A 57,671-nucleotide genomic window follows, 5' to 3' on the forward strand; every position below is an offset into this window, starting at 1 on the left:
AAAACCAGTTCAAAACGGTTGTTTGAGACACCTTCTTCGGCTGAAAAGCTATAATTGTTCAGCTTCAGATCGTGTACGATATTCAATAGCTTGTCTTTTAGGAAAATAATCTGTGAGCCGTTGAACAATCCGTCGAAATGATCAATAGAAATAGTATAGGTTCCGGAAGCAGGCAGGTTAATCCCTAACGGAACGCTGTCATTATCGTCAAACGGAACCGGACGTCCCTGGATGGCATAGGCGTCGTTTCCGATTGTACTGTATAAAGCGGCACCACTGGCACCAAAATCTTTCGCATCGATACCATAATCGGCTTCAAATGTCGCTCCGGTCATATAACCGACTAAAATCTGACTAAAGGCATCGTTTGCACCGCTCATGTTTAACCAGATACGGTGTTTTTCAATAGCATCCTGCTCGACCATTGCCAAGGTGTGGTTGCTTTTAAAGAATTGATTTGCATTATTGATCAACCTCATATTGTTACGGAAAGCAACACTTCCGTTGGTTACGGCATTCACAAGGAATCCTTGTCCGACCTGAATAATGCCGTTTGGAACGGCACCACCGGCCTGAGCTGCAGTTCCACCCAGTTTGGTGTATTTCGCATAATTGTTAAGCGGATATAAGCCGGTTGAAGGGCTGGAAGGCGTGGCATGTGTCCAGAAATATAAACTTCCGTCGATAGTAGTGTTTACCGTTCCGGTACCGCTGATATTAGCGTTGATAAAATCAATCGCATTTATTGTAGACGGATACGGATTTCCAACCAGATTATAACCGGTAGTCGCACCGCGCTGTACGGCAATATTGATGTTTCCATTGTTTAAAACGCCGGTAAAATGACCCGGATAAACGGTTGGAGTGGTAGCACTCCAGGTATTCGGTGTGCGGATTAGGTAACCTTTGGCAGCTGTAAAGGAATTGGTGTTCGGGTTAATCGTTTCGTAAGCTCCGATCGGTCCGTTTAATGGATTATAAATATAAAAACGGTTGGTCAGGGTTTGCGGTGAAAAGGCTAGCAAATTCTGAGCTGCCACTGGCGAAGCCCAATTGGTATAATCCAGACGAATCATAGGCGAACTGTTTCGGTAGACATTACTGGTACCGGTGTTGGTTGTATTTTCCACCTGTACCAGATTGGCATTGTTCTGAATAATCAGATTGGCCGTTGGTGCCACGGTAACTTCACGATTGATGATAAAGTTATGACCGGATTGAATCGTAACGACAGCCGTACCGTTAATGGTAAGCGAACAAGCCTCCAGATTGGCCGATGAGGTGAAATTCCCGTTTATAATCGCGTGTACGTCGTTATTTGGAGCATTGTTACTCCAGCTACTGCCATTCCAGGTAGTAGAAGTAGCACACGGAACACCCTGTATCGTAAAGTTCGTATTTGGGGTTACGTAGTTGTTACAGGTGTTGATCACGCTTACAGTTGCGGTACCGTCATTGGCGATATCGGCAGCGGTAATCGTAGCCGATAATTGTGTATTGCTGATAAAAGTAGTGGCTTTGTTGACACCATTCCATCGGATAATCGATTCACCGCTCACAAAATTGCTTCCGGTTACGGTTAGCGTAAAGTTGGCACCACCTTCCAAAGCGGTATCAGGCGTTATTGTGGTGATAGCCGGATCCGGTTTTACGGTTACCTGAACTTGTTTTCGGGCGCTTTTTAACGGAGCAAATTTCCAGTTAAAGAATTGGAAAAACGTTCCGGTTCCGCTATTACTTTTAATACTAACGATGTTGTTGGTCATCGGATAGGTAATTCCCGAAGTAGCTGCAGTAAGATTAAAACCATTGATCTCACGAGAAACCAGTCGTAGGTTGTTCTGCGCCGGCAAATAAAAATCAAGGTCAATATCTTGTATTCCGGATGCTGCCATACGAATCACTTTCGATTCCAGCATCGCACCCGAACTATCCTGTAATTCGACTAATATCTCACCGTTTGTAGCACTGGTTCTGACACTCACGGATTGTAATTTGGTTGGTGTAGTACAATCGAATACGAGGTATCGGTTTGCCACTCCGGCTTTAGTAGTTGCAGTCCCTGTTGGTGAAGTTGGTCCTACATTGGCAAGCGCCACTTCACGTTCCACAAAATACGAACGGGTAGCGGTTAAAGTCGGGGTAGTATAGGAAGTTCCGGTTGCCAGCGCGGTTGTACTGCTTGCGGTATCATACCAACGGATCGTACCGGAATCGGCTGTAGACAAACTGGCTGTTTTACCTTTGCAGATAGTAGCATTGGCAACGGTGGGTTCGGCGGTAGTGGCTACCATCTGTACATTTAGAATCGTTGTCGCATTATTCGCAACGGTTGCCGCTATCGTTTGCGAAACATAACCCGGAGCTTCAAAAGTAATATTGTAATTCCCTGCGATCAGTAATTTGTAATAGTCACCGTGAAGGGAACCGGTTTTTACCCAGGCACCTTTTAAATCGTAACCCGGAATATAAACTTTAGCATTGATCGGATTGCCGGATGCATCGGTTACTTTACCCTGTACTCCGTAATTGGCCTGTTTGATATGATCTAAAAAAGCCTGTTTGTTATAATTCCAGAAATTAGGAAGTTCGGAAGCGGCCGGGAATTTCGTAGTCGAGATTTCGATGGTCACTTCTTTATTGTGCATATAATAGTTGTTGTAATCCTGGCGGCCACCGCTTACGGTATACCAAAGCGAACCATTGGTGGTTCCGGGATACTGACCGGCAAACACGTCGTCCATATAACCATTGTTATTGCTGGCGGTCTGACAGGATTGCGCATAATTTTTGGAGATAAACTTAAAATAATTATCGTGCGGATGCAGGTGATTTGGCGAGGCGTAGGCGTCCCAAGGATAGTTTACCACCTCAACACCACCGTGGAAATTGGCGGCCATCACGAAATTTCTGGTTTTTTCAAAAGCAAGGAATGCCAGCGTTTCGGGCTGATAGGCATAGGTGTCCGGGTGTAATCCGTTTAACGGATCCGGATAATTTCGGTTTAAATCCCTTCCGTTAGCATTGGCACGGGTCGCCGCGTTCCCGGTTGAATTCATGACATCGTTCCCGGCGGTTTTAAAAGAGCCATCCGGATTGGAAAGCGGACTAATATAAATTTCGGTGGTATTGATCAAATTGGTTACTTCCGAATCGGTTCCGTAACGGGTAACCAGATAATCGATCAGGCGCATCATCAATGGGAAACCGGTGATTTCGTCACCGTGCATGGATGAGGAATAGAAAAATTCCGGTTCGGCCTCATCGGTCTGGCAATTGTCGGATATTTTTAAAATCCACAGATTACGCCCGTTTGGGGTACTACCGATATTTTCCAGCTTACATAAATTGGGATAGGTGTCGGCATAATACTGCATTTTGGCGACATATTGGGAATAGGTCGGATAGGCATCCCAGGTGGAATCCCATTGTGCATTAGGAGCCATGGCACTTTTGGCGGCTTCGGCACTTGGAATTTCATTATCCGCAGTGCTAACCTGAAATGGAATATTGTATTTGAGGAATTTTTCAAAGTCAAGTTTGTCGGCATACGCTTCGGCTTTCAGATCGTCCTGATTGACTCTTTTATGACTTAACGACAAAAAAGAAGCCAGCTTTTTAAACTGCTGTTGGTTGGCAGCCTGAAAAGTGAAAATGACTTCTCCTTTGGTTTTTAAATAATGTTGTGCTTTGGCAAGATTTGTTTCTGTTTGGGCAAATACATTCGATAAGGAGGAGAGTAAAAATAAAATAATTAATGTAGTTTTTTTCATATAATTATGCTTTTGGGTTTTCAAAATTAATGAAAAAAAATTAACATAACTTTATATGTAAGTATTGTTTATTAAATAAAAAAATACAGATAGTTGTGTTATTTTAAATAAATGATGTTTTATTGTTATTAAAAGGTTATTTTAAGATTCAACAGTGTGTATGGTAAAAACATCAAATTGTAACATTGTGTTATTACAAAATGTGATATATTTTTATAAAAATACGAATTTGTTTGATAAAGTGTACTAGGTGGAAGTGTTAAATAGTAACTATTGCGGTAAAATGAGAATAAGAAATAGTATAACAATCGGGTTTATTTAACCCGTTCGATTTTGATACTTTTTAAGTTTTTTACATAACGTCTTCCGGTAGCGAAATCGGTTGGTGTAAGAATGGCGATGCCGTCTTTTTGAGATGAAGTGGAAATGCCGTTAATTTCCATTAAAATTAAGGTATGTTCACCGGTAGGACTATTGAAAAGTTCATTCCAGGAAAAAACTACTTTATAGCCATCGGTGGCGGTGCAAACAATGTAGAATTCGCTCAGTACTTTAGGCGAAGGTGCGTCAAGTGCAATTTTGTGGAGTACTTCTTTAAGTAGTATGCCTTTGCAATTTCGAAGCGTGCTTTTGTATTGAAGTGCGTGATTGCGTATTTGCAAGCTGTCTAGCGAATGAATCGTATAGGTTTTGAGCTGTTCGTAAGTTACAATAACCGGTTTTGCAGTTGGTGTTTCCAAAGTGATTATATTGGAATTCTGAGCAATGCAGCCATATCCGAAAAGTAAAAGTATTGATACCAGTTTTTTCATAATTACGCACTTGTAAATAATAATTTATAGGAAGCCATAACTAATACAGAGGCGAGGATATATTTTAATACGTTCTGATGAAATTTTCCGGCACCAAAATAAGCGCCCAGCATTCCTCCGGTAAAAGCAATAACGATATAAAAAGCCATGCCGGAAGTGATGGATATACCCTGAGTTAGCATTCCGGCCAGTCCGGCGAGTGAGTTTACAAATATAAAAGCAGCGCTAATGGCTGCGGTTTGTTTTTGATTGGTCCAATGGAGTAACAGTAAAATAGGAGACAGGATAATTCCACCGCCAATGCCAATCATTCCCGAAAACAAGCCAATACTACCTCCTGTTGCCATGGCTAAAGTCAGATTACAGGGTTTTAAATTTGTGTCGGGTATGTTTTTAAAAAAGAAAAAACGCAGTATCGGAAATAGTAATAAAAAACCGAGAATGCGTTTGTAAAGCGTTGCGTCTATATTGATCATCCCACCGATAAAAGCCATAGGGATAGAGGTGCTGGCAATCGGGAGAAACATTTTTTTTAGAAAATAACCACGGTTGTAATATTGGATAAAAGAGGTTGACGAAACAAAGAGGTTTAAAATAAGCGCGGTTGGTTTCATTTCTTCCGGAGCAATACCATATAGTGCCATTAGCGCGAGATAGCCACTGGCGCCGCCATGTCCGACCGATGCATATAAAAAAGCAACAAGGAATAGAATAAGATAAAAAACTTCCTGTGGCATGACTGGATATTAAATACAAGTCTGCTAAATTTAGAACTTACGTAAATAAGGAAAGTAGGAGCGGTTTAAATTGAACTTAATCTGACCGTAAATGTCTTTTTATGTCCAAATCAAATCCACTCTCTTTATACTTGTTATAGATTGTTAGCCTGTGTTTTCTAATCAATACGAATAGAAAAAGGGGTGTAAGGCAAACCATACCAAATCAATATCTCTGGTTTGTCAAGTTGTTTTTCGATAACTTCTTTTTTTATTCCATTACCACAAACGTTAACTTCGTGAAGCTTTGGTAGTTTGTTCAGGATGCTGAAATCGGAGATTTCGTTGTCATAAAGGTTTAAACGTTCCAGATTTTTTAGGTTTTCCAAGCCTTCGATATTTTCAATCTGATTCTCCGACAAATTGAGTATTTTTAAATGGGTAAGCTTATCCAACTTGGGTAGAATGGAAATGCCACGACAACAAAGATCCAATTCTTCAAGGCTTGGCAGGTTTTTAAAAGCGACGATGCTATCAATATCATAACATTCACATACCAAAACTTTTAAATTTTCTAATCCGCTAATGTCTATTTTTTGGTCTTCCTCCGTGTTGCTTAATTGCAGTTTTTCGAGGTTGGGGAAGTTTTTCAGTGAGGTTACTTCAGAGTCTTCGTCTATTCTTATATCAAGTACTTTAACCTGTTCTAATCGGGGTAATTTATTGATAACGGCACCTCCCTCTATGGATAACTTTTCCAGTAAAGGCAAAGCGTTTAAATTTTCGACATCACCATCCGATTCTATTGAGAGTGTTTTTAAGGATTTCAGATGACCGATTCCTCTAAAAGGTATTTGATCATAGGATTGCAGGCTTAATTTTTCCATATTTTTTAGCTGCTGTACGTCCAGAATTGCGGTTTCTAAAACTTCAGGTGTTTGTTCGTCAATATAGAGATTAAGTTCTTTAAGGGATTTAATGGATAAGATATCCTGAGCAAGTTCAAGAGAATTTACCCAGATGTCAAGTTTTTCCAATGTTGTAAAGTGCTTTAAAACATTGATGTTTTCAATTAGTTCAAAAATATCCGAATCGTTAATAGTAAGCTTTTTTAAATGCGCTTTTAAAGGTAACAGTTTTTTGAAGTCGATAGGTCCGCTGTCAGGAGTATTGGTTGTGAATTTTAGGTTTTCTAATGCTGTAAAATACTGAAAAGCTTCCTGATTTTTAATTGCTGTTGTTTTAAAGACAATCTGTTGGATTTGGGGTGCAATTAATGAATAATCATCCAGGTCTATAGTGCATTTATCAAATGATAATTTATTTAGTCTGGAAAAGTGTTGTAAGTTATGGACATTGATCAGGTTGTAGCCTTCTATCGTCAAACTTCGTGTGTAGGAAGCGATTGATATCAGGAATTCGGTGTTAAAATCGGGTAATGGTGAAATTTGGTCCCATTTATAGATTCGTGGCTGAATGATGCATTCGGTTAATTCAAATTGTCTTACATTATCCGGGATGTTGTGATCATTAACCTGTATATTAGGGTATAAATAAAGTCTTTTTAAATCGGTGAACTGACAAATACTTTTTAAGCTCTCCATTTCGCAATTATTCAACCGTAAAACGGTTAAACCATCTGAAATGGGGACGAATAAATCGAAATCCTTCAATTTCATGTTTTTAAAATCCAAATGCGTGAATTTTCCTTTAGATTTTCGCGGGTATTGAATATCGTTTGCCGACGCAATAAAATCGGTGTCATCGATGTTTAGGCTGTATAATCGAGGGAAAAGGTTTAATTCGTAAATATTGCTAACGGTACATTTAGTAAACGTGACATACTCAAGATGGTTGGAAATAGGCAGGAAAAAACCAGGATGTGGAATACTCATGTTTTCCAAACGCAAATGTTGAAAATTACGATGCGCCGTCTCAGCCTTTGGTATGTCGGGATCAAAAGTTTCTTCGTTAGTTAAAGTGACGCTGTCCATATATAGGTTATCTGCAAAATCAGTATAAAGGAATGGGGAGATGTTTTCTAGTGTACAATGATTGATATATACGTTCTCTACGGAATAAAATACGGGTGTAAGTGCCTTTAAGCTATCAAATGATATTTCGGTAAGTCTGAGAGTTGTTAGATGATGATCGGGTTTATAATGGATTTTAGAATCAATGGAAATGGAACACTTTTCGAGCGTAAGATATTTTAGCTTTATCTGGTGTAATTCCCAGGCGTTGGCAATCGAGCATTCTGATAATGTCAGGTCGTAAAGTGTTTCAAAAAAAGGTTCGAGAGCAGCAAAATTTTCAAAGTGTAGTTGTGAAAGATGTAATTCGGTCAACTTCTCATATTGAACGGCGTCCTTAGTGTAGCTGGAAGTGGCATAAGTGTTTCCGTTCATTTTGGCTCCTTTTTCCCATTGCTCCAATTTGATATTAAGAGCGTTTTCCAGTCTGCTGACAATTTTAATACTACTATCCATCTTTTTAAATCAAGGCTAAACGATAATTTCGCTAAAAATAATTAAATATGGAATAATAGTGAGTTTTAATTCTCGCAAAAGAGAAAAAAGGATATTTAGAATTTATAGTACCAAAATAATTTGAAAAGGATGCTGAAAAATGGGTTGCAGAAAAGAAAAAAGGAAAATTTAAAATGCGGTCTTGTAAGTTTTGAGAGGCGAATCGTTGGGTGAATTTTTTAATCGCATTCCTTTTTGTTGCTATACCTGACAGGTTTTTAAAACCTGTCAGGTATAAACAGCATTATTCTAAATAAAAAGAGCTCACAGTATCACTGCAAGCTCTTTTGCTTTTTGTAGTCCGTAGGGGAATCGAACCCCTGTTACCAGGATGAAAACCTGGCGTCCTAACCCCTAGACGAACGGACCGTAATCTCAATAAAAACAGTATTAACCGCGTAATACTTTTCGTAGCGAAGACGGGAGTTGAACCCGTGACCTCAGGGTTATGAATCCTGCGCTCTAACCGACTGAGCTACCTCGCCATTTTTGTTTGTGTTACATCCTTGAATGCGGGTGCAAATATAAGACTAAATTTGAACCTTCCAAACATATTTTGAAAAAAAATATTTTTTTTGAAATTCTTTTTTTTTGTATGTATTATTCTATATATTTCCGGAAAATTTTAATATATGGAAGGTAAAATAAAATATGAATTGGAGTTCCCGATAATGTCTTCTCCTCAATTATTGTATCAATATATTTCAACACCTTCCGGTTTATCAGAGTGGTTTGCAGACAATGTAAATTCCAGAGGCGAATTTTTTACATTTATTTGGGATGATTCTGAGGAAAAAGCACGACTGGCTTCTAAAAAGTCAGGCGAAAAAGTAAAGTTTCGTTGGGTGGACGATAATGATAAAGACAGTGAATACTATTTTGAATTGCGAATACTGGAAGATGAAATTACCAAAGATGTTTCTTTAATGGTTGTGGATTTTGCCGAACAAGGCGATTTACACGAAGCCAAACTGTTATGGGAAAATCAGATTTCCGATCTGAAACATGTGATCGGTTCCGCGTAGTTTTTAAGATATATAAAGTATATTTGCCCTGAAATAAAAATCAGGGCTTTTTTTATGGTTAATTATAACGGTGCGATAGTTGAAAACTCCGAAGTACTCATCGAAGGGAACAGAGGATTTCTATATGGAGATGCTATTTTTGAAACGCTAAAAGTATTGGATGGTAAGATCTTGTTTTTGGAAGATCATTATTTCCGATTGATGGCTTCTACGCGAATTGTACGGATGGATCTTCCGATGAATTTTACGATGGAATATTTCGAAGAGCAGGTAAAAACACTATTGCAATCAAAAGAAGCCGCTGCGGCCTACCGTGTACGATTTACAGTTTTTAGACAAAACGGAGGGTTTTATTTGCCAAAAACAAACGAAACAGCCTTTCTGGTTACCGCCGAACCGTTGGAAAATCCCATGTATGCTGTTGCAAACAATACCTATGAAGTGGAATTGTTTAAAGATTTTTATGTCACCAAACAATTGTTGTCTACGCTAAAAAGTACCAATAAAATGGTGCAGATTACCGGAAGTATCTTCGCCGATGAGAACGGTTATGACAATTGTTTGCTGTTAAATGACGAAAAAAATGTAGTGGAGGCTTTGCAGTCCAATCTTTTTATGTTGTTAAACGGAAAACTAATGACGCCGCCAGTAACAGACGGATGTTTAAATGGGGTCATGCGGAAGCAAATCCTGGCGTTAGCCCGTAAAATGGAAGGTATTGAAGTGGTAGAAGAATCCGTTTCGCCTTTCGATCTGCAAAAAGCGGACGAAATTTTCCTGACAAACGTTATTAAAGGAATTCAGCCGGTTACAAAATACAGGAAAAAAGAATATAAAACCGATTTGGCAACAGAGCTGCTTAAAAAATTAAACGCCCAGATCCGATTGGGTTAGTTTAATACCGGATTTTCCGGAGCATTCGACCAAATCAGGTAATCGCCACCCTGTTCCATGATTTTTTCTTTCCAGAAATGAGCGGTCGGCTTGCCGATGATTTTGTTTTTATAGCTGTTTTCGCTAACAATCCACGCGTTGTCTTCCAGTTCATCTTCGAGTTGATGACTGTTCCATCCGGTATATCCCAAAAAGAAACGGATGTTGTTTTTCTTGATTTTTCCTTCGTTAATCAGTTCTTTGGTTAATTCGAAGTCACCGCCCCAATAAATTCCGTTGGAAATTTCGATACTGTTTGTGATCAGTTCCGGGACATTGTGGATAAAATACAGGTTATCCTGTTCTACCGGTCCGCCGTTGTAAATTTTAAAGGTAGCATTAATTTCGGGGATCAGGTCGTGGATGGTATAACCTAACGGTTTGTTGAGTATAAATCCTACAGAGCCTTCGCTGTTGTGATCGGCCAATAGAATAACGGATCTGTTAAATGACAAATCTCCAATTATCGAAGGTTCTGCAATGAGCAGGTTTCCTTTTTGAGGCTTAACTGAAATCATTTTAGCGATAGTTTAAAATTAAATTTAACAAAAAAAAGGCAATTCTACCAAAAAAAAACGTTGAAGGAATAAAAAAAACCTCTCAATGAGAGGTTTTCTATTTTTTTTAAAATGTATTTTATTTATTTACAGAACCTTCCAGTTCAGCACCCGCTTTAAATTTTACAACATTTTTAGCGGCAATTTTGATAGTTTTTCCTGTTTGAGGATTTCTTCCTTCTCTTGCAGCTCTCTTAGAAACTGACCAAGAACCAAAACCTACTAAAGATACTCTTCCACCTTTAGCTAAAGTTCCTTCAACATTGTTTAAAAAAGATTCCAAAGCTAATTTGGCGGCTGCTTTAGTGATACCTGCATCAGCAGCAATTGCATCGATTAATTCTGATTTGTTCATAATTCTAGTTATTAATTGTTTGGTTAAAATTAATTAAATGTCTTACAAAATTATACGGATTTACCAATTACGCAAGTGTTTTCGATCTTTTTGCATGAAAATGTTGATAACTAGAGCTGTTTGTTAATAAACTTAGTTGCTTTTTTCATTTTTTGTGCAACTATTAGTGTTTGTGCGGCTTAGAAAGCGATAGCACTTTCCGAAAAAACAATTCCGTTTAACAATTCGGAGGCTTTCATTCTTTTCTTGCCAGGGAATTGTAATTGTAACAAGTTGATATAACCGTTTGAAACGGCAACTTTAATTTCTTTTTTGGTCGTTTGAATGGTTCCGGATGCCTGCGAATGATTTGCCGCTTCGAAGGCTGTTTCGTAAATTTTGACATTCCATTCCTGTCCGTTGTCCTTAATATAACACCAGGCCGCCGGATACGGACTAAGACCGCGTACCAGATTGTGAACGGTTGCTCCGTTTTGATTCCAGTCGATTTTGCAATTGTCTTTGTTAAGCTTATAAGCCGTTTTGATTTCCGGGCTGTCGGATTGTATCGTCGTAGTGGCTTCTCCTTTTTCGATAAGCTGTAAAGTTTTTAAAACGGTTTCTTGTCCGAGTACCATCAGGCGGTCGTGTAATTCACCAGCGGTTTCGTTGGCTCCGATTTCGGTTTCGCCGCGTAAAATCATCGCTCCGGTATCGATTTTATCATCAATAAAGAAAGTGGTTACGCCTGTTTTGGTTTCTCCGTTGATCACTGCCCAATTGATAGGTGCCGCACCACGATATTCCGGTAATAAAGAGGCGTGAAGGTTAAAAGTACCCAATGAAGGCATTTTCCATACGGCTTCCGGTAACATTCTAAAAGCAACTACAACCTGTAAGTTGGCGTTAAGGCTTTGTAATTCTTCCAGAAACTGTGGGTCTTTTAAATTGGTAGGTTGTAAAACCGGCAATCCTTTTTCGAGAGCGTATTCTTTTACAGCCGAATATTTGATTTTTTGTCCTCTTCCGGCCGGTTTGTCCGGTGCGGTAATTACGGCTGCAATGTCATAATGGTTCTGATATATGGTGTCGAGAATTCCAACGGCAAATTCGGGAGTTCCCATAAATACGATACGTAATGCCTTCATTATTTTAGAATGTATTGGTTTTGTTTGTTAATAGTGATGCGATTGTGTTCCAGTAAAAGTTGGAGTACAAAGATAGTCGCATCCGGACTTATATCGAGCGTGCTTTCGATTTCTCTCGAAGTTAATGCGCCGTTTTGTAATAACGTTGTGATTTTTTCGGCCAGTGCCGCCGGATTAGCATATTCCTGTTTTTTACTCATACATACCGAACAAATACCGCATTCCGGAATGTCGGTTTCTCCAAAATAATGGAGCAGGAACTGACTTTTGCACTGTTTTTTGTCGGATATATACGCGATAACCGAATCAAGCTGTGTTATTTTTAGCTGGTTTTGCTTTTCAAGGAATTTCGCAAGTCGGTTGATGACCAAATCGTCTTCGCGCACTTCGTTAAAGGTAAGCTGACTATCATTGGCCTGACTTTTATAGTTAATGATGGCTTTTTCCTGTAAAATGTTTAAAACATAATGCACCTTATCTTCGGAAGTGTTGGCTTTTCGGGCAATTAAATGGGTATTGATACCCACTTCCATATCGTATACACCGGGATAGTTTCTTAAAATAGACACAATGATGTCTTCATGTGACTTGTTTAAACTGATATATCGGATAATTTCTTTGCTGGGTAATAAAAACTGAATGCTAATCTTTTCGGAGAAATTGGCCGAAAGACTCAAAACGCCCTGACGGTCTAGAAACTGTAAAGCGTTGAATGTTCTTAAAACCGAAAGCTGGTATTGCGCGCAAAACCGATTCAGGTTAAAAGCAAAGGTCTCGTTATAACCTTCGCCGTAGGCAATCTGAAAATAATTGTTTAGTTTCCGGTAAACGGTTTTCAGGTAGTCCTTATCGGGAAGTACTTCTATAAACTGACTTTTAGAAGCGGCAATATCCGACGGAGCAACCAATAATACGGCAAAAGCTTTGGCTCCGTTTCGTCCGGCACGACCGGCTTCCTGATAATAGTTTTCAAGATTGTCCGGTAATTGGGTATGAATGACTGTCTTAACGTCGGGTTTGTCAATTCCCATTCCAAAAGCATTGGTCGCAATCATGACCTGAGTGGCATTGTTAAGCCAGCGTTGCATTTGTTGTTCTTTGTCTTTGGAAGGTAAACCACCGTGATAGTAGGCGGTTGTAAATCCAAGGCTATTGAGTTGGGAAGCCATATCATGACAGGCTTTCCGGTTTCGGACATATATAATAGAGGAATCCTGATTTTTGGTTAGGATTTGTTGTACCCGGTATAATTTGTCTTCCGTTTCAAAAACCATATAAGCGATATTCGGACGGGTAAACGAGCTTTTAAAAATAGCAGGCTGATCCAATCGGAGTTCCTTACAGATGTCTTCCTGAACTTTAGGTGTAGCCGAAGCGGTAAGTGCCAGAAACGGAACTTTAGGAAAAAATGCTTTTAAATCGGAAACCTTTAGATAAGCCGGTCGGAAATCATGTCCCCATTGCGAAATACAATGCGCTTCATCAACGGCAATAAGGCTAATGGGTAAGCTTTTGATACGTTCCATAACCCATTCCGATTGTAGTCGTTCGGGTGAGATATACAGGAATTTATAATTTCCGAATTGGCAATTATCCAATAAATCAATAAGTTCATCGGTTGGAATCCCACCGGTTAAGGCTATTGCTTTGATATCTCTTTTTTGCAGATTTTGCACCTGATCTTTCATCAGTGCCACCAAAGGAGAAATCACCAGGCATATTCCGGGTAATAGCATTGCGGGAACCTGAAAGCAAATCGACTTTCCGCCACCGGTTGGCAATAGGGCAAAGGTATCCTTCCCGTCGAGAACAGACTGAATGATGGCGTCCTGCGGGATCCGAAAACGATCGTATTTCCAGTATTTCTGGAGTATCTGTAAAGCTTCGGACATCAAATTAAATACTATGGAAAACCTTTAAACGGATTGTTAAAGGTCCATTGGTTATTATGAAAGTTTGTCTAAGATAAAAAGAATTCTGTTATCTACAGTATCGCGCGGCACTTCAATCAGGTTATAACCGTATTTTTCGTAGGTTTCTACCAAATGCTCGTGGATTAAAACCGCCTGTTCGTAATTTTCGTAACGGGCGTCGTCACTAATATAAATGTCTTCCCAGGGCGGAAGAATAAAGATTCGGGTGTAAAGGTGCTCGCGACAGGCGGCATCGAAAAAAGCCGGATACGAATCGCCGATATAATGCATGTATGCCAGTACGTCGGGAATACCGCGGTCCAGAAAAACAACATTGGTTTGTTCTTTAGTAGCACTAACAAATTGTTTTTTTCGGCCTTCCAGTAATAATTCGCTAAATAAAAGTGGTTTTTCCAGGAAAAGTTGTTCGATTCCTTGCTCACGGGCTTCCAGGGTAACTTCACGTGAAATTTCAGGATAACAGGTGTATCCTTTATCCGTAAGCCCATTAATCAGTGTGGTTTTCCCTGATCCAGGTCCGCCAATTATAACGATGATTTCCTTATCCACTTTTTGAAAATAAGGCGCAAATTTACATTTTTTTGTGGAAACAACAGAAATAGTTTCTAAATTTATGATTTCGGTCGGCTTCAAATTATAGGAGCAGACCTTGATTATTCATAACTCTACCGTATATTTGCTTTTATTTTTATGAAAATGGATAAAAAAACCGAGGAATTTTACCACAGACTTAAAGAAGAGTTAACCAACTCGACACTATGGCCTTCCGAATATTTGTTTAAGTTTATAGTGCCAACCGATACGGAAAAAGTAAGCACTATAGAAAAATCGTTCGACGGTATGGGTGCTGTAATCCAGACCAATCATTCGAAAACCGGAAAATATACCAGTGTTTCGATAAACGTAACGATGCCGAGTGCACAAAGTGTAATCGATAAATATTTAGAACTGACAGCAATCGAAGGCATCATTTCGCTATAAAGACAAGGAATTATGAGATACAATCCAGAAGAGGCAATACATTTTCTTGAATACAATGCCGAAAGGCCCCATTTGATTATTCCGGAATACGGACGTCATTTGCAAAAGCTGATCGATCAGGCTACGGCGATTGAAGATCGCGACGAACGCAACAAAGCAGCCAAATACATTATCTCGGTAATGGGAAGTTTAAATCCTCATTTACGGGATGTGCCCGATTTTCAGCACAAGCTGTGGGATCAATTGTTTATCATGTCCGATTTTAAATTGGAAGCCGATTCACCGTATCCGATTCCGAATAAAGAAGTATTGAATCAAAAACCGGAAAAACTGGCCTATCCGCAAAATTTTCCGAAATACCGTTTTTATGGGAACAATATCAAATACATGATCGACGTTGCCAATAAATGGGAAGATGGCGAATTGAAAAGCGCCCTGATCATGGTTATTGCGAACCATATGAAAAAATCGTACCTGAGCTGGAATAAAGACACCGTAAAAGACGAAGTGATTTTCGAACATTTGTACGAACTGTCCGGAGGTCAGATCAATCTGCTTAAAACAGATGAGGAATTGTCCAATACAACCGATCTGATGCGGGTGAACAAAAAACAATCCAATAAAACACAGTTTGGAAGTAAGTCGAATAATAATAACAACAACAATAACAAAAAGAATTATTCGAACCAGAAAAACAATAATAACAACAAAAACAATAACCGAAAAGCTTAATTTTCTTTCGAAACATGGGAACATTTAAAATAGAAGGGGGAATCAAATTAAAAGGAGAAATTACCCCTCAGGGAGCCAAGAACGAGGCCTTGCAAATATTGTGTGCAGTATTGCTAACGCCGGAAAAAGTGACTATTTCGAATATTCCCGATATTATTGATGTTAATAAATTGATCACCCTTTTAGGGAATCTGGGCGTAAAAATCCAGAAAATCGGATCGAATGCCTATACATTTCAGGCCGATGAAGTGAACCTGAATTACCTGGAATCCATCGATTTTAAAGACGAAGGAAGAGCTTTACGTGGTTCTATCATGATCGTTGGGCCGTTATTGGCACGCTTCGGAAAAGGATATATTCCAAAACCGGGTGGAGACAAAATCGGACGTCGTCGTTTGGATACCCACTTTGAAGGGTTTATCAATTTAGGAGCAAAATTCCGCTATAATAAAGAAGATTATTTCTACGGAGTGGAAGCCGAAAAACTAAAAGGTACCTATATGCTTTTAGACGAAGCTTCTGTAACCGGAACCGCCAATATCGTAATGGCAGCTGTTTTGGCCGAAGGAAAAACTACCATTTATAACGCTGCGTGTGAGCCGTATTTACAGCAATTGTGTAAAATGCTAAATGCGATGGGCGCTAAAATCACCGGAGTAGGTTCCAACCTGTTGGAAATCGAAGGAGTGGAGCGTTTGGGCGGATGCGAACACCGAATTCTTCCGGACATGATCGAAATCGGTTCGTGGATTGGTTTGGCAGCGATGACACAAAGTGAAATCACCATTAAAGACGTAAGCTGGGATAACCTGGGCGTTATTCCAAATACGTTCCGCAAACTGGGAATCACCTTAGAACGAAAAGGAGACGATATCTATATTCCGGCTCATGTGGACGGCTATGAAATCAAAACCGATATCGACGGATCAATCCTTACGATTGCCGATGCGCCTTGGCCGGGATTCACTCCCGATTTGCTAAGTATCGTTTTGGTTGTGGCAACACAGGCTAAAGGAGAGGTGCTGATTCACCAGAAGATGTTTGAAAGCCGTTTGTTCTTCGTCGATAAATTGATCGACATGGGCGCCAAAATTATCCTTTGCGATCCGCATAGAGCAACGATTATCGGACATAACTTTAAATCGCAATTAAAAGCAACTACGATGTCCTCACCGGATATCCGTGCCGGTATTTCATTACTAATAGCGGCATTATCAGCCAAAGGAAGTAGTATCATTCAGAATATCGAGCAAATCGATCGCGGATACGAAAAAATTGACGAAAGATTACGCGCTATCGGAGCCAACATCGTTCGCGTATAATATAATTAAAGCAGTATAGCAAAAGAGCTGAATCCAAATGGGATTTGGCTCTTTTTCTTTTGGAATATGGAAACGATTACTATAGTATTACTTTGTCTGGCTGCATTTGTAGCTGGTTTTGTGGATGCCATTGTAGGTGGCGGCGGATTGATACAAACTCCGGCAGCGTTGATCTTGTTGCCAAATTATGCGGTGTCGTCGGTGATTGGTTCGCTCAAAATACCGGCCTTTTGCGGAACGTCATCTGCAGCGTATCAATATATTAAAAAGGTAACCGTTAAATGGCGGTTATTACTCCTGATGGCTGTTTTGGCCTTTGTATCGGCTTTTGCCGGATCGCAGGTGCTTACAATGGTTAGTAACGATTTTATGAAACCGTTGCTGTTGGTGATTCTGATTGCGTTGGCGATTTATACCTTTCTTAAAAAAGACTTTGGTCAGCGTAAGGAAGAAGCGGAAATTAGTCCGCGGACAATCGTAATCCGTGCCGCGATTATTAGCTGTATTGTTGGGTTTTACGATGGATTTATCGGTCCCGGAACCGGAAGTTTTTTTGTAGTAGGTTTTATTTCCCTGTTGGGAATGGATTTTTTACAAGCCTCAACGAATGCCAAGCTGGTCAATCTGGCAACCAATTTCGGATCGATATGCCTGTTTTTGCTTAAAGGAAAAATTATCTGGATGATCGCTTTGCCAATGGCGGCCAGTAATGCTTTGGGCGGATGGGTTGGTGCCAAACTGGCTCTTAATAAAGGAAACGGTTTTATCCGGATCTTCTTTTTGGTAGTCGTTATCGGAACGCTGATCCGTTTTGCGTATGATATCTTTATAAAAAAATAAAACCTGTCGGATAAAATCGGACAGGTTTTACATAGCATTGTTATTCGATTATATTCAGAATCTTCAGACCAAAAACAACACCATCGGTTTGGAAACCATTCTGATAGGAGCGTACATAATCCACACGGAACATACGGAATTTGCCCCATCCGATATTGTCGAAACCGGCAGTAAACTCCTGATACGGTTTGGTATTCGGTACATTAATCTGATGAAATCCAACTACCAGATTCCATTGTAATTTGTTTAACAGCGGAATTTTATTCATAATATACCCTTTAAAATCGTGTTCGATATGCGTTTCTAAATACGCATCGTTCGTACTGTTGGAATAGTAGGGTAACAGGTTGAATACATTCAGATAGCGGTCGCTGGTTCCGATATGCGTCTGATTTCCGTTAAAATGTTTATAGTCGACAAACGAAATATTATCGGCATTAAAAAACTTACCGGCTTTAAAACGGATTCCCAAATCCCCTTTATTTCCCAATCGGGTGTTGTAATCGATAGCACCGGAAACAAGATCGTAATTGTAATTGTCGGAACTTCCGGCAAACGCTTTTTCATAGGCCAGCGATAGTGTCGGATATTTTTCGTTCGGAATGTTCACTTTTCGATCCGGTCTGGAGATATATTTCTGACCAAATCGGATTCGGGTAGCGATACTTGCTTTTACAAGATTGTGTTTTTCCAGTGCTGCGATCGTATTGTCTTCCGGAAGTAACGGATTGTTTGAGGTATACGGTTTGTCGCGTTTAAAAATAACATAATCCGTATTGTTGAATAACGGTTTTCGGGCGGAATATTCCAATTTACCATTCAAGGTAATTCCATTGACAACCTCTTGTCCGTAATTGATACTGATAAACTCCTTATTATAGAATTTCGCGAAGTTGTTTTTAAAGAACAACGTAGTTACCGAATTCAGGATGTTGCTAATCGGCTGTGCGGCGTTAAACTGCTGGATACTACTTCCTCCGGAAATATTCAGAGACGCATTATTAATCGAATTAAAACGGTGGTAAATGTTACCCACAACGCGCAAACGGTTTTCGGCAAAACCATAATTCAGTTTACTGCTAATCGTGGTGGCACTTCCTTTTTCGTCATCCCAGGTGCGGAATGAAAAACCGGAATTCAGATTCCAGCCTTGTACGGTATTAAAATTAACGGAAGTCGGATCGATTACACCGTCGTAGCTAAAAATTTGCTTTTTAAACGAATTGCGATGCGTATAACCAAAAAGAATATCACTCAGGCTGAATTTATTCTTTTTTGCATCGATGGAATCCAGATAAACCTGAGAGGTTCTCAATGTTTGAATACTGTCTTTTTTATGATAGTCGGTTACTTCCTCATCGGTTAGCGGAACCGGACGGAACGCATCCCAATACGTATTGTCTTTTTTATTGGCTTCTTTCTGAATCGTAACGATTTCGTTTCGGAAGGTTTTCTTTTCAAAGCTATCGCGGAAAACATAATTGTTGAATACGTGCGTAAACTTACCGGTAAATTTAATCCCGAAAATACCCGCTGTAAAATCCATCGTCTGAATGTTTTTGGCCCAGATTCCGGTTCCGGTATTATAGGTGAAATTCTGAGTCAGTTTCATCGTTTCCATCACCGGTTCCTGCATACGATAACCTTTTATGTCTAGATCTACGGCATAAATGGCCCAGGTGTCTTCTACGATATAAATATAGCCTTCAAAAACGGGCTCTTTGTCACGTTTCGGTGTGATTTTAATTTTATTGATCAAATGATTATAGTTGTCGAAAAACGTGCTTTCCAACGTATACTTATAATAGTTGAACGCATTATTCGCGATAGGCGATACCATATTGATTCCGAAATTGACGTAATTCTCGTAAAAATCGTAATGCGTACCGCGAGCGGTGTTATAGCTAAAACCTTTGTCGTTTCCGCTTACTTTGGAGGCGATGATTTCCTCGCGAAGGTTATTCGGTTTTTCGAATGCGATTTTCGAAACGGTTTCCGATAAATAGATGATTCCGGTACCGGTTGAATCGATGGAACCATTCATATCACCGATTTCCTGTCCTAATATTTTTTTCGGCATATCCTTGACACGGAAAATTCCACGGGAGTAGAAATCGGCTTCAAACTTATCCGATTTGGCCATATTCTTTTTCCGACTGGCAATAGCACTACGAATAATAGCATTAGCCGGATTTTCTTTATTGTTGATGACCACCTCATTCAGAATAAAATTTTCATCGGCAAGCGTAACGTCCTCTACTATATAAGGTAGGCGGTTCACGTTAACGGTTATTTTTTTGGTTTTAAAACCCAGACATTGGTAAATAAGGGTGTAGGTTCCCTGATCTTTTACGCTGATTTCGTAGAAACCGTTGTCGTTGGTTGAGGTACCATTATAGGTATTCTCAATCAGTACGCTGGCATAAGGTAACGGCTGACCGGTACTGGTAACCACTTTTCCACGGATCTGAGCCATGGAAAGGAACGTACATAAAAGAGTGAGTAGTGTAATTGTTTTTTTCATCGGAATTGGGTATTAAGGCGTTTCATTATACTAATGACGCTTTAAAATCCAAAAAGGTTGCATGGGTTATAAAAAAGATTGCAACGCCAGATCATAACTCTGTAAACCGAAACCAATAATTACCCCTTTGGCATTCGGCGAAATATAGGATTGGTGGCGGAAAGGCTCTCTGGAAAAAGTATTGGAAATATGAACCTCGATCACCGGAGTAGTCACGGCTTTAATCGCATCGCCAATACCAATGGAAGTATGCGTATAGGCACCGGCATTCAGGATGATACCGTCAAAATCGAACCCTTTTTCCTGGATTTTGGAGATCAGTTCGCCTTCGATATTACTCTGATAATATTCCAGATGAATATTGGGAAAGCGATTTTGCAGGATCTTAAAATAATCCTCAAAAGTTTGGGAACCGTATATTTCAGGTTCGCGTTTTCCTAAGAGGTTTAGATTTGGGCCGTTAATAATGATCAGTTTCATGAATGCTTTTTTTTTGTAAAAATAACTAAAAATAGCATTTTATTGCACCTAACGGTTTTTAAAACCTGTCAGTAATGCGAGTAACGAGATTAAAAAAGGGATTGTTCGAAAACAATCCCCTTACTAACTAACCTATGAGTGAGGTTAAAACATATAGCCTAAAGAAAATTGGATGGTCGAGTTTTTGACATCCGCATCTTTAGAGACTTCGGTAAGACCAAGGGCATAGCGGCCCTGTATAAAAATACTATTGGTTATTTTATAACTCAAACCACCGGCAACGGCAAAATCAAAAGTTTTGGAATCATTTGAACTCACTTTATTGCGTTCGCTTACCAGGAAGGAAGCCTGTGGTCCTAATTCCAGACTAAGTTTGTTTGAAGTCAGATAGAATTTGGCCAGTACCGGAATAGAGATATAGCCCAATTCATTTTTAATCTGATCACCTAATCCTTCCAGTTTGGCACCCTGAGTAGAATACAAAAGCTCCGGTTGGATGGAAAGGTTTTCTAGTAATTTAATCTCCGAAACAATCCCGGCATGATAACTGGTTATGGTTTTAAAGTCATAACCTTCGACATTACCACCGGTAAAATTGGCGAAATTCACTCCGGCTTTCACCCCAAATTGGATCATTTGGGCATAAAAAGGAGTACAAAATAAGGTGAATACTACTAAAAAAAACAGATTTTTTTTCATAAAAACAGATTTTAGGGATTTTTTAATATTCTTGTAAGATATTGTTGATCAAATATATAACGTTTTTTTGTGAAAAATAGTATTAAAATTATTTTTCTTTTGGACATATGTCGTGATCAACGAATAGTTTTTTTTATACATTTGCCTCGTTAATTTTAATAAACAAAACAATCATGAAAAAGATTATTTTAACAGTAGCAGCAGTATTCGCTTTCGGATTTGCTAACGCTCAGGAAGAAGCTAAAGGTGAAGGTTTCTCTAAAGGAGATGTATTCATTTCTGGTTCTGTAGGTTTTGGAACTAGCAAATACACACAAAACAACAACTACAAAGAAGATTCATTTACAATTGCTCCAAGAGCAGCTTACTTTGTAACTGAAAACATCGCAGTAGGAGTAGGTTTAGGATATTCTTCTTCTAAAGTTCAGGCAACTGAAGCATCTGAGGCTGCTAAAGTTGATATGTTTTCAGTAGGAGCATTCGGTAGATATTATTTCACGCCAGCTTCTAAATTCTCTGTTTTCGGACATTTAGGATTTGACTATGCTAACTCTAAAAACAAAGCAACTGATTTAAAAGTTAATGCATTTGCAGTTGAAGTAGCACCAGGTGTTAACTACTTCTTCAACAAAAACTTTGCTGTAGAAGCTACTTGGGGTGTATTAAGCTATGCATCTGCTAAAGCTGATGTAGAAGGTGCTGAGGCTTCAACAAACTTCAATTTAGGTTTAAACTTAAATGATATTAAATTAGGTTTGATCTACAAATTCTAATCTAATTTAGATTTTATAAAAGAAAACCTCCCATTGGGAGGTTTTTTTATATCTTTAATCTGTTAAAAAAATCAAGCCCCCTTTTTCTAAAGAGAATGGGGCTTTTTTTAAAATAAGTTTATTTTTTTAACAGTAAAATTATTATTAAAATGAAATTTAAAATAACAGTACTTTTCTTATTTGTTACAAAAATGATTTTAGGGCAAAGTTTTTGTCCGCCAAACGGGATTTCAACCAATCCGGGAAATCCGATTAATCCGCAACAAACGAATTATCTGAACCATTTTGATTGGACGACAACAAACCCGTTTTATCCAATCAATTCACAGTGTAACCCAAATACGTTTACACCAAATCCATTCCAGTCGAATCAGTTGGAATTGTTGCCGCTTTCGCTTACTAAAGATATGAAACCGGAAAACGGATGGGAAATGGTGGCTTATAATATGGGATTTGATAATAACAATAATCCGTTGTTGGCCCGACCGGAGCATACGTATGTTATGATGTATAATAAATATACCGGCAAGCTACGTATTTTGGTAAAATGGTGTCGTAATGTGAATTACAACGGAGCGATGCTTACCTTGAAATTCGCACCGGGATTCCAGACGAATCTTCTGGATATGGCTAATGATGAAAAAGCTTTAAATACACCACACATACAAAATCCATCGATCAGTACAGCCTTAAAGTTTTATAATGATAATAATTCCTGGGCGTATGCCGAGTTTAAAATGAATTATGATCCGTGTACCTGTAGCTTTCCGGAATCGTCACGATTGTTATTGTATTCGGAATTGATAAGTAACTCGTCGGTTGAACTAACCGGTAAAATAACCGGGACGATTACCTCTATTTCTGGAGGACAAGGAACAGCTTCGTCGGATGGTGCTTTCTGGAAGTCGGCAAACAATATCAGCGATAAGATGATGAAGGTACATAGTGGTGCGCAAAAGTTTGCGGATACCTATGAGAAAATTTATACCGATCTTGCCGATGGAGGGATTACGATAAATGCAATTAAGACCTTAGGGAATTCGATGAAGGAAAATCAATTCTTAAAAGCGGGATTAAAAGCATTGCCCTATGTAAGTGATGCGGTTAAGTTTTTAGGAGGTCTGTTTGGAGGTGGTTTAAGTGGAAGTGGTCCCTTGGAAATAGCGCCTTTAAGTGTAAATCTTGATGTAAAGATTAAAGGAACTATTGCGACACAGGATCCGATGCACAATCAGACAATCGGTTTGCCGGGTTCGCAAATGCAGGGATATTTACCAGGAACTACCGGTGGACAACCGTTGTATAACGAAACTATGGGGATTTTCTCATTGATCAATGCTCCGGTGATGTATTATACGGAAACAAACACGACAAAAGAATTTATAAATAGAGAAAAAGTAGGTCTTTCTAATCCAAAATATTTAGAAATAAAAAGTTTGTATAATTTTGTTGATAGAAATTATAAGCTGTCAGGAGATGCTCTTAAATATGCAATCAACCCGGCAAGTGGATTGGTGTTACAAGATGCAGAAGTAATGTTGATTACAGAATATGTTAAACCGTCAATTGAATATGCAAAAGCTAATCCAAATTCTACTATTGTTGGTGTTGATGTAGATATGAATAATGGTTTGGAGATAGCAGGAACGACAAAAGGACCATTAGTTGATGAAACTGCAGCTGTTTTTCAAAATGTATTTAGACCAATAGGAATAAAAAACTATAAGAATGACTATTCATTTACCTATTCATATAGTGTAACTCCTAAGTTAGGTAGTGCAAGAAGATTGGATTATTACCCGAATGCAACGCCAAAATTCTCGTGCTATGGAGGCGGATCTGAATTTTCATGTAATTGGACAACAGGCTATATGCGACTATTTAGTTATAATCAAAAAATGCCTATTGCAAATAGTTTTTCGTTCTTGGATCTTAGTCATTTTGTGTCTAATTATAATGTTGAGTCTATAAATCCGAATTTAATTACGCCAAAAGATGAGTTCCTTGCACCTCGAATCAAGAGTTTTAAACTAAAATTTATCTTAAACCTAAAACGTACCGATAATCCGGATGCGCAAAACGTATTATACGTCGTAACGTATCCGATTGAGTTAAAAGCAGCTCCGGCAGGGTATAACATGACAGGTTCGAATTATATCACCGATGCGCAGGCTTATGCCGCTCAGGGTGGATTTAATCCGGCAGTACCAACAAACAAAGTTATTCCGGTTACACAGGCAGAATTGACAACGATTTGTGCGGCTACGGCTTATAAAAACAACAGAATGTCAACCAGTGGTAAAATGACTGGTGAGTCATTAGGTCTGGAAATGGCTAAAGAAAATAATATGGATGTAAAACCATTATTGTATCCGGTTCCGGTTAAAGAGCGATTGAATATCGAGTCGAATGATAACGAATTGCTTTCAATTGTCGATTTTTACGGAAAAACGGTATATACTTTTGAATCCAATACCAATCAGGATAAAGGGCAGGTGCTTTCAGTAGATGTGTCCCGATTTGCTACAGGGGTCTATATGATGACCTATAGAAATCCATCCGGAGAATTAAAAAGTATCAAGTTTACAATCGAATAATAACAAAAAACGCCTCTCATTTGAGAGGCGTTTTTTATATTTTAGAATTTAAATCCAAGTCCGACCTGGAAGACTTTGTTTTTCGCATCGGTATCTTTTACGACCTCATTTAAACTATAGGTATAACGACCAGTTAAAAACAGACCGTTATCAAAGTTAAAGGAAGCACCGATCGCCAAAGCGGTATCGAATTTGTTTACTTCATTGGTTTCGATGGAATTGTCATTAGTATCATGACTTTCGTTTAGTTTGAATCCAAATTGCGGACCAGCTTCCACACTAAGTTGCTTGATAATATACAATTTGGCTAAAACCGGGATATTCAGGTAATCGATTTTGTGTTTTGTGGTATAGGACGTTCCGAGTAAATTGTAATTACTCTCAAATCCCTGTTGGGAATATAAAACCTCCGGCTGAATGGAGAATACGTTGGAAACGATTGGAACTTCACCGACTACACCAATATGGAAACCGGTACGATTGTCCGGGCCATCTTCGAATTTACCTTGAGTTACAGTGGAAAAGTTCATCCCACCTTTAATACCAAAACTTGCTTTTTCCTGTGCATTAGCGGTAGTGATTGCGGCTAAAAATAACAGGCTGGCTGATAAAAATTTTGTAAATTTCATAGTGTTGAATTTTAAGTTTTTTAACTTTATCCAGAAATCATGCCAAAAATTACTTACAGATTGTTTTTGATGCAAACACTACTTGTGAATGACTAACTGGGAATCGTATATAAAAGAGTATAAATCGTATCTGAAACTCGAAAGGGGATTGTCGGAAAATACGATTGCCAATTATGCTTTCGATGTCGAAAAACTCGTGTCACACCTCGAAAATACTCAGCAGGAGGTATCGCCCTTAAAAATTGATGAACAGGCTTTACAGGGCTTTATTTATGCAATTTCGGGTGTGGTCAATGCGCGGTCGCAAACCCGGATTATTTCGGGACTAAAAAGTTTTTTTAATTTTTTGATTTTTGAAGGTTATCGGGAAACGACACCGCTGGAGCTGATTGAAATACCCAAAGTGGGGCGAAAATTACCCGATACTTTATCGACAGAAGAAATTGATAAACTTATCGGAGCGATCGATTTGTCTAAAAATGAAGGCGAGCGTAACAGGGCGATGCTGGAAACGCTTTATAGTTGCGGACTTCGGGTTTCGGAATTGGTGACGTTAAAGTTGTCGGATTTGTTTTTTGAAGAAGGTTTTATCAAAGTAACCGGAAAAGGAAATAAGCAACGTTTTGTACCGATTGGTACGGCGACTCAAAAATATATTGTACTGTATAAAGACAGTATTCGGAATCACCAAACGATCAAAAAAGGATTTGAAGACACCTTGTTTTTAAACCGTAGGGGAAGTGGATTGACCCGGGCGATGGTTTTTACGATTATCAAAGACCTGGCGGTTAAAATTAACTTGCAGAAGACGATTAGTCCGCATACGTTCCGGCATTCTTTTGCGACACATTTACTGGAAAACGGCGCCGACTTACGTGCCATTCAGATGATGCTTGGACATGAATCGATAACCACTACCGAAGTCTATATGCATCTGGATCGGAAACACCTTTCAAAAGTTTTAAACGCCTACCATCCGCGGAATAACTAGATGATCAAATAAAAAAAGCATTTCCATTGGAAATGCTTTTGTCTTTTTATGCAGGTGAATTTATTTGGCAATATTAACCGCTCTGGTTTCACGGATTACGGTAATTTTTACCTGACCCGGATACGTCATTTCGGTTTGGATCTTCTGTGAAATATCGAACGATAGCGTTGAAGCCATTTCGTCGCTCACTTTTTCACTTTCTACGATTACACGTAGTTCACGTCCGGCCTGGATCGCATAAGCGTTTTTAACACCGTTAAATCCGTAGGCGATTTCTTCAAGATCTTTCAGACGTTGGATATAGGAATCCAATACCTGACGTCGTGCGCCTGGTCGTGCTCCCGAAATAGCATCACAAACCTGAATAATCGGTGCGATAAGCGATTTCATTTCAATCTCGTCGTGGTGTGCTCCAATAGCGTTGCAAACCTCTTCTTTTTCACCGTATTTTTCCGCCCACTGCATACCTAAAATAGCGTGTGGTAGTTCGCTTTCGGTTTCCGGTACTTTTCCGATATCGTGTAATAAACCGGCTCTTTTGGCTAGTTTTACGTTTAATCCTAATTCGGCAGCCATAACACCACAAAGTTTGGCAACTTCTCTCGAGTGTTGTAACAGGTTTTGTCCGTAAGACGAACGGTATTTCATACGTCCAACGATTTTGATAAGCTCCGGATGTAAACCGTGGATACCTAAATCGATTACGGTACGTTTACCTACTTCGATAATCTCGTCATCAATTTGTTTCGCCGTTTTGGCAACTACCTCTTCGATACGTGCCGGGTGAATACGACCGTCGGTTACTAACTTGTGTAAAGCAAGACGGGCAATTTCACGGCGAACCGGGTCAAAACAGGAAAGGATAATCGCTTCCGGTGTATCGTCTACGATGATCTCCACTCCGGTAGCGGCTTCTAAGGCACGGATATTACGCCCTTCACGTCCGATAATACGTCCTTTAACATCGTCGGATTCGATATTGAATACTGAAACACAGTTTTCAACAGCTTCTTCCGTACCAATACGCTGAATCGTGTTGATGATGATCTTTTTTGCTTCCTGATGTGCGGTTAATTTCGCTTCTTCAATTGTTTCCTGAATATGCGACATCGCACTCGATTTTGCATCCGAACGCAGGCTTTCTACCAATTGATTTTTAGCTTCCTCTGCAGAAAGACCGGAAATGACTTCCAGTTGTTCTACCTGACTTTTATGAAGCTTTTCGATTTCAGCTTGCTTTTTATCAAGAACGTCAATACGGTTGTTGTAATCGGTAACTTTGTTTTCCAGTTCGTCGTTGCTTTTTTTGGCTTTAGCCAGCTCGTTCGATACCTGTGATTCTTTGTCGCGGGTTCTTTTCTCTGCTTCGGCAATTTTTTTGTCGCGACCTAAAATTACCTGTTCGTGTTCTGCTTTTAATTCAATGAATTTTTCCTTCGCCTGAAGAATCTTATCCTTTTTGATCGCTTCTCCTTCCGTTTTAGCGTCTTTTATCAGGGAAGCTGCTTCACTTTTTGCATTTTTAATCAATGTGGAAGCATTGATTTTTTCTAAATACTTAGCAATTCCAAAACCGATTCCTGTTCCTGCAATACAGCAAATAATTATTATAAGTGTTGTGCTCATGGTGTGTTTGAAAGTTATATATAAAAAAAAGCCTACATTAGGGTTATTGCATAAACTCGTAAAGACAAGTTTTGAGCTAACTCGTTGTTCAAGGATCTGTTCAGGACAGCTTGCTTTAGAAACGATGATTCGCTCATTTTAATTTGTTAGTGTTGAGTTTATCAAATAGGTACTAATGTAGGCAGTATCTTAATCTATTTAAAGAACGTGTTTATTTTGATAGAATCGAATTCAGATGGTCGTCCATTTTTTTTAAGCGATCAAAAGCATCTTGAAAATCAGTGGATTTGTCAATTTGTTTTTGTTCCAATTGCGAGGCAAACTGTAAGGCACACATGGCTAAAACATCCTGTTTATCGCGCACGGCATAGTTTTCCTCGAATTGTTTAATCATTGTATCAATCTTTTTGGAGGCACTTCGGAGTCCTTCTTCCTGTGTATAATCCACAGTTAGCGGGTAAACCCTGTCGGCGATAGATATCTTTATTTTGAGCTTGTCATCCATAAACTTTCTATTCCGATAGTTGTGCTATACAATAATCAATTTCGCGTATTAATGAATTTATTTTGAGTTTCGTTTCTCTCTTGTTTTCTTCACTGCCTAATAATGAATTCGCCATTTTCAGGTTTTCATACTGCGCCTGTAGGGCGGTAATTTCCTCTTTCTGACGGTGTATCGCTGCTGTTGATCTCGATAATTCATTTCGCAATTCCTGATTCTGTTTTTCAAGGCCATCCATTTTTAGGAGGAGCTTGGAAAACTTATGTTCAAGAGAATCAATGATTTCCGATAATCCATTCATTGCAGACTGATTTCATTATATGATTTTACAAAGTTAGCATTCCTAATGAGAAATACCAATAGTTTTACTAAAAAAAAGGAAAATCTTTGGCTGTGTTTGGTAATAATTTGTCTTATAGTTAGTTAAGTTTTTGCAGTATTTTTAGTTTGTTTTATATTTGTTTTTTATATTAGCCTAAATTCGTTTTATGAGACTGTTGTTGTTTTTCTGCTTCTCTTTTTTGTGTTGTTTTTCGCAAAATCAATATCCAAAGGATTATTTCCGATCACCACTTGACATTCCGTTACAATCGTCCGGAACTTTTGGGGAATTGCGTGGCAATCATTTTCATTCGGGACTGGATTATAAAACACAACAGCGTACCGGTTTGCCGGTTTTTGCCGTAGCCGATGGCTATGTTTCCCGAATAAAAGTTTCTACGTTTGGTTATGGACATGCATTATACATCACACATCCCAATGGTGTGACTACGGTATATGGCCATTTAAAGGCATATTCAGGTAAAATCGGGGAGTATGTGCGTAAAAAGCAATATGCTCAGAAAAAATTTGAAGTCGAGATATTTCCGTTGGCTTCGGAATTGCCGGTTACCAAAAGCGAGTTAATTGCATTATCCGGAAATACTGGTGGATCGGGTGGTCCGCACCTTCATTTTGAATATCGGGATACCAAAACGGAAAAAACACTCAATCCGTTATTGTTTGGTATGGATAAGGAAACCACCGATACCAAAGCGCCGTCCATAAATGGAATCGCCGTCTATCCGATTAGTGATGATGCCGTGGTAAACCAATCGCAAAATCCGGTATTGGTTGCCTTGTCGCTTCAAAAAGACGGTTCTTATATGGGAAGTAAAGTGATGGCAAAAGGCGCTATTGGCTTTTCGCTGGATGCGTATGATACGTCCGATAATAACTATAGCAAAAACGGAATTTATAAAGTGGAAACCTTTTTAAACGGTACCAAACTCTATGGATATCAGTTTGATGCTTTTTCGTTTGACGAATCCCGTTATATCAATAATTTTATCGATTTCGAACGCTATAAAAAAACAAAACTCCGCTATCAAAAGCTGTTTTACAAAAAGAGCTATCCGTTTTCGATTATCAGTAGTAACGCCAAAAACGGACAAATTGCGGTAAAAGAAAAAGATACATTTTCCTATCGTATCGAAGTGTCCGATTTCCACAATAACAAAACCATCATTAATATTCCGGTAGTCTATTCGGATCAGCCGGTAAAATTCCCGCGTAAAGAAGTTACCACGCCGTATTTTATCAAAGCGAGCAACGATCATAATTTTACAAAAGACAATATTTCGGTATTTGTACCGGCGAATGCTTTTTACGAAGATTTTTACCTGCGTTTTGATGTGAAAAACAATATATTGGATCTGCATGACGATACCGTTCCGGCACACAACAATATTACGATCACTTTCGATGTTAAAGGAATACCGAACCTGGATTATAAAAGAAGCTTTATCGGTCGGATGGATGGTAGCAAACCGGAATATTTTACGACAACCAAAAAAGGAGATTTGTTTTCAATCCGCACCAAAGATCTGGGTAAATTTATGCTAATGCAGGATAGTGTCGGACCGAGAATATACAAACCGAATTTTGCCACCGGTAGTACGATTGATAAATTGGATACGATTAGCGTACATATTCAGGATGATTTATCCGGGATTAAAGAATACAACGGTTACCTGAATGGGAAGTGGATTTTAATGAAATACGACTATAAAACCAAATTACTGGTACACGATCTTAACGATATGATTTATGACGACGGAAGGAATGATTTGAAAATTATTGTGTCTGATAATATAGGAAATTCCACTACCTTTGAAACGCACTTTTTTAAAACCTTAAAACCAACCTCTCTTGAAAAGAATAATTGATTTTATTGCGATTTGTATTTTATTTATTGGTTTTGGCACGTATGCACAAACGGCTCGGGTAAAAGGAATCCTTTTGGACGAGTCCAATAAACCAATAGCAAAAGCATCTGTTAAAACCAATACCGCTTCCGTTATATCGAATGAAAACGGTTTTTTTCAAATCACAGTACCGGCCAATCAAAAGATAACGATCGAGATCACACACGTTAGCTACAAAAAAGTAGCAACGGTTCTTTCGTTAAAACCCAATGAGGATTATGAACTAAACGTGGTGTTAAACCAGCGTGCGGAACAATTGGGCGAAGTGGTGGTGTCGAAAGGAGGGCGAAAAAGAGTAGAAGGAATTATAACCATCGCACCGGAAGTGATCCGGACGATTCCCGGAGCCAATGCCGGAGTAGAAAATATATTAAAAACCCTTCCGGGTGTTTATTCTAACAACGAATTGAGTACGCAATATGCCGTTCGGGGTGGAAATTACGACGAAAACCTGGTGTATGTCAACGAAATCGAAGTATACCGACCGTTTTTGATTCGTTCCGGTCAGCAGGAAGGATTGAGTTTTACCAATACGGAAATGGTTCAGAATGTTGATTTTTCTGCCGGAGGATTTCAGGCCAAATACGGCGATAAATTATCATCGGTATTGGATATCACCTACCGACGTCCAACCAAATTTCAGGCGGCTTTCGATGCCAGTTTATTAGGCGGAAGTGCTACCGTGGATCTGGTTTCCAAAAATCAGAAATGGAGTAATATTACCGGTGTGCGTTACCGCGACAACAGTCTTCTGGTAAAAAGTCAGGAAACCGAAACCAACTTCCGACCAACATTTGTTGACGTACAAACATTGATCAATTTTGACGCATCCACCAAATGGCAATGGAGCTTTTTGGGGAACATCTCGCAAAACCGCTATAACTACCAACCGATATCCCGTCAGACGAATTTTGGAACGATTGATAACCCGATCGCTTTACAGGTGTTCTACAACGGACAGGAAAAAGACCGTTATCTGACGTTATTTGGTGCATTGAAATCGGTGTATCAGGTCAGTGACGATTTTAAACTGAAATTTATCGGATCGGCTTATCATACGCAGGAACAGGAGCATTTCGACATTCAGGCGCAATATGCATTGGGCGAAGTGGATAGTAATATCGGATCGGAGACTTTTGGTGATGTTGTCTATTCCCGTGGCGTAGGATCGCAATTAAGCCATGCCCGAAACAACCTGGATGCACTTATTTTTAACGGAGAAGTAAAAGGATTTCATTCGTCCAAAACCAGCGAACATCAGGTGGAATGGGGGCTGAAATTTACAAAAGAAGATATTCGCGACCGTATTGTAGAATGGGAAGCGATCGACTCGGCTGGTTTTTCATTACCGGCACCGATTTTGGATATTCCGCATGATCAACCTTATACACCGTATACCGGACCCTTGGCACCGTATCAGAATGTGCGGGCGACCAATTTTGTGCAAATCAACCGTTTTTCGGGTTATGCCCAATGGAATTACCGTGGGGAAATCGGAACAGCCGAATATTGGGTAAATGCCGGAGTTCGGGCGCATCAATGGCAGGTGAGTGGCGATAATATTACGACCGGCGACAGTCAGTTTGTGATTAGTCCGAGAGCGCAGTTTGCTATAAAACCGGCCTGGGCAATGGACATGTTGTTCCGTTTGTCGGGAGGAGTCTACCATCAACCGCCATTCTATCGTGAATTGCGTGACGCCGATGGTGTGGTACAACCCAACGTAAAAGCGCAACAATCCGTTCATATTGTATTGGGGAACGACTATAGTTTTAAAATGTGGGGAAGGCCGTTTAAGCTGATATCCGAAGCCTATTATAAAAATCTGTCGGATGTGAATACCTATACAATCGACAATGTACGCATTCGCTATAGCGCCAATAACGATGCTACGGCCTATGTATATGGAGCCGATTTCCGTTTAAACGGGGAATTTGTTCCGGGTACCGAATCCTGGTTTAGTTTTGGTTATCTGAAAACAGAAGAGAATCAGGACGGACGCGGCTATATTGCCCGACCAACCGATCAGCGTTTGAAATTCGGATTGATGTTTCAGGATTATATGCCCAACATTCCGAACCTGAAAATGTACCTGAATGTAGTGTATAATACCGGACTACCGGGTGGCTCACCTTCGTATGCCGATCCGTACGACTATCAGTTGCGACTAAAAGACTACCGCAGAGCCGATGCCGGTTTCTCCTATGTTTTTAAAGATACCACGATTAAATCGACTAAAAACTGGTTAAAGCCGTTTCAGGAAGTGGCTTTGGGATTTGAAATTTTTAACCTTTTCAACAACCAGAATGCTATTACCAATACCTGGGTGCGCGATGTTTATACGAAGAGCCAATACGGAATTCCGAATTATATGACAACCCGTACGTTCAATTTAAAATTGAATGTAAGATTGTAGTTCCAGTGTAAAAGTTATATATTTGAAATACCATTTAATTCCCGAAGATGAAAAAGATTGTAACCTGTACCGCTTTACTTCTGACATTTCTTTTTATTGGATGTAAAGAGCCGGAAAGTAATAAGCCAAAGGTAATTTACGATGCCACGAAAAATGCGGTAAACAATCCGGTAAAAAGAGATTCTTCACAAATTAAGATCGCCGATTTGCCGATCTATATGGAAGGAACCAAATACCTGATTCATGCTATCGGGGATATTCGGGTATACGACGGTCCGGGAAGCAGCTACGGATCCAGTAAAACCAACTCGGTGAGTTATGCAATTTCCAATTACAACCGCTTTGAGGTGACCGGGTATTTTCAGAATTTAAAATTCCAACATGTCGATTCGACAGCAATGCGAAGTCTTACGGATAAAGCCATTCAGATTCAAACGGCAACCTACCTGAATACGATCGCCGATAAAACCAAAAAACAGATTCTGGTGTATTCGTTAGTCGATTCGGATACCAATCGCGACGGGAAAATCGATTCCAACGATATCAAATCGCTATACCTGAGCAATTTTAACGGAACCCATTTTACCAAATTATCGGATGATTTGCAGGAATTATTGGATTGGAATGTAGTAGAAGTACAAAACCGACTGTATTTCCGTACGATTGAAGACATCAATAAAAACGGAGCGTTCGATAAAAAAGATCAGGTGCATTATTTCTTCGTAAACCTGATGGATAAAGAATGGAAGGCAGAAGAATATATGCCGATCTAAATCAGGATATCGCTTTCTAAATCCGATTTTTCAATCTTAAAATCAAAACCGAGTTTGGCGACTAATTCGGTTACCAGCTTTTTATACCAGTTTTCCGATTTCGGATGAATGTATATCGTCTCGATAAGGGTGTTGATATCTACATTGATTTTTAAGCCTTCGTTGATCGATAGCTTTTGAGACGTAACGTCCGAAATAATCCGGATTTCTTTTTCGTACTGAAAACTTTTACGTTTAAAAAGGAATGGGAAAAAAGCATCATCAAACGGAATATACTCCTTTTTATAATCGATATAGTGTACTTCGCCGATATATTGCTCAAAATGCTTTTCCAAGGCCAAAGCGGCTTTTAAACGTCCAACGGTCGACTGTATCGCCAATCCTTCGTTGTTTTTGGTGAAAATTTGCCACATCGCGAAAGATTCGTATTCGTTGGCATGCCAACTACTGATCACGACATTTTCGCGATGCGACTTATAATAGTCCAGGAACTTGGGATTGTTCTCTGCAATTTTTTTGATTTCTTCAAAAGTAGGCTCGCTAAACGTGCCTTCGTATTGGTCTTCGAATTTATCCGAACGCGACATAAACATTTTCTGATACAGTAACAGATCCAGGAATTTCGACAAGTCGAGATACTTCCAGATAATGGTATCCGGGTTTTCAGGAAGTGTGATATTCGGATTCTGTCTGTACATAGGCTGTTTATTCGAACGATTGCATCATAACCAGTTTGGAATAGGTTCCGTTTAAGGCAAGCAATTCGTCGTGCGTACCTTGTTCTACAATTTCACCTTTTTGCATTACTACGATCTTATCAGCCTTTTGAATGGTTGAAAGTCGGTGTGCAATCACAACCGAAGTTCGGTTTTGCATCATATTTTCCAACGCCTGTTGTACCAAACGCTCGCTTTCGGTATCCAAAGCCGAAGTTGCTTCGTCCAGGATCATAATCGGTGGATTTTTCAAAACAGCTCTCGCGATAGACAAACGTTGCTTCTGACCACCGGATAATTTGTTTCCGCTATCTCCGATATTGGTATCGATACCATTTGGCAGGTCTTTTACAAACTCGTAGGCATTAGCCACTTTTAAGGCCGCAAGAATCTCGTCGTCGGTAGCATCCTGTTTGCCTAAAAGGATGTTGTTTTTAATCGTATCGTTAAATAGAATACTATCCTGCGTTACAAGTCCCATCAGGCCACGTAACGCATGTAGGTCGTAATCTTTAATATTGATGTTGTCAATTTTGATTTCACCTTCCTGAACATCGTAAAAACGCGTCAGCAAATTGGCGATAGTACTTTTTCCGCTACCGGATTGTCCTACCAAAGCCACGGTTTTACCTTTTGGCACTTCCAGTGAAAAGTTTTTCAGCACATTTTCATCCTCATAACGGAAGTTGATGTTTTCGATTCTGATCGAATCGTCAAAAGTTGTTTTCTGAATCGCGTCCGGTTTGCTGGTAATCGGATTTTCTTCTTCCAGAATTTCCAAAACCCGTTCGGCAGCGGCATTTCCTCTTTTAATATCGTATGATGCTTTGGAAATCGCTTTGGCCGGCGTCAGGATGTTATAAGCCAGTCCCATATAGGCGATAAATTGCGCGCCCAATAAGGTTTTTTCAACCAATACCATATGACCGCCAAACCATAATAAGATGGCGATAACCATGATTCCCATAAATTCACTCACCGGAGACGCCATGTTCTGACGGTTCATGATTTTGTTGGAAAGGTTAAAATAACGATCGGTAGACGAACTGAATTTTTTATTGAAATACGCTTCCGATGTAAACCCTTTGATCACTTTTAAACCACCAAGGGTTTCTTCAACGATCGATAAAAACATTCCCTGTTCCTGTTGTGCTACAGTCGACTGCTTTTTTAATCGCTTACCGATTAATGAGATCACAAAACCTGAAACCGGAATAAAAATAAACACGAAAATGGTCAGCTTTACACTAATGATTAGCATACCAACAATGGTAAAGATAATCGTTAGCGGTTCTTTGATGATCAGCTCCAGTATCGAAAGGTAGGAACTTTGTACTTCTCCTACGTCCCACGTGATACGGGAAATGGTATCCCCTTTTCGTTTTTCGGAAAAGAACGAAAGCGGTAACTCCACGGCCTTTTTATACATCGCATTTCGAAGATCGCGCAGCATTCCGTTTCGAAGGAAAGTGGCGAAAAACAAGGCCAGGTAGTTAAAAAGGTTCTTTAATAAGAAAATGGAAATAATGATCGCAACCAAAATTCCCAGCGTATAGTCGATACCTTTGGCTTCGGAAGTGGTTGTAACAAAATAGTTAAAATAGTCTTCACCAAAAGCTTTGATGTTTTCGATACCGGTATACTGTGGTGCTTCGGTAATTTTTTTGGTTTCTCCGAACAACACCGACAACATCGGGATCAGTGCCATAAACGAAATGGTACTGAATAAAGCATACAGGATATTGAACGCAATATTCAGGTAAGCGTATTTTAAATAAGGGATCGCAAAGCGAAAAATTTGTTTAAAGTAGGTCATTTTATGATAAATTCATTCCTGTAATAATGTTCTCGATTTTGTCGTCCAGGAATTCTTCCGCAGCAGCGATTTCGTCGAGACTTTCTATTCGCGCATTTACGCTAAAATAGAATTTGATTTTTGGCTCCGTACCACTTGGACGGGCGCATATTTTACTACCGTCTTCCAGATAGTAAATCAGTACATTCGATTTTGGAATATCCAGTGTGCCGGTTTCTCCGGTAAACATGTTTCGGGTAGTCGAATTTTGATAATCCTCTACAAAAATAACAGGTTCGCCATTGATTTCTTCCAGCGGATTGTTTCTTAAATCGGACATCATTTGTTTGATTTCGTTTGCACCGTCGATTCCTTTTTTGGTAATGGAGATCAGGTGTTCTTTATAAAAACCGAAATCCACATACATTTGTAGTAATTCTTCATATAACGAACTTCCCTTAGCTTTCGCCTGAGCCGCGATTTCGCAGACTAATAGGGTAGCGGTAACAGCATCTTTGTCGCGAACGGCATCACCGGCCATAAAACCAAAGCTTTCTTCGCCGCCTCCGATAAATTTTTGTTCCGGGAAATCTTTGATCATTTTAGCGATCCATTTAAAACCGGTCAATCCGACTTTGCATTCGATTCCGTAAACATCGGCTAATTCCAACATCATCGGTGTGGATACAATGGTCGATCCGATAAATTCGGTTCCGGTAATGCGACCTTGTTTTTTCCATTGTTCCAATAGGAAATGGGTCATCAGTACCATCGACTGATTTCCATTTAGTAAAAGTAGTTCACCTTCAGTATTACGAACGGCTACACCAAGTCGGTCGCTGTCCGGATCGGTTCCGATTACGATATCGGCTCCTGTTTTTTCGGCCAACGCCAACGCCATGGTTAAGGCTTCCGGTTCTTCCGGGTTAGGCGATTTTACCGTTGGGAAATCCCCGTTTGGTTCCGCTTGTTCTTTAACGATGGCTACATTCGTATAACCGGCTTTTTCCAATACATCCGGAACCAGTTTGATGGACGTTCCGTGTAGTGATGTAAATACGATTTTTAGTTTTTCTTTTGCCGATGTTGGTGTGTTAAAACTTCCATTTTCGATGGCTGAATTAATAAAGGCTTCGTCTACGGCCGTGTCGATATATTCGATCAGGTCGTTATTCGCTTCAAATCGGATTTGTTCGTATTGTAAGGCTTCAATGGTTTGTATGATCTCATGATCCTGTGGTGGAACCAATTGGCCGCCATCCTGCCAGTACACTTTATAACCGTTGTATTCCGGTGGATTGTGTGACGCGGTTAATACAATTCCGACGTGACATTCCAGATGTTTAACGGTAAACGATAACTCCGGTGTCGGACGCATATCCGAAAATAAAAATACTTTGATACCATTGGCCGAAAATACATCGGCAACCACTTTGGCCAGTGTGTCGCTGTTGTGACGACAATCGTAGGCAATAGCGACTTTAAGCGCTTCGCCCGGGAACGATTTTTTTAAATAATCCGATAATCCCTGTGTATTTTTTCCTAAAGTATATTTGTTGATTCTATTGGTGCCAACACCCATGATGCCTCGCATTCCTCCGGTACCAAATTCCAGGTTTTTATAAAAACTATCTTCCAGTTCTTTTGGGGAAGACGTCATCATTTCCTTGATTTTTTCCTGAGTTTCCGAATCAAATACCGGACTGTTAAGCCAGATATTGACTTTATCGAGTAGCTGCTGTTCGATGTGCATGTTACTTTTTTTTATGTTGTTATAAACTAAATATTAACCTTTTCGGCAATTTTATAGCGTTCTTCGTTGTTTTTGGTACGAAGAATAATTTCGCCTAAAAAGCCGGCTAAAAATAGTTGTGTTCCAATGATCATGGTAGTTAGAGCAATATAAAACCACGGATTGCTGGTCACTAAAATAGTGTGCTGGTGGTGGTAGAGTCGGAACAGTTTGATAAAACCGATATATCCGGCTGCCAGAAAACCGATGCTAAACATCAGTACACCCAAGGCGCCAAACAAGTGCATAGGTCTTTTTCCGAACCGGGATAAAAACCAAATGGTAATCAGATCGAGAAAGCCGTAGATAAAACGTTCCATTCCAAATTTGGTGGTGCCGTATTTTCGTGCCTGGTGGATCACAACCTTTTCGCCAATTTTGGCAAAGCCTGCGTTTTTCGCCAGTACCGGAATATAACGGTGCATTTCACCGGAAACCTCGATATTTTTGATTACGATATTTTTATAGGCCTTCAGTCCACAGTTAAAATCATTTAACTGGACACCCGATGTTTTACGAGCGGCCCAGTTAAACAATTTTGAGGGTAAATTTTTGGCTACGACCGAATCGTAACGCTTTTTTTTCCAACCCGACACCAGGTCATATTGTTGGTCGGTAATCATATGATATAACTCCGGAATCTCGTCAGGACTGTCCTGTAAATCGGCATCCATAGTGATGATAACATCACCTTGGGCTTTTGCAAAACCGGCATGAAGCGCCTGCGATTTTCCGTAATTCCTTAAAAAGCGGATTCCTTTTACATTGGGATCCTGAGCCGATAACGTTTCGATCAGCTTCCAGGAGTTATCGGTACTGCCGTCGTCAATAAAAATCACTTCGTAAGAGAAGTGGTTGGCTGTCATGACACGGACAATCCAGGAATGCAGTTCCGGGAGCGATTCGCTCTCGTTTAATAAAGGAATTATTATGGATAAATTCATTTAATTTTTTATTCTAATGTATTGGTTTTGTTTTTGAAAATCAACGCCAGGATAGCACCGAATATAGCAATGAAAACAAAGCTTACAACCAAACCTTTTAACTGGCTTGCGATACTGTAATTGTCTGTTTCTTTCATTTTTTCAACCGTCTCTTTGATAGCTGCAGTAGGCGTGTTGAATTTTTTAAGCATGTCAACGGTGTATTCGATAGACATTTGGCTGATGGTTTCTTTGGCTGATGGATCAATAAAATTAAACAAAATGATGTTGAAAACTACCCCTAAGATAGCACCGATAACTCCAGAAATAAAGTATACAGTAAAGGCTTCCTTAAAAGTGATACCGCCCAGTTCTTTTTTGGTTTTGGAAAGTAGTATAACTCCTAAAACGATGTAAATGATAATGCTTGCAATTCCGATCCAGGGATTAACAAATAGCGATACGTCAATGGCATAAATTAGAGTAGTGACTAAAATGGAAAATACACCCATTATGATACCAAAATTAATCCCGTTTTTTTTGATTGTAGCATTCATAAAAATTTAGTTTTTGGTTAATTAATTTACAAATATAAGAATTACCTTTATAGGAGCGTTAAAAAATATAAACTGTAAGGATTCAAAAAAATAGAGGGAAAGATTTGATATTTCAAAATTAATTGTAAATTTGCAGCCTTAAATAAAAAGATTATAAACAAAAAGTTGTAGACCGTTTATACCTTTTGAAAAACAAAAGCTTCAAAACGGGTTACAGCCACAAATAAAAAAGATTTACATCATGAAAAAAGGAATTCACCCAGAAAATTACAGATTAGTAGCATTTAAAGATATGTCAAACGAAGACGTATTCATCACTAAATCTACTGTAGATACTAAAGAAACAATTGAAGTTGATGGTGTTGAATATCCAGTGTTTAAAATGGAGATTTCAAGAACATCTCACCCATTCTACACAGGTAAATCAAAACTTATCGATACTGCTGGACGTATTGATAAATTCAAAAACAAATACGCTAAATTTAGTAAGTAATAAGTGTTCAAAATTTAAAAGAAGCTTCCCTTTCGGGAGGCTTTTTTTATTTTTATATCTGACGGAAAACTTTGTAACTTTGGTAACGAATCATACGGCACTAACAGATGAACTACATCCTTTTTGACGGAGCAGTCCGACAGGCACTGCTACCGTTTACGTTTACCCGACCTGTGGCAGACATCCGGATCGGAATATTAACCATCCGCGAAAAATGGGAAAAATACCTAGGGTATACAACCACAACGATCACCGAGGAATACCTGATGGAAAAATTCCCAATGGTCGAAATGCAGGAAAATATTATGATTAACGCTTCGTTCCTTCCGAATGAAATACTGACGGAGATGATCACGAATCTGGAGCCGAATCAGGCGATTTTCCACCACGAGGATGTGATCGCGTTCTATACGCAGGATTCGCAGGAAGAAGTGGATTTTGATACCTATGAAATTATAGACTATACGGACGACTGCATCAAAATTGAACATACGTGGGACATTTTTCAAAAAAATGACAGCGCTTTACGCGAAGATTTCGAATTGCTTACCGAAGGGCGTACGTCGCAACCGATTCCGAAGAGTGTGAATGTAATCGCACCGGAAAATATTTTTATCGAAGAAGGAGCCAAACTGGAGTTCGTTACGTTAAATGCAGCGACCGGTCCGATTTATATCGGGAAAAATGCGGAGATTATGGAAGGAACCGTAATCCGTGGGCCATTTGCATTAGGCGAAGAAGCAGTAGTAAAACTGGCTACCAAAATATATGGTGCAACAACTGTTGGTCCGCATTGTAGAGTAGGTGGAGAAATTAGCAATTCGGTATTGTTTGCCTATTCAAATAAAGGACATGATGGGTTTTTAGGAAACTCCGTTTTGGGCGAATGGTGTAATATGGGAGCGGATAGTAATAATTCCAACCTGAAAAACAACTACGAAGAAGTCAAATTATGGAGCTATGAAACCGAAGCAATGGAAAAAACCGGCTTACAGTTTTGTGGTTTAATGATGGGTGATCATAGTAAATGCGGCATCAATACAATGTTTAATACCGGTACGGTAGTAGGCGTATGTGCGAATATTTACGGCGGCGGATTCCCGAAAAACTTTATACCGAGTTTTTCATGGGGTGGAGCCGACGGCTTTACGGAATACATTCCGGAAAAAGCATTTGCTACAGCCGAAAACGTAATGTCGCGACGTCATGTGAGCTTTACGGAACAGGATAAAGCAATACTGGAACATGTGTTTGAAGAAACGGCAAAATGGCGCTAAACCATTTTTTAAAATAAATCTGAAAAACCACAATCGTGTGAAACGGTTGTGGTTTTTTGTTGGTTGTTGTTGCAAATTTAACGCCACAGTATGGTGAATCTTTAAAATAAGCCTTATCTTTAAAGTACAGTAACCCAAAAATAATCTTACAATGTATAGAGTTGAAAACGACCTGTTAGGGGATTTGAATGTTCCTGAAAAGGCATATTACGGGATTCAAACCCAACGTGCGATGGATAATTTCCATATTTCCGGAGTACGTTTATTTCAGTATCCCGAATTTATAAAAGGACTGGCCTATGTAAAATGGGCGGCTGCCGAAACCAATTTTACGTTAGGATTGTTGGACGAAAAATTAAAAAATGCGATTGTAGCGGCTGCCAAAGAAGTGATCGAGGGTAAATTCGACAAAGAATTCCCAATCGATATGATACAGGGAGGTGCCGGAACATCGACCAATATGAATATTAATGAAGTATTGGCCAACAGAGCATTGGAAATTATGGGATATCAGAAAGGGGAATATCAATATTGTTCGCCTAACGATCATGTTAACCTGTCACAATCGACTAACGATGCGTATCCGACATCGATCAAACTGGCGGCGATCAACTCGAACATCAAATTGATAGGTCATTTAAAATTACTGATAGCGTCGTTCCGAAAAAAAGGAGAGGAGTTCAAATCGGTATTAAAAATGGGACGTACCCAATTGCAGGATGCGGTACCCATGACATTAGGACAGGAGTTTGAAGCGTTTGCAGCCAACCTGGAAGAAGAGATCGAACGACTCAACCAGAATTCGGCCTTGTTTTTTGAAATCAATATGGGCGCCACGGCCATCGGAACCGGATTAAATGCCGTTCCGGGTTATGCGAAGTTATGCGCCGAAAATCTGGCAAACGTATCGGGACATCCGTTTGTATCGGCACCCAATCTGATTGAAGCGACACCGGATACGGGATCGTATGTGATTTATTCATCCGCTTTAAAACGAATGGCGATCAAAATATCTAAAATATGTAACGATTTGCGACTGCTTTCATCCGGTCCGCGTTGTGGTTTAAACGAAATTAATCTACCACCGATGCAACCGGGATCTTCGATTATGCCGGGGAAAGTAAATCCGGTAATCCCGGAAGTGATGAATCAGGTATGCTACCGTGTGATCGGGAATGATCTTACGGTAACCATGGCGGCCGAAGCCGGACAATTACAGTTAAACGTAATGGAACCGGTGTTGACCTATGCGATTATGGAATCGATGGAATTGCTGGCGAATGGCATGGATACGTTACGACTAAAATGTGTTGACGGTATCACGGCCAATGTCGAACATTGTCGCGAAATGGTATTACACAGTATCGGTATTGTAACGGCGCTAAATCCATATATCGGATATAAAAACAGTACTAAAATTGCCAAAGAAGCTTTGGAAAGCGGTAAGAGTGTCTATAACCTCGTTTTGGAACACAATATATTGTCTAAAGAACAACTGGACGATATCCTGAATCCGGAAAATATGCTGGCACCAAAAGGCTAAGCTATAAAATAAAAAAACCGAACTCAATGTTCGGTTTTTTTATTTGTGATAGATTAATCGTCTACTCTTAAAAATTCACCTTTGGAATTGAATTTTAATTCCAGACCGTTGTTTAGATCTATCTCATAATCCCAGGCACCTTTGTCGATTTTTACGATCGCGGCACCTTTATAATGCGTTTGGACATACGTCAGAATGGGCGCAGGGACAACACTATTCGGAATGGTGTTTTTGTTACCGTCAACTTCTTCCCAGTTTCCTTTGCGGTCAAATTCAATTTCGGTACCGTCGGCCAACTGTACTTTATAGTCCAGTGAAAAGGTTTCTTCGTCCTTTAAAATGTAATTGAGCGTTTGTTTTGGAAAATGTTTTTTTAGAAAATTCTGTGCATTAGCGGGTAATTGCGCCATAGTAATACTGCTTTTTTGTGCCTGAGCGGTAAAGCCGGTTAAAAAGATCATAAAAAGTGCGATAGCTGTGAATCGGAAATTCAATATTGTTTTCATAGTCGAATTGGTTTTAAAATTTGATACAAGATTACAACCTGAATTAGGAAACAATTGGGAAAAAATAAAAAGAGCTCGTTTTTTATGGGAAATTAATACTAAACACATGTTCCCCGTCGAAGGCGTATCTAATATACAAATTATAATTGGAACTAATTGATTTTACGATGGCTAATCCGAGTCCGGTAGAGTTTTCGTTCGTGCTGTGGCGTGCAAAACGGTTAAAGATAAAATCGGAATCCAGCGGTTTGTCGGAACCGGAATTCCGTATTGTCAGTTGTTTTTCAGACAAACCTATAGTAACCGTACCGTCGGGACGATTGTGTAGAATCGCATTTTTGATCAAATTGCTTAGTAAGGTCACAGCGAGTCCTTTGTTCATCGTAAAAAGTAACGGCTCATTTTGAACAACCTGAAGTGAAACCGATTTAAAAGCGGCAAAATCTTCGAAATCGGATAAAACCTGTGCGGTAAGCTCGTTAAAATCGACAACGGTTTCGTCCGGAAATTGCTTGTTTTCAATTTTGGAAAGCATCAAAAGCGACTTGTTTAATTTTACCAGTCGCGAAAGCGTATCGGTTATTTTACCAACCGCATCCATTTGTTCTTCCGTTAAAGTGTTGTTTTCGGCAAATAATTCCAGTCGGTTAATACTAATAGCCAACGGTGTTTGTAATTCGTGCGACGCATTTTCGATAAACTGTTTCTGACTCGTATAGGTGGCTTCATTCCGTTTTAATAAGGCTTCCAGTTCTTTTCCGAGGGCTTTAAACTCGTCGATAGGGGAAGGCGGTGCTGTAAAAGCGGTACCGGTTCCGAGTTTAAAATGACGCAGTTTGTCCAACAAAGAATAAAACGAACGCCATACTTTTTTCAGAATAAAATAATTGATGATCACAATGCTTACGACCAACATAATATAGAGTGCGATTAAGGCAGTCATCAGATCTTCCATTAATTCATCTTCTTCCACCATCGAAGCGGTGATCGTCAGCTCATACGGATTGCCGTCGGATGCCATAAAAACCGTTTTTAGTACGCGTACCGGTTCGTAATCATCGTCGTATTCCATGTATTTATGATCGTTATAGATCACATTCTGATTGTCGTCATCATCGTCATCGTCGTCCTTATTGTTTCGGGCAATATAACGTCCCATTGGGACCGGTTTTATGGTAAACTGGTTAATTTCCGATTCGTGGTTAGTGAGTAACTCCGGACTTTTCTGGGCTTTTCGGATGATCAGTAATTTGGAATTTTTTAGTCCGTCGTCAATATTATCGTAGACTTCTTCCAGAATGACCATATAGAACAGACTCGCCCAAAGGGCAATAACACCCAATAAAGCGATAAGAAGGTAGCGTAATGTATAAACCTGGAGTTTCATAATCAGCTCATTCGGTAACCAATGCCATAAACTGCCTGGATATCGATTTCGGCAGCGGCATCTTTTAGTTTTTTACGTAAATTTTTAATCTGAGAATAGACAAAATCGAGATTATCGGCCTGATCAATATAGTCGCCCCAGACATATTCGGCCAGAGCGGTTTTGTTGATCAATCGGTTCGGGTTCGTGATAAAATAGTATAACAAATCGAATTCCTTACGGTTGAGTGTCAGTTCGGTATTGTTTACGCTAACCGTGCGCTGTTCGGGCGAAAGGGTAATGTTGTTCCAGTGAATCAGGTTATCGCCGTTATGACTTTTTCTCCGGATTGCCGATTTGATTCGGGCATGGAGTTCGGCCAGATGGAACGGTTTGCTCAAATAATCATCGGCTCCGATGTCCAGTCCTTTGACTTTATCGTCTACCGAGTCTTTGGCCGAGATAATGATAATTGCCTCTTTTTTATGTAATGCTTTGATTTCCGAAATTAAATCGAGTCCGTTTCCATCCGGTAGCATAATATCTACGACGACGCAATCGTATTCATAACAACCTAGTTTATCGAGTCCGTCGTTAAAGTTGGCGGCCGTTTCTACGATAAATTTTTCTTTTTCAAGCGATTGTTGGATGACTTCACGAAGTCCTTTTTCGTCTTCTATTATCAGGATTTTCATTCGTTTCAAAGGTAATGATTACATAAATGGACGCAATTTAATCCGCGATTTGGGAAAGAATTAGGAATGATCCGGTAGCTTTTTTACTTTTTTCAGTTGTAGCAGGTTTAACGGATTAATTCCCAGGTTGACTACATTTTTACGGGTGAATCGCGCGACTCTGTCATAAAATAAAGGAATGATTGGCGCTTCATCGATGATAAGCGCGTCCATTTCACGGTACAGCTCATTTCGCTTAGTGATGTCGTTTTCCAAAAATGCCTTTTCATACAAAGCGTCGAAAGCAGCACTTTTAAAGTGGGTATAATTCGGACCGTTTGGTGCAAAATTCTTACTGTAAAATAGCGAAAGATAATTCTCTGCATCGGGATAATCGGCGATCCAGCTCGCACGGAAAAACGAAACTTTTCCAGTTGCGATCGCCTGTCGTAACGTAGCCGGAGGCGTTACGTCTACCTGAACATTCAGACCTATTTTTTGCCATTCCCGCTGTAAATATTCCGTGATATCAATATAGGTAGCGTTGGTCGACAAATAAACAGTCGGATTCAGATTGCCAGTCGCTTTTTTATAATCGGCGATTAATTTTCGGGCTTTTTGCAGATCGTAATCATAGCCTTTCAGATTGGCATAACCCGGTAATCCGGCCGGAATAATACCACTGGTAGCCGGTGTTCCCATTCCGTTACGCAGGTAAAGGATCATTTTTTTTCGGTCGAAACCATAATTCATCGCCTGGCGGATTCGTTTGTCCAGTATGGTTTTATCCGTACCATCCATACGGAATCCAAGGTATTCGGTATTCAGGTAAGCGCCTGTTATCAGATTAATATCGTTTTGGTATTTGGGCTGTAAATCGCCTTTTTGAGTTAAAATTTCGTCTTTATAGGAAGGATCCAGTCCGGAAACAAAATCCAGCTTACCTTGTACAAACTGTAGAAATCCGCTTTGTTTGTCCGGTAAAAACGTAACAGCAACGGCTTTCAGATAGGGAAGTTGTACGCCTTGTTCGTCTTTTTCAAAATACAACGGATTTTTACGCAACACCAGTTTGACGTTTTCTTCCCATAATTTGAACTGAAAAGGACCGGTTCCTATTGGCTTGGCCCGAAAATCATAACCCGTGGTTTCCACGATTTCTTTTGGAACTACCGATGCGTATTTCATGGACAACAATCCTAAAAACGCTGGAAACGGTTTTTGTAACGTGATTTCGAATATACTGTCGTTTTTAGCTTTCATATCGGCTACGGTTTGCAGAATCCAGCCACCGGGTGACGCGACTTTTTCATCGCGCAATCGTTTTAAACTGTATTCGAAATCAGGAGCGGTAACGATTCGGGTACTGTCTTTTCCGAAAAGTGCATTTTTATGAAAATAAACATCGTTGCGAAGGGTAAACGTATAGGTTTTTCCATCGGCTGAAATCGTCCAGCTTTTGGCAATATCGGGCTGAATATGCAAACTGTCGTCCAATTGTACCAGTCCGTTAAAAATTAGATTGCAGGGCCAGATTATCGCCTGACTCTTGGAAAAAGCCGGATCAAGGGAGCTGATATTGGCACTTTCGTTATAACGGAAAACCAGATGATCCTTGTCTTCGGTACTGTTTTTACCACAGGAAACCATCAAAAACAAAAGACAAAAGGCTGATATGGAAAAGATTATTGATCGCATTGAGAAAAAAATAGGTTTCTGTTTAACCGGTTGTTGTAAAGTCTTAATATAATGTGAATTAGGAATATAAATCTCCCAATGGATTTTACCAAACCGAATTTTGTATGTAACTTTGCAAACTCTTTTTTAAAAAGATGTAAATATAACTAAAGTTACTACTTTATAGGTAGCTTATCATTATGGAAAACAGAAAAAAAGTTGCTTTTTATACATTGGGATGTAAGCTGAATTTTTCAGAAACATCGACCATTGCGCGTAGTTTTCAGGACGAAGGCTTCGACCGTGTGGATTTTGAGGAAATAGCCGACATATACGTTATCAACACCTGTTCGGTAACGGAAAATGCGGACAAACAGTTCAAGCAGATTGTAAAGAAGGCGCTAAAGCATAATGATAAAGCATTTGTGGCAGCCGTAGGTTGTTATGCGCAATTAAAACCGGAAGAACTGGCGGCTGTAGATGGCGTGGATCTGGTTTTGGGAGCTACCGAAAAATTTAAAATTACCGATTATATCAACGACCTGTCGAAAAACGATATGGGCGAGGTACATTCCTGCGAAATTGAAGAAGCCGATTTTTATGTTGGAAGTTATTCGATTGGAGACCGAACCCGTGCGTTCTTAAAAGTTCAGGACGGATGTGATTATAAATGTACGTATTGTACGATTCCGTTGGCAAGAGGGATTTCCCGTAGTGATACGATGGAAAATGTAATGAAAAATGCCAAGGAGATTTCACAACAGGGAATCAAGGAAATCGTACTAACCGGTGTTAATATTGGTGACTACGGAAAAGGGGAGTTTGGAAATAAAAAACACGAACATACTTTTTTCGAACTGGTTCAGGCATTGGATCAGGTAGACGGAATCGAACGTTTGCGAATCTCATCGATTGAGCCGAATTTATTAAAAAACGAAACCATCGAGTTCGTGTCGCAAAGCCGTACGTTTGTACCGCATTTCCATATTCCGTTACAATCCGGGAGTAATACGATTCTGAAAAAAATGAAACGTCGTTATTTACGCGAATTATATGCCGACAGGGTGGCTAAAATCCGCGAAGTAATGCCACATGCCTGTATCGGAGTGGATGTAATTGTTGGATTTCCGGGTGAAACCGACGAATTGTTCCTGGAAACCTATAACTTCCTGAATGAATTGGACATTTCGTACTTACATGTGTTTACCTATTCGGAAAGAGATAATACCGAAGCAGCCGAAATGGAAGGTGTGGTGCCGATGAATGTGCGTAGTAAAAGAAGTAAAATGCTACGCGGACTTTCGGTTAAAAAGCGACGCGCTTTTTACGAAAGTCAGTTGGGAACCCATAGAACGGTATTGTTTGAAGGGGAAAACAAAGAAGGCTATATCCATGGATTTACCGAAAACTACGTGAAAGTAAAAACCCCGTGGAATCCGGAGTTGGTAAATACCTTACACGATATTCAGCTTACCAAAATAGACGAAGACGGAACCGTTCGTATGGACTTTGTAAACGTTCCGGTATAATAAAACACCTGTCAGGTGTGATAAATAAAAAAATGGCTGGCCTTATAACAAGACAGCCATTTTTTATAAATTATATTTTTATTCCCGGTGGTAATAATTCCTTATAAACGGGATTTTTTCTAAAAAAAGAAGTGATTTTAGGATGTGTCGGAACGACACGTAATCGTTTTTCTTCGGCGTTGTTCATGATGGCTTTTAAAAAAGCATCGATAGTTTCAGGGTCTTCCTTTTCGGTATGGTTCAGTTTGGTTAGAAAAAGCTTGCGTTCCTGAAGGGAATACTCCACTGTTAATAACCCGTTTTCAGTTTGATTTTCGAATTGGCGTAATAATTCGTTGTCTTTAATTTCCATGATATAGCGTATTCATAGGGGAGAAATAATTGATTATAATTTAACCCGGAATGTGATTGTAAAATCACCCGGAATGGATTATTTTTATACAAATTTCGGAAAAAAACATAAGATTCTACGTTAGTGAAGCGTTAAAACAGCAGATAATGAGCAAAATACCCGTTTATTTAATGCCGGGACTGGCAGCCAATCCTACCATTTTTGAAAATATAAAATTACCGGAAGACCAATTTGAAGTTCATTGGCTGGAATGGTTTTTGCCGGAATCAAAAGAAAGTTTGGAAGCGTATGCAAAAAGAATGACCGAAAAAATAACGGACGAAAACCCGGTTTTGATCGGTGTTTCTTTTGGAGGTATATTGGTTCAGGAAATTGCCCGGATTATTCCGGTTCGGAAAACCATCATTATTTCCAGTGTAAAAACAAAAGTGGAATTTCCGAAACGAATGAAATTTGCCAAAACAACCAAAGCCTATAAATTGATCCCGACGGGTATGTTTGCGAATATAGAAGTGTTGGCCAAATATGCCTTTGGCGAAACAGCCCAAAGTCGGATCAAATTATATGAAAAGTTTTTATCGATGCGCGACAAACGCTACCTGGATTGGGCGTTGGAACAGGTAATCTCCTGGGATCGGAAAGTAGCCGATGACAAAATTGTCCATATTCATGGTGATGCCGATGAGGTGTTTCCGATAAAATATATCCATGATGCCATCATTATAAAAGGTGGTACTCATGTGATGATCATAAATAAATACCGCTGGCTAAATAGTCATTTGCCGGCTATAATTTTAGGAGAAAATACAATAAAAAATACGGAAGATGAATAAAGTGAAAAGAATGGCTATTGTAGCCGCCGTGATACTAACAAGTGGTGTTTTGGTTTATTGGACCAACGCCGGAACCGGGACGGATGTAGATGTGAAAAACCATGTGTATTTGCCGATGAATATCGATTTTGCGGGCGAAAGAGCACCCATGATGCTTTCGGATGTCAAAGAAAGAATGGATCGGGAACTTTTGGTCAATATAAATCTGCATGCAACTACAGCGTTGATCATCAAAAGAGCCAATCGCGCTTTTCCGGTAATTGAACCCATTTTACGACAGTATGGTGTTCCGGATGATTTTAAATACCTGGCCGTTATCGAAAGCGGACTAATAAATGCGGTGTCTTCGGCCGGAGCGAGAGGTGTATGGCAGTTTATGCCGGAAACAGCGAAGGAAAAAGGCATGGAAGTAACCGAAACCGTAGACGAGCGCTATCATCTGGAAAAGTCGACCGAAGCGGCCTGTAAATATTTGTTGGCAGCGAAAGAAAAGTTTGGAAACTGGACTTTGGCAGCGGCTTCGTATAACGGTGGGATGAACGGCGTGAACAAGCAAATCGACAGTCAGAAAGTAAGTGATTATTACGATTTGTTGCTTAATGATGAAACGGCGCGTTATGTTTTCCGAATTCTGGCTTTAAAGGAAATTATGACCAATCAGGCGAAATATGGTTACGATCTGCCGAAAGACGTGCTATACCAGCAAATTCCGGTACGAAAAATAGAAGTAACGGCCAATATCGATGATCTGGCTGCTTTTGCTATAGAACAGGGGGTTAATTATAAGATTCTAAAAATTCACAACCCGTGGTTACGCGATAAGAAACTGGTGATCACGCCCAATAAAAAATATACAATCGATATTCCGTTAGAAGGCTATAAGCGTTAATTCTTGGCCAGTATCGGTGAATCGTTAGTATTTAAAAGGCAGCTGAGGTTGTCTTTAAAAACTTTATAGTTGGCATCAAGTGCTTTGCTATACGTCGCTCTCGGAATAGGTTTGGCTGTATTGCGCTTGATGGCAACAACGGTTCGGTTTTTGTCTAAATAATATAAGATCGGAAATCCCAGACTGTGTTTTAAGGTGGAAACCAGATAGGCATCTTTATTGTAGGTTTCGTGAGCGTAACAAATCTGAATACGATGATCAAATTTTTTTGACAACTTTTTTAAATTCGATTTTCGATCCCAGTATAATACTATAAATTGGATATCGTTTCCGTATTGTCGGGCCAGTTTGTTTAGTGCCGGGATTTCCCCTTTGTTCGGAACACACCAGGATGCATAAGTGATCAGAAAAATCGGTTTTTCAAAAGCACTGATCCGCTGTCGGCCTTTATGAAACCGCTTTAAGTTAAAATCGTCGAAAGTGGTACCTATGAGTTGGTACCGAACCAGAGAATCAAATAAAAAATTAGCACGATCTATATTGTCGTTTCGATAGGCCATATCCGACTTTTTGGAATACAATTTTAAATTCCGATGCAGGGTATGTGAAAACAAAATAGATTGGGTATCTTGAGCAGTGACTGTAGAAGATAGTAAGATAAAAACGATACTTGTAAAATAGAAGTTTTTCATAGGCAAATACTTTTGGGGGTACTTGTTTTTTGAAGCTAAACATCTACTTATAAAGATACGGACAATTTGAGAGAGTTGTGTAAAATGCATAAAAAAAACGCCTTTTTGGGCGTTTTTTCATGATATTTTTTAATTTTTGGATTACATTTTCTTCATCTGATCTTTCATCATCTTGATCTGATCTTTCAACATATTCTGTTTATCCAGTTTTTTAGCCTCGTTTAAAAGATTGGTCGCTTCCAGTTTTCTTCTGCGAGTCATCGCGATACCGGCAAGGTTTAATTTTGCCAATGCCAAATCCTGATCCATATTCAAACCTAATTCAATCGCTTTTTTGAAATATTTTTCAGCCGCTGATAAATTGGTTTGGGAAACCATTAATCCGTTTAAGTAGTTATAATATCCCTGTTGTTTGCGAACCAAAGCCGTTTCCGGGTTTTTGATATAAGCAAGCCATTTTTGAGCACCGGGGAAATCCTGTTTCCGAAGTTTTAAAAACGCTAGTAAAATAAACTCGTTTTTGAAATACAATAAAATAAAAATAGACGAAAGCAGTACTAAGAAAATTCCGTTTCCGATGTTGCTCTCTGTGAATTGCCAGATACCAAGCGCAATGATTAAAGCGGCTATAATCAGTTTAATATTTCTGTGAAACATAATTGTTTTTGTTTTAAGTTTGCAAATGTAATAAAATGAAACGAGTGGGCGAAATTAAGTTTTCCGAAGCCGGTTTACAAGCAAAAGCAGCTCGCAGTAACTGCTAAAGGACAAAGTAGTTAACAGAAATAAAAATATTTTTTTAAAAGGACTTGCCAGAAATAAAACTCTTTGTATATTTGCACTCGGTTTTGAAGCGAGAGAATTTCAAAGCTGATCCTATTTAAAAACACGATTTAAAGATAAAAGCAATGAGTAAGAGAACGTTTCAACCATCAAAAAGAAAAAGAAGAAACAAGCACGGTTTCATGGAAAGAATGGCTTCTGCTAACGGAAGAAAAGTATTAGCACGTAGAAGAGCTAAAGGAAGACATAAGTTAACGGTTTCATCAGAACCAAGACATAAAAAATAATGATTTTAGAAATCATAAATAAAGGTGTTACTCATTTAAGGTAACGCCTTTTTTTATATCTTTTCGTTAAAAATAAAATAACTACATACAACACAACACAATGCCTAAAGACAATTCAATAAAATCGGTTTTAATTATCGGTTCAGGGCCTATCGTAATTGGGCAGGCCTGTGAGTTCGACTACTCCGGATCGCAATCGGCACGATCGCTTCGCGAAGAAGGAATTGAAGTAATTCTAATCAATTCCAATCCGGCGACTATTATGACGGATCCCTCTATGGCCGATCATATTTATTTAAAACCTTTAACTACAAAATCCATTATCGAAATCCTAAAAGCACACCCGCAAATTGATGCGGTTTTGCCAACTATGGGAGGACAAACTGCCTTAAATCTATGTCTGGAAGCAGACGAAAAAGGAATCTGGCAGGATTTTAACGTACGATTGATCGGTGTTGATGTAAATGCCATTAATGTAACCGAAGATCGCGAGCAGTTTAAACAATTGCTGGCGAAAATCGAAATTCCGGTAGCACCGGCGAAAACGGCCAATTCCTTCTTAAAAGGAAAAGAAATTGCACAGGAATTCGGTTTCCCGTTAGTAATCCGTCCGTCATTTACATTGGGTGGAACCGGAGCTGCTTTTGTACATAAAAAAGAAGATTTCGACGATTTATTAACCCGCGGACTGGAAGCATCTCCAATCCATGAAGTGTTAATTGATAAAGCGTTATTAGGTTGGAAAGAATACGAGCTGGAATTATTGCGAGATAAAAACGACAACGTAGTGATTATCTGTACCATCGAAAATATGGATCCAATGGGAATCCATACCGGAGATAGTATTACGGTTGCGCCGGCGATGACTTTATCCGACAGAACATTCCAGAGAATGCGGGATATGGCAATCCTGATGATGCGAAGCATCGGAAACTTTGCCGGTGGATGTAACGTACAGTTTGCTGTTTCTCCGGATGAAAAAGAAGACATTGTTGCGATCGAAATCAACCCGCGTGTATCGCGTTCTTCGGCATTGGCTTCGAAAGCGACGGGATATCCAATCGCAAAAATTGCCACCAAACTGGCTTTAGGGTATAGTTTGGACGAATTGCAAAATCAAATTACAAAATCCACTTCGGCCTTATTTGAACCGACTTTGGACTATGTAATTGTAAAAATACCGCGTTGGAACTTCGACAAATTTGAAGGAGCCGACAGAACGCTTGGATTACAGATGAAATCCGTAGGGGAAGTAATGGGAATCGGACGTTCGTTCCAGGAAGCCTTACACAAAGCAACGCAATCGTTGGAGATTAAACGAAACGGATTAGGTGCTGATGGTAAAGGATATACCAATTACGATCAGATTATTGACAAACTGACTTATGCGAGTTGGGATCGTGTATTCGTAATTTACGATGCGATTGCCATGGGAATTCCGTTAAGCCGTATCCACGAGATCACTAAAATCGACATGTGGTTCTTAAAACAATACGAAGAACTATATGCACTGGAAAAAGAAATTTCCAAACACAATATCGACACCCTAACCAAAGAATTGTTACTGGAAGCGAAACAAAAAGGATTTGCCGACAGACAAATTGCGCATATGTTAGGATGTCTGGAAAGTCAGATTTACAAATTGCGTGAAGATTTAGGTGTAAAAAGGGTTTACAAACTGGTAGATACCTGTGCCGCCGAATTTAAAGCGCAAACACCATACTATTATTCCACTTTTGAAGCGGAAATCGAAAAAGCCGACGGAACCCGTTATGTAGATAACGAAAGCGTCGTATCCGACCGTAAAAAAGTAATCGTTTTAGGTTCCGGACCCAACCGTATCGGACAAGGTATCGAATTCGATTATTCTTGTGTTCACGGGGTATTGGCAGCATCGGAATGCGGTTATGAAACAATTATGATCAACTGTAATCCGGAAACGGTATCCACCGATTTCGACACGGCTGACAAATTGTATTTCGAACCGGTGTTCTGGGAGCATATCTACGATATCATCCGTCATGAAAAACCGGAAGGTGTGATTGTGCAGTTAGGAGGACAAACCGCCTTAAAGCTGGCTGAAAAACTCTCAAAATACGGTGTTAAGATCATCGGAACCAGTTTTGATGCTTTGGATTTAGCGGAAGACCGAGGACGTTTTTCGGAATTACTGGAAGAATTAAAAATTCCTTTCCCGAAATTCGGAGTAGCTGAAAGCGCCGAGGAAGCTTCAAAACTAGCGGATCAACTGGACTTCCCGTTATTAGTACGTCCTTCTTATGTATTGGGTGGACAGGGAATGAAAATTGTGATCAACAAACAGGAACTGGAAGAGCATGTGGTAGACTTACTGCGTAAAATCCCGAATAACAAACTATTGCTGGATCATTACCTGGACGGAGCGATTGAGGCGGAAGCCGATGCGATTTGCGATGGTGAAAATGTATACATCATCGGTATCATGGAGCATATCGAACCATGTGGTATTCACTCCGGAGATAGTAATGCAACGTTGCCACCGTTTAACCTGGGTGAATTTGTAATGCAACAGATTAAAGACCATACCAAGAAAATTGCACTGGCTTTAAAAACGGTAGGACTTATTAATATACAGTTCGCGATTAAAGACGATACGGTTTACATCATCGAAGCCAATCCAAGAGCTTCACGTACGGTACCGTTTATCGCAAAAGCCTATGGCGAACCGTATGTAAACTATGCGACTAAAGTAATGTTAGGTGTGAATAAAGTAACCGATTTTGATTTTAATCCACATTTAAAAGGATATGCGATCAAGCAACCGGTATTCTCATTCAGCAAGTTTAAAAACGTAAACAAGGCATTAGGTCCCGAAATGAAATCAACAGGAGAAAGTATCTTGTTTATCGACGACCTGAAAGACGATCAGTTCTACGAATTGTACTCCAGACGAAAAATGTATCTGAGTAAATAAGAACACTATATTTTATAGAAAGCCTCACTTCTACAGTGGGGCTTTTTTATTGAAGTAGCTTTCAAACTGATTTTTTATTAGCTTTACTTAAAAATTACTATGGCATTCCTAAAGCGTATCAGTTCCAGAGCTAAAGCAGATGAAAATACTGGCTTTGGGAGTAATGCTTCCATTTATGGGGCGCGATTTGTAAACAAAGATGGAAATGCCAATGTCCGGAAAGTGGGAATCGGCATAACAGAGCGTATCAGTTGGTACCATGCGATGATCGATGTACCACGCTGGAAATTTATGTTTATCATTTTCGCCTTTTACCTGATCGTAAATTTTATTTTCGCCTGTATTTACTTTATGCTTGGTGTACAGCACTTACAGGGCATCAATGCGGTAACAGCAGTTGATCAGTTCGGACAGGCGTTCTTTTTTAGTGCGCAGACTTTTACTACCGTAGGTTACGGACATATTAGCCCGACCGGTTTTATGACCAGTTTTGTGGCTTCGGTCGAAGCTTTATTCGGATTGTTGAGCTTCGCGATTGCTACCGGTTTGTTTTACGGAAGATTCAGTAAGCCCAAAGCCTTGATCCGTTTTTCGGATAATGCTGTCATTGCACCCTATAAAGAAGGGAAAGCCTTGATGTTGCGAATGACACCTTATAAGAATACCAACCTGATGGAAGCCGAAGCTAAGGCAACAATTGGATTAAGCCTGGAAGAAGATGGCAAAAAAGTCAATAAGTTTTTTTCGCTAGATCTTGAACTGGACAAAATTAATATGCTAACGTTAAGCTGGACGTTGGTACATCCCATTACCGAAAATAGTCCATTATATACCTTTACCGAAGCGGATTATCAAAATCAGAAAGGCGAAATTCTGATTTTTGTCAAAGTTTTTGACGATATGTTTAGTACTACCGTTGTAAAGCGGACTTCGTATACCTTGCGCGAAGTAATTTATGGGGCGCGTTTTTTACCGATGTTTGAAGCCGACCGCGATAGTGATGAGACGATACTGTATGTGGATAAACTGAACACCATCGAAAAGATACAGTTGTAATACGCAATCCGTATTTATTTCTTTAAAATATGATACTTTTGCAGTCTCAATGATGTATCGCCAATGAAGCCGACAACAATTTTTCTGATCACGCCACCTTTTACGCAGCTCAATACCCCATATCCGGGCACGGCCTATGTTAAGGGATTCCTGAATACCAAAAATATTTCCTCCTTTCAGGCGGATTTGGGTATTGAAGTTATCTTAAAATTGTTTTCAAAAGAAGGACTAACCCAAATGTTTGCCGAAAGCGAACAAAAAGCGGAAGCGTTATCGGATAACTGTCAGCGTATTATAGCGTTACAGGACGAATACATTAAAACAATTGACCCGGTTATTTTGTTTCTTCAGGGGAAAAATCCGACGTTGGCGCATTTGATATGCCAGGAAGATTTTCTTCCGGAAGCCTCTCGTTTTGCACAATTGGAAGAATTGGACTGGGCTTTTGGTACTATGGGTACTCAGGATAAGGCCAAACATTTGGCAACGCTTTACCTGGAAGATATTTCCGATCTGATCGTAGAATGCATTGATCCTAATTTTGGTTTTAGTCGTTATGCAGAGCGATTGGGACGTTCGGCCAATTCTTTTGACGAATTGTACAACTATCTTCATCAGGAATACACTTATATCGATAAAATTACCTTACAGTTATTGGAAGAAAGGTTGAACGTAATAAATCCGAAAATTGTAGCTTTTTCAGTTCCTTTTCCGGGCAATTTGTACAGTGCCTTCCGATGTGCGCAATGGATTAAAAAACACCGACCGGAAATTAAAGTAGCGATGGGTGGTGGTTTTCCAAATACCGAATTGCGATCCCTTAGTGATATACGGGTAATGGAGTTCTTTGATTTTATTACACTCGACGACGGAGAAGCACCGGTAGAAAATATGATCGCTTATGTGGATGGTAAAATCAGTAAGGAAGAACTGAAACGAACCTTTATACTGGACGAAGGCAAAGTGGTTTACATCAATAATACAGCCTGCCGGGATTACAAACAATCGGAAGTGGGAACACCCGATTATACCGACCTGTTGTTGGATCGTTATATTTCGGTTATTGAAATTGTAAATCCGATGCACC

At 39.6% G+C, this 57,671-nt stretch carries 50 protein-coding genes, 2 tRNA genes and 1 other RNA gene (2 of these 53 running past the window's edge); 22 read left to right on the top strand and 31 right to left on the bottom strand.

Features of this window, described 5'->3' with window-relative positions:
• The 6 genes from AAFN64_RS03475 to AAFN64_RS03500 form a co-directional block, all read right to left on the bottom strand.
• Positions 1-3,773, bottom strand: the 5' portion of a protein-coding gene (locus AAFN64_RS03475) for a M14 family zinc carboxypeptidase (RefSeq protein WP_347759292.1). Its footprint begins 265 nt before the window's first position; only the first 3,773 of its 4,038 coding nucleotides appear in the window; it begins with the start codon at positions 3,771-3,773; its stop codon lies beyond the left edge, outside the window.
• Positions 3,774-4,087: 314 nt separating this feature from the next.
• The gene (locus AAFN64_RS03480) at positions 4,088-4,585 is read right to left on the bottom strand and encodes a molybdopterin-binding protein (RefSeq protein ID WP_347759293.1); all 498 of its coding nucleotides are present in this window, start codon (positions 4,583-4,585) and stop codon (positions 4,088-4,090) included.
• Positions 4,586-4,587: 2 nt separating this feature from the next.
• Entirely contained in the window at positions 4,588-5,322 is a 735-nt protein-coding gene (locus tag AAFN64_RS03485; protein ID WP_347759294.1) for a sulfite exporter TauE/SafE family protein, read from the bottom strand.
• Positions 5,323-5,480: 158 nt separating this feature from the next.
• Complete coding sequence (locus AAFN64_RS03490) at positions 5,481-7,790, bottom strand: leucine-rich repeat domain-containing protein (RefSeq protein WP_347759295.1); 2,310 nt, start codon at positions 7,788-7,790, stop codon at positions 5,481-5,483.
• Between the two features lie 336 nt (positions 7,791-8,126).
• A tRNA-Glu gene (locus AAFN64_RS03495) sits at positions 8,127-8,198 on the bottom strand.
• Between the two features lie 42 nt (positions 8,199-8,240).
• A tRNA-Met gene (locus AAFN64_RS03500) sits at positions 8,241-8,314 on the bottom strand.
• A gap of 147 nt (positions 8,315-8,461) precedes the next feature.
• Between AAFN64_RS03500 and AAFN64_RS03505 the strand changes: the two genes are divergently transcribed.
• Both AAFN64_RS03505 and AAFN64_RS03510 read left to right on the top strand, forming a co-directional pair.
• On the top strand, positions 8,462-8,854 hold the full coding sequence (locus tag AAFN64_RS03505) for an START-like domain-containing protein (protein ID WP_256551290.1): 393 nt from the start codon (positions 8,462-8,464) through the stop codon (positions 8,852-8,854).
• Between the two features lie 54 nt (positions 8,855-8,908).
• Positions 8,909-9,748, top strand: coding sequence for an aminotransferase class IV (locus AAFN64_RS03510; RefSeq protein ID WP_347759296.1), 840 nt, complete (start codon positions 8,909-8,911; stop codon positions 9,746-9,748).
• On the opposite strand, the gene AAFN64_RS03515 is transcribed toward AAFN64_RS03510, so the two are convergent.
• The 5 genes from AAFN64_RS03515 to AAFN64_RS03535 form a co-directional block, all read right to left on the bottom strand.
• Positions 9,745-10,305, bottom strand: a complete 561-nt coding sequence (locus tag AAFN64_RS03515; RefSeq protein WP_300487674.1) for a YqgE/AlgH family protein — start codon at positions 10,303-10,305, stop codon at positions 9,745-9,747. The genes AAFN64_RS03510 and AAFN64_RS03515 overlap by 4 nt on opposite strands.
• Before the next feature lie 118 nt (positions 10,306-10,423).
• Positions 10,424-10,699 (bottom strand): HU family DNA-binding protein, encoded by a 276-nt coding sequence (locus AAFN64_RS03520; RefSeq protein WP_136402359.1) that lies wholly within the window; start codon positions 10,697-10,699, stop codon positions 10,424-10,426.
• Positions 10,700-10,878: 179 nt separating this feature from the next.
• Positions 10,879-11,826, bottom strand: coding sequence for a methionyl-tRNA formyltransferase (gene fmt / locus AAFN64_RS03525; protein ID WP_347759297.1), 948 nt, complete (start codon positions 11,824-11,826; stop codon positions 10,879-10,881).
• On the bottom strand, positions 11,826-13,718 hold the full coding sequence (locus tag AAFN64_RS03530; RefSeq protein ID WP_347759298.1) for an ATP-dependent DNA helicase RecQ: 1,893 nt from the start codon (positions 13,716-13,718) through the stop codon (positions 11,826-11,828). Before AAFN64_RS03530 ends, fmt begins: the two co-directional genes overlap by 1 nt.
• Before the next feature lie 54 nt (positions 13,719-13,772).
• On the bottom strand, positions 13,773-14,309 hold the full coding sequence (locus tag AAFN64_RS03535) for an ATP-binding protein (protein WP_300487662.1): 537 nt from the start codon (positions 14,307-14,309) through the stop codon (positions 13,773-13,775).
• A 141-nt stretch (positions 14,310-14,450) separates the two neighbouring features.
• Here AAFN64_RS03535 and AAFN64_RS03540 point away from each other — a divergent pair, with 141 nt between their 5' ends.
• From AAFN64_RS03540 to AAFN64_RS03555, 4 genes are all read left to right on the top strand, one after another.
• Entirely contained in the window at positions 14,451-14,741 is a 291-nt protein-coding gene (locus tag AAFN64_RS03540) for a DUF493 family protein (protein ID WP_300487660.1), read from the top strand.
• Positions 14,742-14,753: 12 nt separating this feature from the next.
• Positions 14,754-15,473: a DUF4290 domain-containing protein gene (locus AAFN64_RS03545; RefSeq protein WP_347759299.1), complete on the top strand. Its 720-nt coding sequence runs from the start codon at positions 14,754-14,756 to the stop codon at positions 15,471-15,473.
• Between the two features lie 14 nt (positions 15,474-15,487).
• On the top strand, positions 15,488-16,795 hold the full coding sequence (gene murA / locus AAFN64_RS03550; protein ID WP_347065991.1) for a UDP-N-acetylglucosamine 1-carboxyvinyltransferase: 1,308 nt from the start codon (positions 15,488-15,490) through the stop codon (positions 16,793-16,795).
• A 66-nt stretch (positions 16,796-16,861) separates the two neighbouring features.
• Complete coding sequence (locus AAFN64_RS03555; protein WP_347759300.1) at positions 16,862-17,635, top strand: TSUP family transporter; 774 nt, start codon at positions 16,862-16,864, stop codon at positions 17,633-17,635.
• A 40-nt stretch (positions 17,636-17,675) separates the two neighbouring features.
• Here the strand turns inward: AAFN64_RS03555 and AAFN64_RS03560 are convergent, their stop codons facing one another.
• The 3 genes from AAFN64_RS03560 to AAFN64_RS03570 form a co-directional block, all read right to left on the bottom strand.
• Positions 17,676-20,159, bottom strand: coding sequence for a DUF5686 and carboxypeptidase regulatory-like domain-containing protein (locus tag AAFN64_RS03560; RefSeq protein ID WP_347759301.1), 2,484 nt, complete (start codon positions 20,157-20,159; stop codon positions 17,676-17,678).
• 66 nt (positions 20,160-20,225) lie between these two features.
• On the bottom strand, positions 20,226-20,639 hold the full coding sequence (gene aroQ / locus AAFN64_RS03565) for a type II 3-dehydroquinate dehydratase (RefSeq protein WP_300489227.1): 414 nt from the start codon (positions 20,637-20,639) through the stop codon (positions 20,226-20,228).
• Between the two features lie 144 nt (positions 20,640-20,783).
• On the bottom strand, positions 20,784-21,338 hold the full coding sequence (locus AAFN64_RS03570; protein ID WP_300489225.1) for a porin family protein: 555 nt from the start codon (positions 21,336-21,338) through the stop codon (positions 20,784-20,786).
• A 173-nt stretch (positions 21,339-21,511) separates the two neighbouring features.
• Here AAFN64_RS03570 and AAFN64_RS03575 point away from each other — a divergent pair, with 173 nt between their 5' ends.
• Both AAFN64_RS03575 and AAFN64_RS03580 read left to right on the top strand, forming a co-directional pair.
• Positions 21,512-22,111 (top strand): porin family protein, encoded by a 600-nt coding sequence (locus tag AAFN64_RS03575; protein ID WP_347759302.1) that lies wholly within the window; start codon positions 21,512-21,514, stop codon positions 22,109-22,111.
• Between the two features lie 149 nt (positions 22,112-22,260).
• On the top strand, positions 22,261-24,708 hold the full coding sequence (locus AAFN64_RS03580) for a T9SS type A sorting domain-containing protein (RefSeq protein WP_347759303.1): 2,448 nt from the start codon (positions 22,261-22,263) through the stop codon (positions 24,706-24,708).
• Positions 24,709-24,749: 41 nt separating this feature from the next.
• On the opposite strand, the gene AAFN64_RS03585 is transcribed toward AAFN64_RS03580, so the two are convergent.
• Complete coding sequence (locus AAFN64_RS03585; RefSeq protein ID WP_300489218.1) at positions 24,750-25,337, bottom strand: porin family protein; 588 nt, start codon at positions 25,335-25,337, stop codon at positions 24,750-24,752.
• 88 nt (positions 25,338-25,425) lie between these two features.
• Between AAFN64_RS03585 and xerD the strand changes: the two genes are divergently transcribed.
• On the top strand, positions 25,426-26,328 hold the full coding sequence (gene xerD / locus AAFN64_RS03590; protein WP_347759304.1) for a site-specific tyrosine recombinase XerD: 903 nt from the start codon (positions 25,426-25,428) through the stop codon (positions 26,326-26,328).
• A 60-nt stretch (positions 26,329-26,388) separates the two neighbouring features.
• Here xerD and rny read toward each other — a convergent pair whose 3' ends face one another.
• From rny to AAFN64_RS03610, 4 genes are all read right to left on the bottom strand, one after another.
• Positions 26,389-27,954: a ribonuclease Y gene (rny, locus tag AAFN64_RS03595; protein WP_300489213.1), complete on the bottom strand. Its 1,566-nt coding sequence runs from the start codon at positions 27,952-27,954 to the stop codon at positions 26,389-26,391.
• Between the two features lie 52 nt (positions 27,955-28,006).
• Positions 28,007-28,112: non-coding RNA, 6S RNA (gene ssrS / locus AAFN64_RS03600), on the bottom strand.
• Between the two features lie 53 nt (positions 28,113-28,165).
• Positions 28,166-28,459 carry a cell division protein ZapA gene (locus tag AAFN64_RS03605; protein WP_136402375.1) on the bottom strand — a complete coding sequence of 98 codons (294 nt, stop codon included), beginning with the start codon at positions 28,457-28,459 and terminating at the stop codon, positions 28,166-28,168.
• Between the two features lie 7 nt (positions 28,460-28,466).
• Complete coding sequence (locus AAFN64_RS03610; protein WP_300489209.1) at positions 28,467-28,757, bottom strand: hypothetical protein; 291 nt, start codon at positions 28,755-28,757, stop codon at positions 28,467-28,469.
• A 187-nt stretch (positions 28,758-28,944) separates the two neighbouring features.
• Here AAFN64_RS03610 and AAFN64_RS03615 point away from each other — a divergent pair, with 187 nt between their 5' ends.
• The 3 genes from AAFN64_RS03615 to AAFN64_RS03625 are packed head-to-tail and all read left to right on the top strand — an operon-like array spanning position 28,945 to position 33,891.
• Entirely contained in the window at positions 28,945-30,663 is a 1,719-nt protein-coding gene (locus tag AAFN64_RS03615; RefSeq protein WP_347759305.1) for a M23 family metallopeptidase, read from the top strand.
• A complete protein-coding gene (locus tag AAFN64_RS03620) occupies positions 30,647-33,118 on the top strand; it encodes a TonB-dependent receptor (protein ID WP_347759306.1) in 2,472 nt (823 codons plus the stop codon). The genes AAFN64_RS03615 and AAFN64_RS03620 overlap by 17 nt, the downstream gene beginning before the upstream one ends.
• 47 nt (positions 33,119-33,165) lie before the next feature.
• Positions 33,166-33,891, top strand: a complete 726-nt coding sequence (locus AAFN64_RS03625; RefSeq protein WP_300489200.1) for a hypothetical protein — start codon at positions 33,166-33,168, stop codon at positions 33,889-33,891.
• Here the strand turns inward: AAFN64_RS03625 and AAFN64_RS03630 are convergent.
• From AAFN64_RS03630 to AAFN64_RS03650, 5 genes are read right to left on the bottom strand one after another with little or no spacing between them, the layout of a single operon-like run.
• Complete coding sequence (locus tag AAFN64_RS03630; RefSeq protein WP_347759307.1) at positions 33,888-34,589, bottom strand: hypothetical protein; 702 nt, start codon at positions 34,587-34,589, stop codon at positions 33,888-33,890. The two genes, AAFN64_RS03625 and AAFN64_RS03630, sit on opposite strands and share 4 nt — an antisense overlap.
• 7 nt (positions 34,590-34,596) lie before the next feature.
• Positions 34,597-36,423 carry an ABC transporter ATP-binding protein gene (locus AAFN64_RS03635; RefSeq protein ID WP_347759308.1) on the bottom strand — a complete coding sequence of 609 codons (1,827 nt, stop codon included), beginning with the start codon at positions 36,421-36,423 and terminating at the stop codon, positions 34,597-34,599.
• Position 36,424: 1 nt separating this feature from the next.
• On the bottom strand, positions 36,425-38,155 hold the full coding sequence (locus AAFN64_RS03640) for a phospho-sugar mutase (RefSeq protein ID WP_347759309.1): 1,731 nt from the start codon (positions 38,153-38,155) through the stop codon (positions 36,425-36,427).
• Between the two features lie 26 nt (positions 38,156-38,181).
• Entirely contained in the window at positions 38,182-39,138 is a 957-nt protein-coding gene (locus tag AAFN64_RS03645; RefSeq protein ID WP_300489188.1) for a glycosyltransferase family 2 protein, read from the bottom strand.
• Positions 39,139-39,146: 8 nt separating this feature from the next.
• Positions 39,147-39,674, bottom strand: a complete 528-nt coding sequence (locus tag AAFN64_RS03650; protein WP_300489185.1) for a DUF4199 domain-containing protein — start codon at positions 39,672-39,674, stop codon at positions 39,147-39,149.
• A gap of 241 nt (positions 39,675-39,915) precedes the next feature.
• On the opposite strand from AAFN64_RS03650, the gene AAFN64_RS03655 reads away from it, so the two are divergent.
• The 3 genes from AAFN64_RS03655 to aspA all read left to right on the top strand — a co-directional run bounded on the left by AAFN64_RS03655 (position 39,916) and on the right by aspA (position 42,987).
• Entirely contained in the window at positions 39,916-40,167 is a 252-nt protein-coding gene (locus AAFN64_RS03655; RefSeq protein ID WP_136402384.1) for a type B 50S ribosomal protein L31, read from the top strand.
• Positions 40,168-40,274: 107 nt separating this feature from the next.
• Positions 40,275-41,444 (top strand): GlmU family protein, encoded by a 1,170-nt coding sequence (locus AAFN64_RS03660; RefSeq protein WP_300489182.1) that lies wholly within the window; start codon positions 40,275-40,277, stop codon positions 41,442-41,444.
• Between the two features lie 151 nt (positions 41,445-41,595).
• Positions 41,596-42,987, top strand: a complete 1,392-nt coding sequence (aspA, locus tag AAFN64_RS03665; RefSeq protein ID WP_347759310.1) for an aspartate ammonia-lyase — start codon at positions 41,596-41,598, stop codon at positions 42,985-42,987.
• Between the two features lie 53 nt (positions 42,988-43,040).
• On the opposite strand, the gene AAFN64_RS03670 is transcribed toward aspA, so the two are convergent.
• The 4 genes from AAFN64_RS03670 to AAFN64_RS03685 form a co-directional block, all read right to left on the bottom strand.
• Positions 43,041-43,493 carry a PepSY-like domain-containing protein gene (locus AAFN64_RS03670; RefSeq protein ID WP_347759311.1) on the bottom strand — a complete coding sequence of 151 codons (453 nt, stop codon included), beginning with the start codon at positions 43,491-43,493 and terminating at the stop codon, positions 43,041-43,043.
• Positions 43,494-43,575: 82 nt separating this feature from the next.
• Complete coding sequence (locus AAFN64_RS03675) at positions 43,576-44,880, bottom strand: HAMP domain-containing sensor histidine kinase (RefSeq protein ID WP_347759312.1); 1,305 nt, start codon at positions 44,878-44,880, stop codon at positions 43,576-43,578.
• Positions 44,881-44,882: 2 nt separating this feature from the next.
• Entirely contained in the window at positions 44,883-45,554 is a 672-nt protein-coding gene (locus AAFN64_RS03680) for a response regulator transcription factor (RefSeq protein WP_347759313.1), read from the bottom strand.
• A gap of 60 nt (positions 45,555-45,614) precedes the next feature.
• Positions 45,615-47,231, bottom strand: a complete 1,617-nt coding sequence (locus AAFN64_RS03685) for an ABC transporter substrate-binding protein (protein WP_347759314.1) — start codon at positions 47,229-47,231, stop codon at positions 45,615-45,617.
• Positions 47,232-47,410: 179 nt separating this feature from the next.
• Here AAFN64_RS03685 and mtaB point away from each other — a divergent pair, with 179 nt between their 5' ends.
• Positions 47,411-48,739 carry a tRNA (N(6)-L-threonylcarbamoyladenosine(37)-C(2))-methylthiotransferase MtaB gene (gene mtaB, locus AAFN64_RS03690; protein WP_300491460.1) on the top strand — a complete coding sequence of 443 codons (1,329 nt, stop codon included), beginning with the start codon at positions 47,411-47,413 and terminating at the stop codon, positions 48,737-48,739.
• A 70-nt stretch (positions 48,740-48,809) separates the two neighbouring features.
• Here mtaB and AAFN64_RS03695 read toward each other — a convergent pair whose 3' ends face one another.
• On the bottom strand, positions 48,810-49,091 hold the full coding sequence (locus AAFN64_RS03695) for an N-acetyltransferase (RefSeq protein ID WP_300491458.1): 282 nt from the start codon (positions 49,089-49,091) through the stop codon (positions 48,810-48,812).
• A gap of 146 nt (positions 49,092-49,237) precedes the next feature.
• Between AAFN64_RS03695 and AAFN64_RS03700 the strand changes: the two genes are divergently transcribed.
• Entirely contained in the window at positions 49,238-49,924 is a 687-nt protein-coding gene (locus tag AAFN64_RS03700; RefSeq protein WP_347759315.1) for an alpha/beta hydrolase, read from the top strand.
• Positions 49,917-50,813, top strand: a complete 897-nt coding sequence (locus tag AAFN64_RS03705) for a lytic transglycosylase domain-containing protein (RefSeq protein ID WP_347759316.1) — start codon at positions 49,917-49,919, stop codon at positions 50,811-50,813. The genes AAFN64_RS03700 and AAFN64_RS03705 overlap by 8 nt, the downstream gene beginning before the upstream one ends.
• Here the strand turns inward: AAFN64_RS03705 and AAFN64_RS03710 are convergent.
• Both AAFN64_RS03710 and AAFN64_RS03715 read right to left on the bottom strand, forming a co-directional pair.
• Positions 50,810-51,505: a redoxin domain-containing protein gene (locus tag AAFN64_RS03710; RefSeq protein ID WP_347759317.1), complete on the bottom strand. Its 696-nt coding sequence runs from the start codon at positions 51,503-51,505 to the stop codon at positions 50,810-50,812. The genes AAFN64_RS03705 and AAFN64_RS03710 overlap by 4 nt on opposite strands.
• Before the next feature lie 141 nt (positions 51,506-51,646).
• Positions 51,647-52,162, bottom strand: coding sequence for a DUF2892 domain-containing protein (locus AAFN64_RS03715; protein ID WP_300491451.1), 516 nt, complete (start codon positions 52,160-52,162; stop codon positions 51,647-51,649).
• A gap of 251 nt (positions 52,163-52,413) precedes the next feature.
• Between AAFN64_RS03715 and rpmH the strand changes: the two genes are divergently transcribed.
• The 4 genes from rpmH to AAFN64_RS03735 form a co-directional block, all read left to right on the top strand.
• Entirely contained in the window at positions 52,414-52,575 is a 162-nt protein-coding gene (rpmH, locus tag AAFN64_RS03720; protein ID WP_026979292.1) for a 50S ribosomal protein L34, read from the top strand.
• Positions 52,576-52,675: 100 nt separating this feature from the next.
• Positions 52,676-55,528, top strand: a complete 2,853-nt coding sequence (gene carB, locus AAFN64_RS03725; protein WP_300491449.1) for a carbamoyl-phosphate synthase large subunit — start codon at positions 52,676-52,678, stop codon at positions 55,526-55,528.
• A gap of 99 nt (positions 55,529-55,627) precedes the next feature.
• A complete protein-coding gene (locus AAFN64_RS03730; RefSeq protein WP_347759318.1) occupies positions 55,628-56,584 on the top strand; it encodes an ion channel in 957 nt (318 codons plus the stop codon).
• A 63-nt stretch (positions 56,585-56,647) separates the two neighbouring features.
• A protein-coding gene (locus tag AAFN64_RS03735) for a B12-binding domain-containing radical SAM protein (protein WP_347759319.1) crosses the window boundary here: on the top strand, positions 56,648-57,671 show its beginning. Its footprint extends 1,178 nt past the window's final position; the window shows 1,024 of its 2,202 coding nt (coding positions 1-1,024); the start codon lies at positions 56,648-56,650; the stop codon falls past the right edge of the window.

The organism is Flavobacterium sp. CAU 1735 (genome assembly GCF_039888695.1).
Lineage (GTDB): Bacteria > Bacteroidota > Bacteroidia > Flavobacteriales > Flavobacteriaceae > Flavobacterium.

Coding starts and splice junctions, on each gene's coding strand:
- AAFN64_RS03480 (WP_347759293.1), bottom strand. CDS start 4,585: ATGAAAAAACTGGTATCAATACTTTTACTTTTCGGATATGGCTGCATT.
- AAFN64_RS03485 (WP_347759294.1), bottom strand. CDS start 5,322: ATGCCACAGGAAGTTTTTTATCTTATTCTATTCCTTGTTGCTTTTTTA.
- AAFN64_RS03490 (WP_347759295.1), bottom strand. CDS start 7,790: ATGGATAGTAGTATTAAAATTGTCAGCAGACTGGAAAACGCTCTTAAT.
- AAFN64_RS03505 (WP_256551290.1), top strand. CDS start 8,462: ATGGAAGGTAAAATAAAATATGAATTGGAGTTCCCGATAATGTCTTCT.
- AAFN64_RS03510 (WP_347759296.1), top strand. CDS start 8,909: ATGGTTAATTATAACGGTGCGATAGTTGAAAACTCCGAAGTACTCATC.
- AAFN64_RS03515 (WP_300487674.1), bottom strand. CDS start 10,305: ATGATTTCAGTTAAGCCTCAAAAAGGAAACCTGCTCATTGCAGAACCT.
- AAFN64_RS03520 (WP_136402359.1), bottom strand. CDS start 10,699: ATGAACAAATCAGAATTAATCGATGCAATTGCTGCTGATGCAGGTATC.
- fmt (WP_347759297.1), bottom strand. CDS start 11,826: ATGAAGGCATTACGTATCGTATTTATGGGAACTCCCGAATTTGCCGTT.
- AAFN64_RS03530 (WP_347759298.1), bottom strand. CDS start 13,718: ATGTCCGAAGCTTTACAGATACTCCAGAAATACTGGAAATACGATCGT.
- AAFN64_RS03540 (WP_300487660.1), top strand. CDS start 14,451: ATGAAAATGGATAAAAAAACCGAGGAATTTTACCACAGACTTAAAGAA.
- AAFN64_RS03545 (WP_347759299.1), top strand. CDS start 14,754: ATGAGATACAATCCAGAAGAGGCAATACATTTTCTTGAATACAATGCC.
- murA (WP_347065991.1), top strand. CDS start 15,488: ATGGGAACATTTAAAATAGAAGGGGGAATCAAATTAAAAGGAGAAATT.
- AAFN64_RS03555 (WP_347759300.1), top strand. CDS start 16,862: ATGGAAACGATTACTATAGTATTACTTTGTCTGGCTGCATTTGTAGCT.
- AAFN64_RS03560 (WP_347759301.1), bottom strand. CDS start 20,159: ATGAAAAAAACAATTACACTACTCACTCTTTTATGTACGTTCCTTTCC.
- aroQ (WP_300489227.1), bottom strand. CDS start 20,639: ATGAAACTGATCATTATTAACGGCCCAAATCTAAACCTCTTAGGAAAA.
- AAFN64_RS03570 (WP_300489225.1), bottom strand. CDS start 21,338: ATGAAAAAAAATCTGTTTTTTTTAGTAGTATTCACCTTATTTTGTACT.
- AAFN64_RS03575 (WP_347759302.1), top strand. CDS start 21,512: ATGAAAAAGATTATTTTAACAGTAGCAGCAGTATTCGCTTTCGGATTT.
- AAFN64_RS03580 (WP_347759303.1), top strand. CDS start 22,261: ATGAAATTTAAAATAACAGTACTTTTCTTATTTGTTACAAAAATGATT.
- AAFN64_RS03585 (WP_300489218.1), bottom strand. CDS start 25,337: ATGAAATTTACAAAATTTTTATCAGCCAGCCTGTTATTTTTAGCCGCA.
- xerD (WP_347759304.1), top strand. CDS start 25,426: ATGACTAACTGGGAATCGTATATAAAAGAGTATAAATCGTATCTGAAA.
- rny (WP_300489213.1), bottom strand. CDS start 27,954: ATGAGCACAACACTTATAATAATTATTTGCTGTATTGCAGGAACAGGA.
- AAFN64_RS03605 (WP_136402375.1), bottom strand. CDS start 28,459: ATGGATGACAAGCTCAAAATAAAGATATCTATCGCCGACAGGGTTTAC.
- AAFN64_RS03610 (WP_300489209.1), bottom strand. CDS start 28,757: ATGAATGGATTATCGGAAATCATTGATTCTCTTGAACATAAGTTTTCC.
- AAFN64_RS03615 (WP_347759305.1), top strand. CDS start 28,945: ATGAGACTGTTGTTGTTTTTCTGCTTCTCTTTTTTGTGTTGTTTTTCG.
- AAFN64_RS03625 (WP_300489200.1), top strand. CDS start 33,166: ATGAAAAAGATTGTAACCTGTACCGCTTTACTTCTGACATTTCTTTTT.
- AAFN64_RS03630 (WP_347759307.1), bottom strand. CDS start 34,589: ATGTACAGACAGAATCCGAATATCACACTTCCTGAAAACCCGGATACC.
- AAFN64_RS03635 (WP_347759308.1), bottom strand. CDS start 36,423: ATGACCTACTTTAAACAAATTTTTCGCTTTGCGATCCCTTATTTAAAA.
- AAFN64_RS03640 (WP_347759309.1), bottom strand. CDS start 38,155: ATGCACATCGAACAGCAGCTACTCGATAAAGTCAATATCTGGCTTAAC.
- AAFN64_RS03645 (WP_300489188.1), bottom strand. CDS start 39,138: ATGAATTTATCCATAATAATTCCTTTATTAAACGAGAGCGAATCGCTC.
- AAFN64_RS03650 (WP_300489185.1), bottom strand. CDS start 39,674: ATGAATGCTACAATCAAAAAAAACGGGATTAATTTTGGTATCATAATG.
- AAFN64_RS03655 (WP_136402384.1), top strand. CDS start 39,916: ATGAAAAAAGGAATTCACCCAGAAAATTACAGATTAGTAGCATTTAAA.
- AAFN64_RS03660 (WP_300489182.1), top strand. CDS start 40,275: ATGAACTACATCCTTTTTGACGGAGCAGTCCGACAGGCACTGCTACCG.
- aspA (WP_347759310.1), top strand. CDS start 41,596: ATGTATAGAGTTGAAAACGACCTGTTAGGGGATTTGAATGTTCCTGAA.
- AAFN64_RS03670 (WP_347759311.1), bottom strand. CDS start 43,493: ATGAAAACAATATTGAATTTCCGATTCACAGCTATCGCACTTTTTATG.
- AAFN64_RS03675 (WP_347759312.1), bottom strand. CDS start 44,880: ATGAAACTCCAGGTTTATACATTACGCTACCTTCTTATCGCTTTATTG.
- AAFN64_RS03680 (WP_347759313.1), bottom strand. CDS start 45,554: ATGAAAATCCTGATAATAGAAGACGAAAAAGGACTTCGTGAAGTCATC.
- AAFN64_RS03685 (WP_347759314.1), bottom strand. CDS start 47,231: ATGCGATCAATAATCTTTTCCATATCAGCCTTTTGTCTTTTGTTTTTG.
- mtaB (WP_300491460.1), top strand. CDS start 47,411: ATGGAAAACAGAAAAAAAGTTGCTTTTTATACATTGGGATGTAAGCTG.
- AAFN64_RS03695 (WP_300491458.1), bottom strand. CDS start 49,091: ATGGAAATTAAAGACAACGAATTATTACGCCAATTCGAAAATCAAACT.
- AAFN64_RS03700 (WP_347759315.1), top strand. CDS start 49,238: ATGAGCAAAATACCCGTTTATTTAATGCCGGGACTGGCAGCCAATCCT.
- AAFN64_RS03705 (WP_347759316.1), top strand. CDS start 49,917: ATGAATAAAGTGAAAAGAATGGCTATTGTAGCCGCCGTGATACTAACA.
- AAFN64_RS03710 (WP_347759317.1), bottom strand. CDS start 51,505: ATGAAAAACTTCTATTTTACAAGTATCGTTTTTATCTTACTATCTTCT.
- AAFN64_RS03715 (WP_300491451.1), bottom strand. CDS start 52,162: ATGTTTCACAGAAATATTAAACTGATTATAGCCGCTTTAATCATTGCG.
- rpmH (WP_026979292.1), top strand. CDS start 52,414: ATGAGTAAGAGAACGTTTCAACCATCAAAAAGAAAAAGAAGAAACAAG.
- carB (WP_300491449.1), top strand. CDS start 52,676: ATGCCTAAAGACAATTCAATAAAATCGGTTTTAATTATCGGTTCAGGG.
- AAFN64_RS03730 (WP_347759318.1), top strand. CDS start 55,628: ATGGCATTCCTAAAGCGTATCAGTTCCAGAGCTAAAGCAGATGAAAAT.